We start from the raw sequence: 57,671 nt of genomic DNA on the forward strand, positions 1-57,671 counted from the left end.
AGCCTCGAACTGGAAGTCACCGAGACCGGCCTGATGGAAGACATCAGCACCGCCGCCCAGCATCTGCTGAGCCTGCGCCGCTCCGGGGCGCTGATCGCCATTGACGACTTCGGCACTGGCTACTCATCGCTGAGTTATCTGAAGAGCCTGCCACTGGACAAGATCAAGATCGACAAGAGCTTCGTCCAGGATCTGCTGGATGACGACGACGATGCAACCATCGTTCGCGCGATCATCCAACTGGGCAAAAGCCTGGGCATGCAGGTGATCGCCGAAGGCGTGGAAACCGCCGAGCAGGAGTCCTACATCATCTCCGAAGGCTGTCACGAAGGTCAGGGTTACCACTACAGCAAGCCGCTGCCTGCCCGGGAGCTGACGGCCTACCTCAAGCAAGCCCAACGCACCAATGCTGCCATTCTCTAGAAGATCAAAAGATCGCAGCCTGCGGCAGCTCCTACAGGGATCGCGTGCCCCTGTAGGAGCTGTAGAGTGAAACGAGGCTGCGATCTTTTGATCTGCGCCATCACACTGGCGTAAATAAGAAATATTTCCAGCCACAGCCCTTTACACATAATGCGAAAGATTTGCATTATGTCGCAGTTTTGCGCACCCCCAGCGCGAGTCCACTCAACTATCGAAGCAGGATGTTCGCCATGATTCGTATGCCTCTGGCTACCGCCAGTCTGCTGGCCATCGCTATTTCCCTCGCCGGTTGCGGCGAAGGCAAAGACAAGGCTGCCGCCCCGGCCGCGCCGACGCCGGCCGCCAGTACCGCTGCCGCTCCAGCACCTGCCGCTGCCGCTGCCGGTAAAGTCGATGAAGCTGCGGCCAAGGCTGTGGTCGCGCACTACGCCGACATGGTCTTCGCCGTCTACAGCGATGCCGAATCCACTGCGAAAACCCTGCAAATCGCCGTCGACGCCTTCCTCGCCAAGCCGAACGCCGACACCCTGAAAGCCGCCAAGGCTGCCTGGGTCGCTGCGCGCGTGCCTTACCTGCAGAGCGAAGTGTTCCGCTTCGGCAACACCATCATCGACGACTGGGAAGGTCAGGTGAACGCCTGGCCGCTGGACGAAGGCCTGATCGACTACGTCGACAAAACCTACGAGCACGCGCTGGGCAACCCGGGCGCCACCGCCAACATCATCGCCAACACTGAAGTGCAGGTCGGCGAAGACAAGGTCGACGTTAAGGACATCACCCCGGAAAAACTCGCCAGCCTCAACGAGCTGGGCGGTTCCGAAGCCAACGTCGCCACCGGCTACCACGCCATCGAATTCCTGCTCTGGGGCCAGGACCTGAACGGCACCGGCCCGGGCGCCGGCAACCGTCCGGCGTCGGACTACCTGGAAGGCGCTGGCGCTACCGGCGGTCACAACGATCGTCGCCGTGCCTACCTCAAAGCCGTGACCCAACTGCTGGTCAGCGACCTGGAAGAAATGGTCGGCAACTGGAAGCCGAACGTGGCTGACAACTACCGCGCCACCCTGGAAGCCGAACCGGGCGAATCCGGTCTGCGCAAAATGCTGTTCGGCATGGGCAGTCTGTCGCTGGGCGAACTGGCAGGCGAGCGCATGAAGGTCTCCCTGGAAGCCAACTCCCCGGAAGACGAACAGGATTGCTTCAGCGACAACACCCACAACTCGCACTTCTACGATGCCAAAGGCATTCGTAACGTGTACCTGGGCGAGTACACCCGGGTTGATGGCACCAAGATGACCGGCGCCAGCCTGTCGTCGCTGGTGGCCAAAGCCGACCCGGCAGCCGACACCGCGCTGAAAGCCGATCTGGCCGCTACCGAAGCCAAGATCCAGGTCATGGTCGATCACGCCAACAAGGGTGAGCACTACGACCAGTTGATCGCGGCCGGCAACACCGCCGGCAACCAGATCGTACGTGATGCCATCGCCTCTCTGGTCAAGCAGACCGGTTCGATCGAAGCCGCTGCCGGCAAGCTGGGCATCAGCGACCTGAACCCGGACAACGCTGATCACGAGTTCTGATCAACGCTGACTGCACAAGAAGGCGACCTCCGGGTCGCCTTTTTCATGCTTGCCATACACAAAACCCTGTGGGAGCGGGCTTGCTCGCGAAAGCGCTGGGTCAGACACAGATGAATTGACTGACACGCCGCCTTCGCGAGCAAGCCCGCTCCCACAGGGGGGACTGCGTTTCTCCAAATCACTGCGCCATATCAAGCAAACGATAATTCCTCTTATTCAAACCCCCTCGCCCTGTTAGACTTTGCGCCTTTGTTTTCGCCCGTCCGCAGGATGTCTGATGCCCTCGCTGCCGCTTCGCTTGTCCGCACTGTTTCTGGCCTTGGGCCTGAGTGCCTGCGATGACGCCCCGCGCTTTACCAAGGCTGAGCCGGGTGAAGCGCGTTCGGGCGGGGCGGCGACCGTGCGCAAGACCGATCAGAATGCGTTCTCCCTGCCCTCGGCCAACCTGCCGCCGTCGCGTCGGGTCGACTTCAGCGTCGGCAACAGCTTCTTCCGCAGTCCGTGGGTGATCGCCCCGTCGACCACCACCGCCCGCGATGGCCTCGGCCCGCTGTTCAACACAAACGCCTGCCAGAACTGCCACATCAAGGACGGTCGCGGACATCCGCCAACGCCGGATGCGACGAACGCGGTGTCGATGCTGGTGCGTCTGTCGATTCCCGATTCACCGGCCTATGCCAAAGTCATCGAGCAAGTCGGCGTGGTGCCGGAGCCGGTCTACGGCGGCCAGTTCCAGGACATGGCCGTGCCCGGGGTCACACCCGAAGGCAAGGTGCGCGTCGAATACACCCCGGTGCCGGTTCGTTTCAAGGACGGCACCGAAGTGGAGCTGCGCAAGCCGGTTCTGCAATTCACTCAGTTGGGCTACGGCCCGATGCACCCGGACACGCGTTTCTCGGCCCGGGTCGCGCCGCCGATGATCGGTCTCGGCCTGCTCGAAGCGATCCCCGAAGCAGCGATCCTCGCCAACGCCGCGGCGCAAGCCAAAGAGAACAACGGCATCAAGGGTCGCGTAAATCGGGTCTGGGACGATGAGTTACAGAAAACCGTGGCCGGCCGTTTTGGCTGGAAAGCCGGGCAACCGAATCTCAATCAGCAGAATGTCCATGCGTTTTCCGGAGACATGGGCCTGACCACCAGCCTCAGACCCTTCGATGACTGCACCGACGCGCAAACCGCGTGCAAGCAGGCACCCAACGGCAATGGCCCGGACGGCGAGCCGGAAGTCAGCGACAACATCCTGCGCCTGGTGCTGTTCTATACGCGCAACCTCGCAGTGCCGGCACGTCGCGGCGTCAACGACGAACAAGTACTGGCCGGCAAGAACCTGTTCTTCCAGGCTGGCTGCCAGTCCTGCCACACACCGAAATACACCACCGCCGCCAACGCCGCCGAACCTGAACTGGCCAATCAAGTGATTCGCCCGTACAGCGATCTGCTGCTGCATGACATGGGCGATGGTCTGGCCGACAACCGCACTGAATTCCAGGCCTCCGGCCGCGACTGGCGCACCCCGCCGTTGTGGGGGATCGGTCTGACGCAGGCAGTCAGTGGTCACACCCAGTTCTTGCATGACGGCCGCGCCCGCAATCTGCTCGAAGCCGTGCTCTGGCATGGCGGCGAAGCGCAGCAGGCGCAGCAACAGGTTTTGTCTTTCAACGCCGAACAGCGTGCCGCGCTGCTGGCGTTCTTGAACTCACTTTAAACACTTAAAAGAATCGGGAGCCCGACATGTTCCGTCCCAAGTTGTTGTTCACCAGCCTTGCCGCGCTCGCCCTCGGCGCCTGCTCGCCGCAGGACCCGCAAGCGGTCACCTCGGCGGCCATCGCCAAATCGGTGATCCTGCCGACTTACACCCGCTGGGTCGAAGCCGACAAGCAACTGGCCGTCAGCGCCCTCGCCTACTGCCAGGGCAAGGAAACCCTGGAAACCGCCCGCGCCGACTTCCTGCACGCGCAGAAAGCCTGGGCCGAGCTGCAACCGTTGCTGATCGGGCCGTTGGCCGAGGGGAACCGTTCGTGGCAGGTGCAGTTCTGGCCGGACAAGAAAAACCTCGTTGGCCGTCAGGTCGAGCAACTGGTGGTCGCGCAACCGCAGATCGACGCCGCCGCACTGGCCAAATCCAGCGTGGTGGTGCAGGGCCTGTCGGCTTACGAGTACATCCTGTTCGATGAAAAACCGGACGTCGCCAACGCTGAGCAGAAAGCCAAATACTGCCCACTGTTGATCGCCATCGGCGAGCGTCAGAAGCAACTGGCCGAAGAGATTCTGCAGAGCTGGAACAACACCGACGGCATGCTCGCGCAGATGAGCAAGTTCCCCAACCAGCGCTACGCCGACTCCCACGAAGCGATCGCCGATCTGCTGCGTGTACAGGTCACCGCACTCGACACCCTGAAGAAAAAACTCGGCACGCCAATGGGCCGCCAGAGCAAAGGCGTGCCGCAACCGTTCCAGGCCGATGCGTGGCGCAGCCAGTCGTCGCTGACCGCGCTGCAAGCCAGTCTGGCCGCGGCCAAAACCGTCTGGGAAGGCGTCGACAACAAAGGCCTGCGCGGTCTGTTGCCGGCCGAGCAGAAACCGTTGGCAGACAAGATCGACGCTGCCTACGCCGCGTCACTGAAACTGTTCGACAGCAGCCAGCGCTCGCTGACCGAAATGCTTCAGGACGACGCCGGTCGTCAACAACTCAACGATCTCTACGACAGCCTCAACGTCGTCCATCGCCTGCACGAGGGCGAACTGGCCAAGGCGCTGGGCATCCAACTGGGCTTCAACGCCAACGACGGTGACTGATGAGGGCAAGTGCCATGCTGCGACGCCAGGCTCTGACTTTAGGTAGTTTGCTGCTGGGAGCAGTGACACTGGGCGGCTGGACGCTGTTCAAGCGCAAGGATCAGAGCCCGCTGTTGCTCTCGGCGCGCGACGACACCGACGGCAGGCATTACGCCGTCGGTTATCGGCTGGACGGTACTCGGGTGTTCGCCACCGAAGTCGGCCAGCGCTGCCACGACATCATCAACCACCCGACGCTGCCGATCGCGCTGTTCGTCGCCCGCCGTCCGGGCACCGAGAGCTACCTGATCGACCTGCGCGACGGGACGTTGCTGCAAACCGTGACTTCGCAGCCGAACCGGCATTTCTACGGCCACGCCGTGGTGCACAAGGACGGCGAATACCTGTACGCCACCGAGAACGACACCACGGATCCGGGGCGTGGCCTGCTCGGGGTGTACAAGTTCGAAGGCGAGCGGCTGGTGCACTGCGGCGAGATTTCCACCCATGGCCTCGGCCCGCATCAGGTCTCGTGGATGCCCGATGGCGAAACCCTGGTGGTAGCCAACGGCGGGATCCGCACCGAGGCCGAAAGCCGCGTCGACATGAACCTCAACGCCATGGAACCGAGCCTGGTGCTGATGCAGCGCGACGGCACCCTGCTGAGCAAGGAAACCCTTTCCCAGCAGATGAACAGCGTGCGCCACCTGGGCATCGCCAACGACGGCACCATCGTCGCCGGCCAGCAGTTCATGGGCGCCTCGCATGAGCGCTCCGAGCTGTTGGCGATCAAGCGTCCGGGCCAACCCTTCGTGGCATTCCCGGTGCCGGAGCATCAGTTGCAATCGATGGGTCACTACACCGCCAGCGTCGCAGTGCACAGCGATCTGCGTCTGGTGGCGCTGACCGCGCCGCGTGGCAATCGCTTCTTCATCTGGGACCTGGACAGCGGCGAAGTGCGTCTCGACGCGCCGCTGCCCGATTGCGCCGGCGTTGGTGCGGTGAAGGACGGTTTCGTCGTCACTTCCGGTCAAGGCCGGTGCCGCTACTACGATTGCCGCCAGGATCAACTGCTGGCCAAGCCGCTGGAATTACCGGCAGGGCTCTGGGACAACCATCTGCACCTGATGGCCTGAATCAACGCTGTAACTGTGGCGAGGGAGCTTGCTCCCGCTGGACTGCGCAGCAGTCCCATGCTCTTGAGTTAAAAAGCGGGGCCGCTTCGCGCCCCAGCGGGAGCAAGCTCCCTCGCCACAGGGGTTTTATTCGTCCTCACTGTAATAACTGCCAGTTGGAATCCCCACCTGACTCGGAGTAATGTGCCCGCCTGTCTCACCTGATTTATCCAAGGAACTGGAAATATGCTGCGTCGCCGCATGCTGATCATGTTGGGTGTTGTCTTGCTGGTCGTCCTGGTATTGGGCGGGTATAAAGCCTTTTCGATCTACACCATGATCCAGGGCTTCTCCAAACCGAAACCGCCGATCAGCGTCGCCGTGGCCCGCGCCAGCGAACAGCCGTGGCAGATGCGTTTGCCCACCGTCGGCTCGCTGAAAGCCTTGCAAGGCGTCGACCTGAGCCTGGAAGTCGCCGGCACCGTCACTGAACTCAAATTCGAATCCGGACAGAAGGTCAAGGCCGGGCAACCACTGCTGCAACTCGACAGCGCGGTCGAGACCGCCCTGCTGGAAACCGCCAAGGCTGACCTGGGACTGGCACAACTGGACTTCGGCCGTGGCAGCCAACTGGTCGATAGCCGCGCGATCTCCAAAGGCGAGTACGACCGTCTCTCCGCCGTATTGCAAAAGAACAAGGCCACGGTCAATCAGCTCAACGCTTCGCTGGCGAAAAAACGCATCCTTGCGCCGTTCAGCGGCACCATCGGCATCCGTCAGGTGGATGTCGGCGACTACCTCGCCAGCGGCACCAAAATCGCCACCCTGCAGGATCTGAGCAGCCTCTACGCCGATTTCTATGTGCCGGAGCAATCGGTGCCGAAACTGGCCATCGGTCAACCGGTGCAGATCGGCGTCGCGGCCTATCCCGGGCAGAACTTTCCCGGCGCCATCAGCGCGATCAACCCGATTGTCGAAAGCACCACACGCAATATTCTGGTGCGCGCAACCCTGGCCAACCCCGACGGCAAATTGCTGCCGGGCATGTTCGCCAGCCTTGAGGTGTTGCTGCCCGATCCGCAGAAACACATCGTGGTCCCGGAAAGCGCGATCACCTACACCCTTTACGGCAACTCGCTGTACGTGGTCGGGCAAAAGAAGGCCGAGGACGGCAGCGTCGAAAAAGACGACAAGGGCCAGCCGGTACTGATCGCCGAACGCCGTTTCATCGAGACCGGTGAGCGCCGCGATGGCCTGGTGATGATCAACAAGGGCGTGCAGAGCGGCGAACAAGTAGTGACCGCCGGCCAGATCAAACTGGACAACGGCGCACACATTGCCATCAGCGACGACAAGACCCTCGGCGAGCAGAACAGTCCGCCTCGCGCCGACTGATCAAGGAATCCCCATGGCTTTTACCGATCCGTTCATCCGCCGCCCGGTGCTCGCCACCGTGGTCAGCCTGCTGATTGTGCTGCTGGGTTTCCAGGCCTGGAGCAAGCTGCCGCTGCGCCAGTACCCGCAAATGGAAAACGCCCTGATCACGGTGACCACCGCCTACCCCGGGGCCAACGCCGAGACCATTCAGGGCTACATCACCCAACCGATGCAGCAAAGCCTGGCCAGTGCCGAAGGCATCGACTACATGACCTCGGTCAGCCGGCAGAACTTCTCGGTGATCTCGATCTACGCGCGCATCGGTTCCAACACCGACCGTCTGTTCACCGAGCTGCTGGCCAAGGCCAACGAGGTGAAAAACAAACTGCCGCAGGACGCCGAAGACCCGGTACTGAGCAAGGAGTCGGCTGACGCCTCGGCGCTGATGTACATCAGCTTCTTCAGCAAGGACTTGAGCAACCCGCAGATCACCGACTACCTGTCGCGGGTGATCCAGCCGAAACTGGCGACCCTGCCGGGCATGGCCGAGGCGGAGATTCTCGGCAATCAGGTGTTTGCCATGCGCCTGTGGCTCGACCCGGTGAAGCTCGCCGGTTTCGGCCTCAGCGCCAGCGACGTGACCAACGCGGTGCGCCAGTACAACTTCCTCTCCGCCGCTGGCGAGGTGAAAGGCGAGTACGTGGTCACCAGCATCAACGCCAATACCGAACTGAAGTCCGCCGAAGCCTTCGCCGCGATTCCGCTCAAGGTCAGTGGCGACAGCCGCGTGCTGCTCAGCGATGTCGCGCGGGTCGAGATGGGCGCAGAAAACTACGACTCGATCAGTTCATTCGGCGGCACGCCGTCGGTGTACATCGGCATCAAGGCCACGCCCGGGGCCAACCCGCTGGATGTGATCAAGGAAGTGCGCAAGCTGATGCCGGAACTGGAAGCGCAGCTGCCGCCCAACCTCAAGAGCGAGATCGCCTACGACGCCACGCTGTTTATTCAGGCCTCGATCGATGAAGTGGTGAAAACCCTGTTCGAAGCGGTGCTGATCGTCATCGTCGTGGTGTTCCTGTTCCTTGGCGCGCTGCGCTCGGTGGTGATCCCGGTGGTGACCATCCCGCTGTCGATGATCGGCGTGATGTTCTTCATGCAGATGATGGGCTATTCGATCAACTTGCTGACCCTGCTGGCGATGGTGCTGGCCATCGGTCTGGTGGTGGATGACGCGATTGTGGTGGTGGAGAACATTCACCGACACATCGAGGAAGGCAAGACGCCGCTGGAAGCCGCACTGGAAGGTGCGCGGGAAATCGCCATGCCGGTGGTGTCGATGACCATCACCCTGGCGGCGGTGTATGCGCCGATCGGCTTCCTCACCGGACTGACCGGGGCCTTGTTCAAGGAGTTCGCCCTGACCCTGGCCGGTGCCGTGGTGATCTCCGGGGTCGTCGCCCTGACCCTGTCGCCGATGATGTGCGCCCTGCTGTTGCGCCACGAAGAAAACCCCAGTGGCCTGGCGCACCGCCTCGACCGCATTTTCGACGGTCTCAAGCGCCGCTACCAGAGCATGCTCCACGGCACATTGCATACGCGGCCGGTGGTGCTGGTGTTCGCGGTGATCGTGTTGTGCCTGATCCCGGTGTTTCTCAAGTTCACCAAGTCGGAACTGGCACCGGATGAGGACCAAGGCATTATTTTCATGATGGCCACGGCCCCACAGCCGACCAACCTTGATTACCTGAGCACCTACACCGACGAATTCATCAAGATCTTCAAGGAGTTCCCGGAGTACTACTCCTCGTTCCAGATCAACGGCTACAACGGCGTACAAGCGGGCATCGGCGGCTTCCTGCTCAAGCCGTGGAACGAGCGCAGTCGCACGCAGATGCAGATCCTGCCCGAGGTGCAGGGCAAACTGGAAGGCATCCCGGGCTTGCAGATCTTTGGCTTCAACCTGCCCTCCCTGCCCGGCACCGGTGAAGGTTTGCCGTTCGAATTCGTGGTCAACACTGCCAACGACTACGAGTTGTTGCTGCAAGTGGCCGACCGGATCAAGAAACGCGCCATGGAGTCCGGCAAGTTCGCCTTCGTCGACCTTGATCTGGCGTTCGACAAGCCGGAAGTGGTGGTCGATATCGACCGTGCCAAAGCCGCGCAGATGGGTGTGTCGATGCTTGACCTCGGCAGTACCCTGGCGACGCTGCTGGGCGAGGCGGAAATCAACCGTTTCACCATTGAAGGCCGCAGCTACAAGGTGATTGCCCAGGTCGAGCGACCGTTTCGCGATAACCCCGGCTGGTTGAACAACTACTACGTGAAGAACACCCAGGGTGAGCTGCTGCCGCTGTCGACCCTGATCAAGGTCAGCGACCGGGCGCGACCGCGCCAGCTCAACCAGTTCCAGCAACTCAACGCGGCGAAAATTTCCGGATTCCCGTTGGTCAGCATGGGCGAGGCCATTGACACCGTACTGCAGATTGCCCGGGAAGAAGCGCCAGCCGGTTTTGCCTTCGACTATGGCGGCGCTTCACGCCAGTACGTACAGGAGGGCAGCGCACTGTGGGTAACTTTCGCCCTGGCGCTGGCGATCATTTTCCTGGTGCTGGCGGCGCAGTTCGAGAGCTTCCGTGATCCGCTGGTGATTCTGGTGACGGTGCCGCTGTCGATCTGTGGAGCGTTGATTCCGCTGTTCCTTGGCTGGTCGAGCATGAACATCTACACCCAGGTCGGGCTGGTGACCCTGATCGGGCTGATCAGCAAGCACGGGATCCTGATCGTCGAATTCGCCAACCAGTTACGCAAGGACAAAGGCCTTACCGCGCGCGAAGCAGTCGAAGAAGCGGCGGCAATCCGCTTGCGCCCGGTGTTGATGACCACGGCGGCGATGGTGTTCGGCATGGTGCCGCTGATTCTGGCGACCGGTGCGGGTGCCGTGAGCCGGTTCGATATCGGCACCGTGATTGCAACGGGGATGTCGATCGGCACCCTGTTTACGCTGTTCGTGCTGCCGTGCATCTACACCCTATTGGCGAAACCCGATCCGAAATAACAGCGATTTACCTTGTGGGAGCGGGCTTGCTCGCGAAGGCGTCAGGTCAGTCAACAGCAATACTGAATGTTCCGACCCTTTCGTGAGCAAGCCCACTCCCACCCTTGATCGCGGCCAGCCCCGAATGCTTCATCCACCAGCAATCCCCGGTGGGAGCGGCCAGCCACAAATCTGCCATCCATCGACGATCCCTTGTGGGAGCGGGCTTGCTCGCGAAGGCGTCAGGTCAGTCAACCGCAACACTGAATGTGCCGGCCCTTTCGTGAGCAAGCCCACTCCCACCCTTGATCGTGGCCAGCCCTGAATTTTTCATCCACCAGCAATCCCCGGTGGGAGCGGCCAGCCACAAATCTGCCATCCATCGACGCTCCCTTGTGGGAGCGGGCTTACTCGCGAAGGCGTCAGGTCAGTCAACAGCAACACTGAATGTGCCGGCCCCTTCGTGAGCAAGCCCACTCCCACCCTTGATCGTGGCCAGCCCTGAATTCTTCATCCACCAGCAATCCCCAGTGGGAGCGGCCAGCCACAAATCTGCCATCCATCGACGCTCCCTTGTGGGAGCGGGCTTACTCGCGAAGGCGTCAGGTCAGTCAACAGCAACACTGAATGTGCCGGCCCTTTCGTGAGCAAGCCCACTCCCACCCTTGATCGTGGCCAGCCCTGAATTCTTCATCCACCAGCAATCCCCAGTGGGGGCGCCCAGCCACAAATCTGCCATCCATCGACGCTCCCTTGTGGGAGCGGGCTTGCTCGCGAAGGCGTCAGGTCAGTCAACAGCAGTACTGAATGTGCCGGCCCCTTCGTGAGCAAGCCCACTCCCACCCTTAATCGTGGCCAGCCCTGAATTCTTCATCCACCAGCAATCCCCAGTGGGAGCGGCCAGCCACAAATCTGCCATCCATCGACGCTCCCTTGTGGGAGCGGGCTTGCTCGCGATGGCGTCAGGTCAGTCAACAGCAATACTGAATGTTCCGACCCTTTCGTGAGCAAGCCCACTCCCACCCTTGATCGTGGCCAGCCCTGAATTCTTCATCCACCAGCAATCCCCGGTGGGAGCGGCCAGCCACAAATCTGCCATCCATCGACGCTCCCTTGTGGGAGCGGGCTTGCTCGCGAAGGCGTCAGGTCAGTCAACAGCAATACTGAATGTTCCGGCCCCTTCGTGAGCAAGCCCACTCCCACCCTTGATCGCGGCCTGCCCCGAATTCTTCATCCACCAGCAATCCCCAGTGGGAGCGGCCAGCCACAAATCTGCCATCCTTCGACGCTCCCTTGTGGGAGCGGGCTTGCTCGCGAAGGCGTCAGGTCAGTCAACAGCAATACTGAATGTGCCGGCCCCTTCGTGAGCAAGCCCACTCCCACCCTTGATCGTGGCCAGCCCCGAATTCTTCACCCGCCAGCAATCCCCGGTGGGAGCGGTCAGCCACAAATCTGCCATCCATCGACGCTCCCTTGTGGGAGCGGGCTTGCTCGCGAAAGCGTCAGGTCAGTCAACAGCAACACTGAATGTGCCGGCCCCTTCGTGAGCAAGCCCACTCCCACCCTTGATCGTGGCCAGCCCTGAATTCTTCACCCGCCAGCAATCCCCAGTGGGAGCGGCCAGCCACAAATCTGCCATCCATCGACGCTCCCTTGTGGGAGCGGGCTTACTCGCGAAGGCGTCAGGTCAGTCAACAGCAACACTGAATGTGCCGGCCCTTTCGTGAGCAAGCCCACTCCCACCCTTGATCGCGGCCTGCCCCGAATTCTTCATCCACCAGCAATCCCCAGTGGGAGCGGCCAGCCACAAATCTGCCATCCTTCGACGCTCCCTTGTGGGAGCGGGCTTGCTCGCGAAGGCGTCAGGTCAGTCAACCGCAACACTGAATGTGCCGGCCCCTTCGTGAGCAAGCCCACTCCCACCCTTGATCGTGGCCAGCCCCGAATTCTTCACCCGCCAGCAATCCCCGGTGGGAGCGGCCAGCCACAAATCTGCCATCCATCGACGCTCCCACAGGGGAATGATGTGATCCCTGGAAGACCGCAATAAAAAAGGCCTCGCAACTGCGAGGCCTTTCATTTTGGCTTCAATCGGTTCAACTCTGTGGCCTCATCCCTTGAGAAAGTCCGAACATGAACAGCAATAAATCATGATCAGGTTGAGTGGCCACGGAGGCTTTCGCCACCCGTGGTACTGCGCAGTGAGCATCGCCTGTGGTAGCACCGATCACCTGCATGCGGGGCTGCTCCCAGGCTGCCACCGCCAATGAAGCAACTGCCAAGGCTCCAACCAGAAACAAACCTCGTGCAATTTCGAGTTTCATCGCTATAAACCTTTGATAGCGCTGCCAAACGCCGTCTCGTAAAAGTAGACGAGTTTTTTCCAGTCCGTATCGCTGAACGACGAATGGCGCCGCAATTGCTTCATGTCATGGGAGGCGGCGCGATAAGCGGTCAGACGCTGACGGCATTTCTCCAGATCGATCAATGCCACTTCGACCTGTGCCGAATCACCTTCGCCGGTCACCCGTACAAAAACGTGTTTGATGTAGATGCAGCTGTGCTGCCAACGGCCCTTGTGCATGCGCGCGAGGTTTTCGGCCAGGTCTTTGAGGACGCGCTCGTAAACCGCTTCGCCATATTGGGCACGGCCGCCGGCGGCTTCCCACTTTTCCAGTTCGTCGAAACCGTCCAGCGACTTGGTCACCAGCAGCGCACGCCACTTGTACTGCGAATCGGGCTGCGCGCCGCAGAACACGATTTGCGGTACACGCACACCGAGACGGCTGACACCGGTCAGCGCATCCAGCTCACGCAAGACTGTCGGCCGACCAAATGGGTGCAGCCAACTGCGATAGATATGTCCGGTCTGGCGCTTGGCATACAGTAACTGGCCGTCACTGCCCACGACTCGTTGCACACCACTTTCCCCGCCCCGGCGCACGTTGGGTTCTTCAACCCATTCACCACGCTGGTTCCAGTAGTAATCGAAGCGATCCTGGGGAGCGACTTCCGTTTCGGCTGCTATTTGCACCGCCATCCTGTTACCTCTTGCGTAATACGTAGACCCGCCACATGGCATAGAGCGGAATAAAATCCAGTTGTTCCTGAATGCGAAAACCTGCCGCTTCGAATTCTTTTTCTACTGTCACAGCCGGTAACACAAACCGGTTCTGGTAACCCTCCTGCCCACGCCGCTGTTCGGCGCGCTTGCGTTTCCAGGCCTTGAAATTACCGTCTACCCACAACGAAATGATGACGCTGTCCCGGGTGACACGTTCGAATTCGCGCAGAATCGCCCGTCGATGCTCGGCTTCACCGATGTGGTGCAGCAAACGCATGCAGAAAATGCTGTCGACGGCGTTATCGGGCAAAGCAATGTCGAACGCTGACGTGTGCAAAGGTTGTACCCGTTTCACAACGTCGGCCGGTTGCGCCTGCATCGCGGTCTTGATCATCGATTCGGAGTTGTCCGCGCCAATGATCACCCGGTTGGGCTTTTCCGCCAGCAACGGCCAGAAACGCCCTGCACCGCATGGCAGATCCAGAACCAGCCCCGGCTCGCCTGCCAGCGTCAACGCCTTGCGGGCCAACTGCTCGTCGCGCCAATGAGACAACCGACGACCTAAACCGTGCTGGTGCTTGCGCAAATATTTTTGTGCATGCTGGTCATCATACTTTTCGGAAAAATCGAGCTTGATCGGTCTGCTCATTGCGGAACTCCTGAATAACTGATGCCCCAACCATAGGTAGAGGCATGTCAGCGTCAGGTCGTCCCTTTGTGAAAATTACGTCAGGTAAACCGGCGAAGTATTACAGGGTTTTACAGGGAGAAAGCAATAGCGCGGGGCCATCAACTATTGTCAGCGCAGCCCCAGCGTCACCTCGAAACGGCAACCATTGGGTTCCACAGTACTCAACCTCACTTCCCAGCCTTGGTTCTCGCAGATCCGCTGCACCAGCGACAAGCCCAGGCCCAGGCCTTCGCCGCGCTTTTCATTACCACGCACAAAGGGCTGGAACATGGCTTCGCGCTTTTCCTCGGGAATGCCGACGCCCGAGTCTTCGACGATGAAACCGTGGTCGATGAGTGTCAGGCGAATGAATCCGTGTTCGGTGTAGTGGCAGGCGTTGCGCAGCAGATTACCCATGACCGCGCCGAGCAGGGTGGCGTTGAAGCATGTGTCCGGCGGGTTGCCCGGCTCGAACAACAGTTGCAGCCCTTTCGATTCGATCGGTTCGCGCCAGATACTCAGCAGTCCGTCGGCCACTTGGGCAAGGTTCTGCTGCGGCGCGGAGCCGGCGTCTTCACGCTGGGCGCGGGCAAGCATCAGGAAGGTCTGCACCAGTTCGCGCATTTCCTCGCTGGCTCGGGCAATTCGCTCGACCTGAGCCCGGCCGCGTTGATCCAGCCCCGGGTTTTCCAGCAGCAGTTCGCAGGAACTGGCCAGCACCATCAACGGCGTGCGCAGTTCGTGGCTGACGTCGCTGGTGAACAGCCGCTCGCGGGTCAACGCCTGACGCAGACGACCAAGCGTGGCATCGAACGCCACTGCCAGTTCACCGACTTCATCAGCCGCATAATCCGGGGCCAGTGGCGGCGCCAACCCCAGCAACTGATCGCGATGCCGCACTTGTCGCGCCAGGCGCACCACCGGTGCCATGACCTTGCGCGCCAATACCCAGCCGAGGAACACCGCCAGCGCCAGACTGAGCACAAAGCCGACCAGCACCACAGCGAACAGCACGCGTTCGCGCTCTTCGAAATCGCTTTGATCCTGCAGCAACACGTAACGACGACCGTCGACGATTTCGACCATCGCGTGATACGACAGCTGCTCGCGGAACACTTCGTGGAAGCCGGCATCGAGGTGACGCAGATCCTTGGGCAGTTCGAAATCACCCGGCCCGCCGCTGAAATAGAACAACTGATCCGGTTCCGGGCGATGGCTCCAGTCCGAGACGTTGTCCATCAGCAGCAGGCGCTGCAGGTCGCCGCCCAGTCCCGCCGAAATGAGTTTTTCCTCCACCAGGTGCACGGTCGCCACAATGCCCATGGCGAAGGCCCCGGCCACCAGCGCACTCATCAGCGCAAAGGCGATGATGATCCGCTGGGAAAGGCTTTGCTTAAACTCCATCACGCCCCTCGGCCAAGCGGTAACCCACGCCGTGCACGGTTTGCAGCAACGGCTTGGCGAATGGTTTGTCGATCACCTGACGTAATTGGTGGACGTGGCTGCGCAGGCTGTCGCTGTCCGGGCAGTCATCGCCCCACAGCGCTTCTTCGAGAATTTCCCGCCGCAGGACGTGCGGGCTCTTCTGCATCAAGACCGCCAGCAGCTTGAGGCCGACCGGGTTGAGTTTGAGCAACTTGCCCTCGCGGGTCACTTCCAGCGTGTCGAGGTCATAGGACAGGTCGCCGACCTGCAGCGCACGACGGCCGCCACCCTGAGTCCGGCGCATGACCGCCTCGACCCGCGCCGCCAGCTCGGACAGCGCAAACGGTTTGACCAGGTAATCATCAGCCCCGGACTTGAAGCCCTGCAGACGGTCGTCCAGTTGATCACGGGCAGTGAGCATGATCACCGGCGTGTCACGCCGGGCATCTTCACGCAGACGCTTGCACAGGGTGTAGCCGTCGATTCCCGGCAGCATGATATCGAGCACGATCAGGTCGTAATGCTCGGTGGCAGCCAGGTGCAGGCCCGACAAGCCGTCCTGGGCGCAATCGACGGTATAGCCTTTGAGCCCCAGGTAATCGGCCAGATTGGCCAGGATATCGCGGTTGTCTTCGACCAACAGAATTCGCATTGGCATCTCCTCCGTACACAGTGACGGCCGTCATGGCCCGCGCAGCTTAAGGCCATCGCCGGTTCAGGGCTAGGGCCCGCATGCGCGCAAGTCCACTTGCCCGACCAAATCAAATAAACAACGAAGTTTTCACCATCGATTCACAACCTGGCCTGCGTCGGCATGACGATGCGCTGACTGAAAGCCGCGAATCGCGGGTCAGCAGTGACGATCCGCTGGTCGACCGGGCGATCTCCTACTACCAGACCGCCAGTTATGATTTCAAACAGCTGTTATTGAGCTGGAAGCCGGCAAAGGACAGCACTGTCCAGGTCAGCCAACAGTAACCGACGGTGGTTCAGGTCAGGTCAGTCAAGCTTTGTGTCGACTGATCTGACGCCATCGCTGGCAAGCCAGCTCCCACAAGGATTGCGCTAAACCTGTGGGAGCTGGCTTGCCAGCGATGGGCGCACCTCGGTATAGCGCCAACGACAAATCGAAGGCAATAAAAAACCCCGCCGGCTCATCGCAGGCGGGGTTTTGCGTTACAGGGTCAAGGCTGGCTTACATCATGCCGCCCATGCCACCCATGCCGCCCATGTCTGGCATACCGCCGCCAGCCGAGCCTTCTTTCTTCGGTGCATCAGCAACAGCTGCTTCGGTGGTCAGGATCAGACCGCCGATCGAGGCTGCAGCTTGCAGAGCGGAACGGGTTACCTTGGTTGGGTCCAGGATGCCCATTTCGATCATGTCGCCGTATTCGCCCGAAGCAGCGTTGTAACCGAAGTTACCTTTGCCGTTCTTCACTTCGTTGACGACTACGCTTGGCTCGTCACCGGAGTTGGCAGCGATCTGGCGCAGCGGCGCTTCAACAGCGCGACGCAGTACAGCGATACCGACGTTCTGGTCAGCGTTGTCGCCGGTCAGTTCGGTCAGAGCTTCCAGAGCACGGATCAGCGCAACGCCACCGCCAGGTACCACGCCTTCTTCAACGGCTGCACGGGTTGCGTGCAGGGCGTCTTCAACGCGAGCCTTCTTCTCTTTCATTTCAACTTCGGAACCAGCGCCAACCTTGATCACTGCAACGCCGCCGGACAGCTTGGCCAGACGCTCTTGCAGTTTTTCACGGTCGTAGTCCGAGGAAGTTTCGGCAACCTGGGCGCGGATCTGAGCGATACGTGCTTCGATGTCGCCTTGTACGCCAGCACCGTCAACGATGATGGTGTTTTCCTTGGACAGGGTCACGCGCTTGGCGTTACCCAGGTGCTCCAGGGTGGTGCTTTCCAGGCTCAGACCGATCTCTTCGGAGATCACGGTACCGCCGGTCAGAACGGCGATGTCCTGCAGCATGGCCTTGCGACGGTCGCCGAAGCCTGGAGCCTTGACGGCTGCAACCTTGACGATGCCACGCATGTTGTTCACAACCAGAGTCGCCAGGGCTTCGCCTTCAACGTCTTCGGCAACGATCAGCAGTGGACGGCCGGCTTTGGCAACGGCTTCCAGCACTGGCAGCATTTCGCGGATGTTCGAGATCTTTTTGTCGACCAGCAGGATCAGCGGGCCGTCGAGCTCGGCAACCATGGTGTCCGGCTTGTTGACGAAGTACGGGGACAGGTAGCCACGGTCGAACTGCATGCCTTCTACAACCGACAGTTCGTTTTCCAGGCCCGAGCCTTCTTCAACGGTGATCACGCCTTCTTTACCGACTTTTTCCATGGCTTCGGCAATGATGTCGCCGATGGAGTTGTCGGAGTTGGCGGAGATGGTACCTACCTGAGCGATGGCCTTGGTGTCAGCGCATGGCTTGGACAGGGCTTTGAGCTCTTTGACGATGGCGATGGTCGCTTTGTCGATACCGCGTTTGAGGTCCATCGGGTTCATGCCGGCAGCGACGGCTTTCAGGCCTTCGTTGACGATCGACTGAGCCAGAACGGTAGCGGTGGTAGTACCGTCACCAGCGTCATCGTTGGCACGGGAGGCAACGTCTTTGACCAGCTGCGCGCCCATGTTTTCGAAGCGATCTTCGAGTTCGATTTCTTTGGCGACGGAAACGCCGTCCTTGGTGATGGTCGGAGCGCCGAAGCTCTTCTCGAGGATCACGTTACGGCCTTTCGGGCCCAGGGTCGCTTTTACCGCGTCAGCCAGAACGTTGACGCCTTTGAGCATCTTGGAGCGAGCGGCATCGCCGAACTTAACTTCTTTAGCAGCCATGATCGATATTCCTTAAATACTTTGTAGTAACGGGAAAATGAGCGGGGAAATCAGCCTTCCAGTACAGCGAGAATCTCGTTCTCAGCCATTACCAGCAGGTCTTCGCCGTCGACTTTCACAGTGTTGCTGCCGGAGTAAGGACCGAACACAACCTTGTCGCCGACTTTAACGGCCAGCGGACGCACTTCACCGTTTTCCAGGGTCTTGCCCGGGCCTGCAGCGACGATCACACCGTGGTTGGCTTTTTCAGCAGCCGAACCTGGCAGGACGATACCGCCAGCGGTTTTCTTTTCTTCTTCGCTGCGACGGATGACGACGCGGTCATGCAGAGGACGAAGCTTCATTGTCGATCTCTCCTAATTGTGGTTTTCATCGGCCGGTGTAGTCCCGGCGGGTTTAACAAATCCGGCCTGCGCCGGTTGCGGTTCGTCGAGCGAGCCGCGGAAGTCTGTCCGACTCAAATGCCGGAAACCTTTCGGTGACCGATACATAAGGGCGCATATGCTTATTACAAGGGCGAGGGCAGAAAATTTTTCATCGGTTGCCCCTTGAATGCCGCGCATAAAGAAACGGCACCCGAAGGTGCCGTGTCGATGCAGGGGTTACTTGCTGTCGCGATGTTCGAACTCGCCTTCGATCACATCACCCTCGCGGCCCAGAGGCTGGCGCGGTGCAGGACCGCCACGGGGTTGCAGGTCGTCGGCAAAGGCACGCTGACGCATCGCCTGTTCTTCGGCGCGCTGACGCATTTTATTGGCCAGCAGACGACGGGTGAATGGCAACAGCATCACCAGACCGACCACGTCGCTGATGAAGCCCGGCAGGATCAACAGGCCACCGGCCAAGGCGAGCATCAGGCCTTCAAGCATGGTCTGCGCGGGCAATTCACCGCGATTCAGGCTTTCACGGGCACGCAGTGCCGTGGCCAGACCGGCGACGCGCAGTACGAACACACCGAACATCGAGCCGAGAATGATCAGCAGCAGGGCCGGGAAAAACCCGATCGCCCCTGCCACTTTGACGAATACGAACAGCTCCAGCACCGGAAACAGCAGAAAGAGCAACAAAAAAGGGCGCATCAAAGATTCCTCAACGCAAGAAATGCCTTGCAGTAAGCCTTAGATGACGTCGCCCTTTCGTGAATTCAAGCGTCGGTCACCGCATTTTTTGGCCAGACCTCGGCGTGAGCCAGAGAAACCAAGGCTTCGCGCACTTGTATCGGCGTATGACAAGGTGCTTGAAACGGTAGCCAGTACAACGCCTGACCGATGCGCAGGTGCATGCCTTCGCTGTCGATTCCGGCCAGTTGCGCCGGGACGGTTTTCGGTAGGCCGCTGAGTTCCACGTAATGCGCGATGGCTTTGGCGTGATCGCTGTTCATGTGCTCGACCATGCTGACTTCGGCCTTGCCGGCGAACGGATTGGCCAAGGTCAGCTGATCGACCCAGTGAATCGCGCCGAAACCGCCGATGTAGCGGTGCCGCACCGGATTGAGCACCCAGAAATCAAAGTCGTGGGCCTTGTGGTAGTTCTGCGAGTCGGGGAAATACCGGTAATAACGCTCGGCGGCGGCTTCGATGGCAGCCGGGTCTTCAAGCTTCTGCGCTTCGGCCAGATAGGTCAGGCGACCAACGGCCTGCACGTCGTCGGCCTCGCGCTCACCCACCAGCAGCGAACATTTCGGATCTTTCTGCAGGTTGTGGGTGTGCTGGGCGATGCGGCTGATCAGGATCAGCGGGCGGCCCTGGTCATCCAGGCAATACGGCACCACCGAGCCGAACGGAAAACCGGGCATCGATTTGGAGTGAGTGGACAATACGCCACGGTATTCCTTGAGAAGCAATTCTCGGGCATTCTTGGCCGCTTCAACGCTCAATTTATGACTCCTTAAATAGAATCCGTCGAAAAAACGGACAGGCGCCTGGGGATAAGTCCCGGTCACGCCATCGGGCAATGCTCATGTGCAATCTGGCCATAACCGGTACGGATCGAGCGTCGCCAATAACAAAAACCACTCAGACCGGCTATCGGGGCATGCGAATGCAACTCAACGACAAAGTAATCATTATCACCGGCGGTTGCCAGGGTTTGGGCCGCTCCATGGCCGAGTATTTCGCCGGCAAAGGCGCGAAGCTCGCGCTGGTCGACCTCAATCAGGAAAAACTCGACGACGCGGTCGCGGCCTGCAAGGCCAAGGGCGTCGAGGCGCGCAGCTATTTGTGCAATGTGGCCATTGAAGAACAAGTCGAGCACATGGTCGCCCAGGTCGCCGAAGATTTCGGCGCGATCCATGGCCTGATCAACAACGCCGGGATCCTGCGTGACGGCCTGCTGCTCAAGGTCAAGGACGGCGAAATGACCAAGATGAGTCTGGCCCAGTGGCAGGCAGTGATCGACGTCAACCTGACCGGCGTGTTCCTCTGCACCCGTGAAGTCGCGGCGAAAATGGTCGAGCTGAAGAACAGCGGCGCCATCATCAACATTTCCTCGATCTCCCGTGCCGGTAACGTCGGCCAGACCAACTACTCTGCCGCCAAGGCTGGCGTGGCCGCAGCCACCGTGACCTGGGCCAAGGAACTGGCGCGTTACGGTATTCGTGTGGCAGGCATTGCGCCGGGCTTCATCGAAACCGAGATGACTCTGGGCATGAAGCCGGAAGCGTTGGAGAAGATGACCTCGGGAATCCCGCTCAAGCGCATGGGCAAGCCGGAAGAGATCGCCCATTCGGCGGCGTACATCTTCGAGAACGACTACTACACCGGGCGGATTCTGGAGATGGATGGCGGGTTGCGTATCTAAGCGCCACCTCAAAACCAACTGTAGGAGTGAGCCTGCTCGCGATTGCGGTCATTCATTCAACATTTTCGTTGAATGTTAATCCGCTATCGCGAGCAGGCTCACTCCTACAGGTTTTCAGCGTTACCGATTGATCAATCGTCACTGATGCTGATATTAGGCATCGCCGGTGTCGCCGCTTCCTGCAACACAATGCGCGCGCCGACGTGGCGGGCCAGTTCCTGATAGACCATGGCAATCTGGCTGTCCGGTTCGGCGATCACCGTTGGCTTGCCGCCATCGGCCTGCTCGCGGATCAGCATCGACAGTGGCAGCGAAGCCAGCAGTTCGACGCCATATTGGGTCGCCAGTTTTTCGCCACCGCCCTCACCGAACAGATGCTCGGCATGTCCGCAGTTCGAGCAGATGTGCACCGCCATGTTTTCCACCACGCCCAGCACCGGAATGTTGACCTTGCGGAACATTTCCACGCCTTTGCGTGCGTCCAGCAACGCCAGATCCTGCGGCGTGGTGACGATCACCGCACCGGCCACCGGGACTTTCTGCGCCAGGGTCAGCTGGATGTCGCCAGTGCCTGGCGGCATGTCGATGACCAGATAATCCAGATCGCCCCACGCGGTTTGCGTAACCAGTTGCAGCAGCGCGCCGGAGACCATCGGCCCGCGCCAGACCATCGGCGTGTTGTCGTCGGTCAGGAACGCCATCGACATGACTTCCACACCATGGGCCTTGAGCGGCACGAACCACTTCTGATCCTTGACCTCAGGGCGGGTGCGCTCCGGGATGCCGAACATGATGCCCTGGCTCGGGCCATAGATGTCGGCGTCGAGAATCCCCACCTTGGCGCCTTCGCGGGCCAGCGCCAGCGCGAGGTTGGCTGCAGTGGTCGACTTGCCCACGCCGCCCTTGCCCGAAGCCACGGCGACCACGTTCTTGACGTTGGCCAGCCCCGGGATCTGCGCCTGGGCCTTGTGCGCGGCGATCACGCTGTTGACCTCGACCTTGGCGATCGTCACCCCATCGAGGTTTTCGATGGCCAGTTGCAGCAACTGCGCCCAGCCGCTCTTGAACAGACCGGCGGCGTAACCGATTTCCAGCTGCACATTGACGCGATCACCGACGATCTCGATGTGCTTCACGCAACCGGCGCTGACCGGGTCCTGGTTCAGGTAGGGGTCGGTGTATTGGCTGAGGACGGCTTCCACCGCTGCGCGAGTGACGGCACTCATGGGCAACTCCGATAACAAGACTGGGAAAAGATGGCGGGTATCGTACCCCGCAGATTGATTTGTGGTCAGGCGATTTATGCTTTGACTCGACTTTGTGGCGAGGGAGCTTGCTCCCGCTCGACTGCGCAGCAGGCGCAATCAGGCTATCCGACATTGCCGGGATGGGGCGGCTTCGCCACCCAGCGGGAGCAAGCTCCCTCGCCACAATGTATTGCGGTCAGTCCATCCAGTTATTGCAGTGGCCGCATCCGGAAACAGGTGCACAGGGTGAAAAATATGCGCCAGCGCTTTATAGTGGCCGACCTCCGTTTCATCAAGTAGCGAAGCCCCACATGTCCGAACCACGCAAGATCCTCGTCACCAGCGCCCTGCCCTACGCCAACGGTTCGATTCACCTTGGCCATATGCTGGAATACATCCAGACCGATATGTGGGTGCGCTTCCAGAAGCATCGCGGCAATCAATGCATCTATGTCTGCGCCGACGACGCCCACGGTTCGGCGATCATGCTGCGTGCGGAAAAGGAAGGCATCACCCCGGAACAACTGATCGCCAACGTGCAGGCTGAACACAGCGCCGACTTTGCCGAGTTCCTGGTCGATTTCGACAATTTCCACTCCACTCACGCCGAAGAAAACCGTGAGCTGTCGAGCCAGATCTACCTGAAACTGCGTGACGCCGGGCACATTGCCCAGCGCTCGATCACCCAGTATTTCGACCCGGAAAAGAAAATGTTCCTGGCCGACCGCTTCATCAAGGGCACCTGCCCGAAATGCGGCACCGAAGACCAGTACGGCGACAACTGCGAAAAATGCGGTGCGACCTACGCCCCGACCGATCTGAAGGATCCGAAGTCGGCGATCTCCGGCGCCACTCCGGTGCTCAAGGATTCCCAGCACTTCTTCTTCAAACTGCCAGACTTCCAGCAGATGCTGCAGACCTGGACCCGCAGCGGCGCCCTGCAGGACGCCGTCGCCAACAAGATCGCCGAGTGGCTGGACGCCGGCCTGCAGCAGTGGGACATCTCCCGCGATGCGCCGTACTTCGGTTTCGAGATCCCGGACGAGCCGGGCAAGTATTTCTACGTGTGGCTGGACGCGCCGATCGGCTACATGGCCAGCTTCAAGAATCTTTGCGACCGCACGCCGGGACTGGACTTCGACGCGTTCTGGGGCAAGGATTCGACCGCCGAGCTGTACCATTTCATCGGCAAGGACATCGTCAACTTCCACGCCCTGTTCTGGCCTGCCATGCTCGAAGGCGCCGGTTTCCGCAAGCCGACCGGGATCAACGTGCACGGCTACCTGACCGTCAACGGCCAGAAGATGTCCAAGTCCCGTGGCACTTTCATCAAGGCGCGTACCTACCTGGATCACCTGTCGCCGGAATACCTGCGTTATTACTACGCGGCCAAACTGGGCCGTGGCGTCGATGACCTCGACCTGAATCTCGAAGACTTCGTGCAGAAGGTCAACTCCGACCTGGTCGGCAAAGTCGTCAACATCGCCAGCCGCTGCGCCGGTTTCATCCACAAGGGCAACGGCGGCCTGCTGGTCGACAACAATGCCGCGCCAGAGCTGACCGAAGCGTTCCTCGCCGCTGCGCCGAGCATTGCCGACGCTTATGAAGCGCGCGACTTCGCCCGCGCCATGCGTGAAACCATGGCCCTGGCCGACCGCGCCAACGCCTGGATCGCCGACAAGGCCCCATGGTCGTTGAACAAGCAGGAAGGCAAGCAGGATGAAGTCCAGGCGATCTGCGCCACCGGCATCAACCTGTTCCGCCAGTTGGTGATCTTCCTCAAACCGGTGCTGCCGCTGCTGGCCGCCGACGCCGAGGCCTTCCTCAACGTCGCCCCGCTGACCTGGAACGACCACACCACGCTGCTGGCCAACCATCAGTTGAACGAGTTCAAACCGTTGATGACCCGCATCGACCCGGTAAAAGTACAAGCCATGACCGACGCCTCGAAAGAAGACCTGACCGCCAGCCAGACCGACACCGGTGCCGCCGCGCCTGCGGGCAATGGCGAACTGGCCAAGGATCCGCTGTCGCCGGAAATCGACTTCGACACCTTTGCCGCCGTCGACCTGCGCGTGGCTTTGATCGTCAAGGCTGAACACGTTGAGGGCGCCGACAAGCTGCTGCGCCTGACCCTGGACATCGGTGACGAGCAGCGCAACGTGTTCTCCGGAATCAAGAGCGCTTACCCGGACCCGTCGAAACTCGACGGTCGCCTGACCATGATGATCGCCAACCTCAAGCCGCGGAAAATGAAGTTCGGTATTTCCGAAGGAATGGTGATGGCCGCCGGCCCTGGCGGTGAAGAAATCTACCTGCTGAGCCCGGACAGCGGCGCCAAGCCGGGTCAACGCATCAAGTAAGACCCAGCGCTGAAACGATCCCACAGGCATGTTCTGCAGGCCTGTGGGATTTTTCATATCTGGCCCACCCATCGCGGGTGCCGGATAATGCCTAACCTCAAGTGACACCCGCCCGTTGCTGCCGGCAGAACCATGACCGAACTTGCGCTTACGCTGATCAGTGCCGCCCTGCTCAACAACTTCGTGTTGCACTGGCCGCTGGGCGTCGATCCGTTGCTGGCCGGCAGTCGGCGCCAGGTGCATGCGCTGGGGCTGGCGACGGCGTGCCTGATGCTGAGCGTCGGCTTCATCGGTTATGTGCTCTGGCACTGGCTGCTGGTGCCGCTGCAACTGCAGGCCCTGCACCTGTTCGTGTTCCTGCCGCTCAGCGTGCTGCTGATCACGCCGCTGCTGAAGCTGCTGGCTCGCGGACTGCCTGACTGGCCCTTCGATGGGCTATGGCCGTTGTTGCTGGGCAATGCCGGCGTGCTCGGGCTGGCCTTGATCAACGCACAAAATGATCGCGGCCTGCTGCAGGCAACGGCGTTGAGCCTGGGTGCCGGGCTGGGCTTCTGGCTGGTGCTGAGCCTGTTCAGCGACTTGCGGGAACGCACGGCGGACAACGACATTCCCCTGCCCTTTCGCGGCTTGCCGATCGACCTGATCGGCGCCGGATTGATCGCAGTGATTTTTCTCGGATTCAGTGGACTGATCAAAACATGAGTCTGATTCAACTCATCGATGCCCTCCTGCCGCAGACCCAATGCGGCAAATGCGGCCACCCCGGGTGCAAGCCCTATGCGCAAGGCATCGTCGATGGCGAACCGATCAACAAGTGCCCGCCCGGCGGTGACGAAACCGTCGCCGCCCTGGCAGAACTGTTGAAAGTGCCGGTGCTGGAACTGGACGTCAGCCGTGGTTCGGCACCGCCGCAAGTGGCCTACATCCGTGAAGCCGAGTGCATCGGCTGCACCAAGTGCATCCAGGCCTGCCCGATCGACGCCATCGTCGGCGCGGCGAAACTGATGCACACCGTACTGATCGACGAATGCACCGGTTGCGACCTGTGCGTGGCGCCGTGCCCGGTGGACTGCATCGAAATGCACCCGCTGCCGCTCGGCACCTTGCCGGTGGTCGGTGGCCTGGCGTTAAGCCTTGAAGAACAGCGCGCGCGCGCAGCTAAACGCGATCATGCGCGCCAGCGTTTTGAACGCCGCAACGCCCGCCTGCAACGCGAAGAACAGCAGAAACAGGCTGAGCGCGAAGCCCGGGCGCAACGCGCAGCGCAACCGGCGGTGGCCACTCTTGATCCGGTGCAGGCCGCTCTGGAACGGGTGCGCGCGCAGAAAGCCGCGACCGCCGACGCGGCATTGAAGAAAGCCAAGATCGATGTCGCCATGAGCCGCGCGCAATTGCACAAATCGCTGAAAGCCTTCGGCCATCCGCCGACCTTCGAACAGCAATCGCAACTGATTGTGTTGCAACAGCAGTTTGAAGCCGCCGAACAGGCGTTGGCGAAACTCGAAAGCAGCGCCGCCGCCACTCCAGCCGCTGCGGCCCCGGTTCCGACGAAAGACGCCGACCTGAAACGGGCGAAAATCCAGTTGGCCATGCGGCGCGCCGAATTGAAAAAGGCCCAGACCGCCGAAGCGCCAGCCGAGCAAATTGCCACACTGGAACAGGCACTGCGTGACGCCGAGCAAGCCCTTCACGCCGCCGAGACGGCGAGCGAGCAGCCTGCGCCCGAGCTGGTGCGGGTGGAAAAGCGCCCGATCGACAATCAGCTCCGCCAGTTGAAAACCGAACTGGCCTACGCCCGCGCCGACCTGAACAAACTCGAACGCCGCGCCGACACGCCGAACGACATCCTCGACAAGGCCCGCGATCGCCTGCAGGCCGCCGAGCGTCAGGTGCAAGATCATGTCGCTTCGTGAGACACCGGACGATCGCCTGCAACAGGCGATGAAGCTGGTGCTGCTGGCCACGCTGCCGGGGCTGTTGGCGTTGTTCTGGTTTTACGGCTGGGGGGTGTTGATCAACCTGATCCTGGCGGCGAGCACCGCGCTGTTGATCGAAGCCTTCATCGTCCGCCTGCGCCGACAGCCACTGCAACCGACGCTCAGCGATGGCAGCGCACTGGTCAGCGCGACACTGCTGGCCGCCGCCCTGCCACCTTACTGTCCGTGGTGGCTGACCGTGACCGCGGTGGCTTCGGGTCTGTTGTTCGGCAAGCATTTGTACGGTGGCATCGGCAAGAATCCGTTCAACCCGGCGATGCTCGGTTTCGCCCTGGCGATGCTGCTTTTCCCGCAGCCGATGACCCACTGGCCAGCGCATGGCATGAGTCTGCAGGCCGCTTTTGCACAGGTCTTGAATCTGGGGCAGGCCCCGGACGCCTGGGCTCAGGCCACCGCGCTGGACAGCCTGCGCATCAACAAAAGCCTGACCATGGATGAGCTGTTCGCGGCCAACCCGGCGTTCGGCCGTTTCGGTGGACGCGGTGTGGAATGGATCAATCTGGCGTTTCTCGCCGGTGGACTGTTTTTATTGCAGCGCCGGGTGATTGCCTGGCACGCGCCGGTCGCCATGCTGGGCAGTCTGTTTGTCGTCAGCCTGCTGTGCTGGAACGGCTCAGGTTCGGATTCCCATGGTTCGCCGCTGTTTCATCTGCTGAGCGGCGCGACCATGCTCGGTGCCTTTTTCATCATTACCGAACCGGTGTCCGGCGCCAAAAGTCCGCTGGCCCGGCTGCTGTTCGGTGTGGGTGTCGGCTTGCTGACCTATCTGATCCGCACCTGGGGTGGCTATCCGGACGGCGTTGCGTTTGCGGTGTTGCTGATGAACCTCTGCGTGCCGGCCATGGAACGCTTTGCGGCCGCCCGCCAGACGCAGGTGAACTCATGAACCGCGCGGCCTCTGTCATCACGCTGGTGCTGATGGCCGGCACCGGTCTCGGCCTGACCTATCTGGTGCAGCGCGCCAGTGCACCGCAGATTGCCAGCGAGCAACGCCTGCTCGACAGTCGCAAATTGCTGGATGTGCTCGCGCCCGATGCCTACGACAATCAGCCGCTGGAACAGCCGCTGGCGTTGATTGATACGACGTTGAGCCACAGCACCCTGCTGGCAGGTTACCGCGTTACCAGACTGGGGCAGCCGGTGGCGGTGTTGTTGCGCACGCGGACCGAGGGCTATGCCGGCGTTATCGAATTGCTCATCGCCATCGATGCCAACGGCAGGCTGCTGGGGGTGAAAACCCTGCGGCACAATGAAACGCCGGCGCTCGGCGGACTTATCGGCGACTGGCCGAATCACTGGCTGGCGACATTTACCGGCAAGTCGCGCAACGCACCTGACGATGCGGGCTGGGCACTGAAAAAAGATCAGGGACAGTTCGATCAACTGGCGGGCGCGACCATCACGTCCCGGGCAACCGTCAATGCCATTCATGACGCCCTGCGCTACTTTGACGAACATCGGGCAACCTTGCTGGGGAGCGGATCATGAGCCGGCCAACGAATCTGACAAACACGTTGATGTTGATGCTGCTGCTTGGCACCAGCGCAACCCTGTCGGGCGCGCTGGGCATGCTGTTGATGTCGAGCGCTGTGGTGGTGGTTTATGGCACATGCATCGGCCCGCTGCGCTCGAAGTTGTCGGGCATTAGCCTGATGCTGGCCAGTGTGCTGCTGGCCGCCACCCTGACCAGTTGCGCCAATATCCTCGCGCAACGCTGGGCGCTGCAGTGGCACCAGGCACTCGGAGTCTATGGCGGGCTGATTGCCTTGCAATGCGTGGTGCTGGAATACAATGGATTCTTTCGTCAGGCGCTTGCCCAGCGCCTGAGGTTTTTTGGCCTGGCAAGCGGGCTGCTACTCGCGCTGGCGGCACTGCGTGAACTGTTCGGTCAGGGCCACCTCGGCCGTGGCCTGTCTGAACACTGGCAAGGCCTGGTTCTGTTCAGCGACGGGCTGCATTTGCTCACCCTGGTTCCCGGAGCCTTCATCCTGCTCGGGCTACTGCTCGCCGCCCGCCAGGCATGGACTCGCTCGAACGCTCTCTCCAAGGAAACACATCACCCATGAATGCCGCAAAACGTCTGGAAATCTTCCGCAGACTTCATGAAGACAATCCCGAGCCGAAGACCGAGCTGGCCTATTCCTCGCCGTTCGAATTGTTGATCGCGGTCATTCTCTCGGCGCAATCAACCGACGTTGGCGTCAACAAGGCCACGGCCAAACTGTTCCCGGTGGCCAATACCCCGGCAGCGATCCACGCGCTGGGCGTCGAAGGGCTCTCCAAATACATCAAGACCATCGGCCTCTATAACAGCAAAGCGAAAAACGTGATCGAGACCTGCCGCATGCTGGTCGAGCTGCACAATGGCCAAGTCCCGCAGACCCGTGAAGAACTGGAAGCGCTGCCAGGCGTCGGTCGCAAGACGGCCAACGTGGTCCTCAACACCGCTTTTCGCCAGTTGACCATGGCGGTCGACACGCACATTTTTCGCGTGAGCAACCGCACCGGCATTGCCCCGGGCAAAAATGTGGTTGAAGTGGAAAAGAAGCTGATGAAGTTTGTGCCAAAAGACTACCTGCTGGACTCCCACCACTGGCTGATTTTGCACGGTCGCTATGTGTGCCTGGCGCGCAAGCCGCGCTGTGGCAGCTGCCGGATCGAAGATCTGTGCGAGTACAAACACAAAACCTCGGACGATTGATTGGCTATTGGAATAATTGATTCTTCGATTGAAAAAATCTTTTTTACCCGCGGCAGGAATATCGATATAAGGAGCGCCAAAGGCAGTCTTAGCCTGGAGTTCACCTTATGACTGACAGTAAAGAACAACCGGACGTAGATGAAGATTTTACCGAGGTGGAAACCGACGACGCCGAACCGGTGGTCGAGGTCGCCAAGACCAATCTGAGCAAACGTCGCACCATCGATAACATGCTTGAGGAGCGCCGACTGCAAAAGCAATTGGCCGATTACGATTTTGATCTCTGACACTTGAAAGCCTCCCGAACCGGAGGCTTTTTACTTTCTGCACAATCCGACACTGAGCGGCCCATGCCCCGTCGGCATTCATGATCATCAGACCAGTCCGTTGCGTTGTGCCAATTCAATCAGGTCCACCAGCGAGCGGGCATTGAGCTTCAATAACAGACGGGTCTTGTAAGTGCTGACCGTCTTGTTGCTGAGAAACATGCCATCGGCAATTTCCTTGTTGGTCTTGCCACGCGCCAATTGCTGCAACACCATCATTTCGCGCCCGGAGAGGCGATCCACCATATCGGCCTCACTCGCATTACCAAGACTGGTACGCACGGTGTGCAGGGCCTGGTTTGGAAAATAGCTGTAGCCGGACAGCACAGCTTTGATCGCACTCAGCAACTCAGTCAGATCCTGTTGTTTACATACATACCCCGCAGCACCCGACTGCATGCAGCGCATTGAAAAATGCCCCGGTGCCTGGGAGGTCAATACCAGAACTTTCAACGGCATGGGTGTCGAGTTCAGACGCGCAATAACTTCAAGACCATCGAGTTTCGGTATTCCGATATCCAGAATAACGATATCCGGCATCTGTTCACGTGCAAGTTGCAAAGCATCCACACCATTATCCGTTTCTGCAATGACTTCGTAGCCATGACGCTCCATCAGCATACGCACAGCAAGACGAATGACGGGATGATCATCCACGATCAGCACTTTATTCATGGGCAAGTCCAGTTTCGCTGTTCGAATTTTTAGAGCACGCACAATAGCCCAGTCACTTCTGACATGGCACAAGAGAGTTTCATTGCAATCCCAGCAAAGGACATTCCCTACAGCAAATAAAGATTATTCCTACAAAAAAATCCATACAGGCGATTTTTAAATGGGCTGACGTATCTTCCCGCCTTCACATCGACGCGAAAAACATGGCGTCCTGAAAGCCAAGCGTACTCCTCCTTTGAAGCAAACGACTCTGTGAGCGACTGAAAAAACGCGATAATTCATTGACTGCACATCGCTACGCACCGTCAGCCCCCGGCGGATTATAAATTGTAAAAAACAACATGAAACCCATCAAAAACACTTTGATAAATCAACGTCTGAAACAAGATACTTCTACCCAAGCGATTTTTTTTAATATAAAAATAGCGCAACTACCAAGTTGTAGGTATCCATACAAAACAATTCAACACAAGCACTGGAAACATATTTAATGAGCACTCCCCATGATAAAAATCAAAAGAAAAATAACCAACCCCATGACTGTAATTGCGATATTTGCATTTATTTCCGAATCATCAGCTGCCATTTCCCTGCCCTTCCTTGATAACACCGAAAGGGAGGTCTATATCTGGTTCCTGATCAGCTTTCCGTTCTACTTGTTGCTGCTATTCTTTTTAACGCTGAACTTCAACTACCGTTCGCTTTATGCGCCTTCGGATTTCGATAAGGACGACAGCTTCCTGAAAAATTTCGAGGAGTTGAAACAGCGCGAGCTGCACTCCTGCTCGCCTCCAGCAAAAGCGTTTGTGGGAGCAGGCGAAACATCAGCTGCAAACGGATTGGAATGGACTTTGTCTGTCCATAGCATCGACCTCAGGCAACTCCCCCCTGGCGGCGCTGGCGAATCCTGCGCGGAGCGACCGTGGATTGAGCACAACATTCAGCTGCCTAAATCCATCGGCACATTGTGTGCCATAGATGTACGGCGGTTGAGCAGCGCTCAGGCGTTCAATGCGCTGGTCGAACACTTTCCGCATCTTGGCAAGCAACCGCCCAGGGCAGTGGTATTTCTGACCGACACCGCGTGCGAAGTTTTGCTCAAGCAAATTATCCCCGGCCTTATCAAACAGTCGAAAAAAAGCGGAGGCGCCAAACTTCTCGTTGCTTACAACGTGAGCACGCAAAGCACCACGGTTTTGAAAGGAGCATGAACGCAGAGTAGATGCCAGAAGTGGACATTCAAGAAAATGCCGGAGTTAACGGTAACGATCAAAGCTGTGGATTAACATCAGACAAACACAGAAAAGAAAATGGCGGCATTGTCATTGAGACAAGCCGCCATTTTTACAGCCCTGTAAGGCTTAGAACAGCTTGCGGCCTTTGTTGGCAGCAATGCGCATGCGCAGCGCGTTGAGCTTGATGAAGCCCGCCGCGTCGGCCTGGTTGTAGGCGCCGCCGTCTTCTTCGAAGGTCGCGATATTGGCGTCGAACAGCGAATCGTCGGACTTGCGGCCGGTAACGATCACGTTGCCTTTGTACAGTTTCAGGCGAACCACACCGTTCACGTTGACCTGCGAAGCGTCGATCATCTGTTGCAGCATCAGACGCTCCGGGCTCCACCAGTAACCGGTGTAGATCAGGCTGGCGTATTTCGGCATCAGCTCGTCTTTGAGGTGAGCGACTTCGCGGTCCAGGGTGATCGATTCGATGGCGCGGTGCGCGCGCAGCATGATGGTACCGCCCGGGGTTTCGTAGCAGCCACGGGACTTCATGCCCACGTAACGGTTTTCAACGATGTCCAGACGACCGATACCGTGAGCGCCACCAATCTTGTTCAGCGTTGCCAGTACAGTGGCCGGAGTCATTTCGACGCCGTCCAGCGCGACGATATCGCCGTTACGGTAGGTCAGTTCCAGATATTGCGGGGTGTCGGGAGCCTTCTCCGGGGAGACGGTCCAGCGCCACATGTCTTCTTCGTGCTCGGTCCAGGTGTCTTCCAGCACGCCGCCTTCATAGGAGATGTGCAGCAGGTTGGCGTCCATCGAGTACGGGGACTTCTTCTTGCCATGACGCTCGATCGGGATCGCGTGCTTCTCGGCGTAGTCCATCAGCTTCTCGCGGGACAGCAGGTCCCACTCACGCCATGGCGCAATCACTTTCACGCCAGGCTTGAGTGCGTAGGCACCCAGTTCGAAACGCACCTGGTCGTTGCCCTTGCCGGTGGCGCCATGGGAAATGGCGTCGGCGCCGGTTTCGTTGGCGATTTCGATCAGGCGTTTGGCGATCAGCGGACGTGCGATGGAAGTACCCAGCAGGTACTCGCCTTCGTAAACGGTGTTGGCGCGGAACATCGGGAACACGAAATCGCGCACGAATTCTTCGCGCAGGTCATCGATGTAGATTTCTTTGACGCCCATGGCCTGAGCCTTGGCGCGAGCCGGCTCGACCTCTTCGCCCTGACCCAGGTCAGCGGTGAAGGTCACCACTTCACAGTTATAAGTATCCTGCAGCCACTTGAGGATCACCGAAGTGTCCAGGCCGCCGGAATACGCCAGAACGACCTTGTTTACGTCCGCCATGCCATCACTCCACGGGGTTCTACGGAAAGCCGAGGAGTCTACCGCTCAAATGCAATAATTTACAGAGGCGCGACAGCTTAAGACGACAAAGCGACAGAATCTGTCGAGAGCGCGACGATGACCGATGAGTCAGGAAGTCGCCGCAGCATTGGCTGGTGTGCTGGCTTGCGGCGCTGGCGCGGTAGTCGGCGCCACTCGCGCAAGCTTCACGCTGACCCGGCGATTCTTCGCCCGGTTGGCCGCATTGTTGTTTGGCACCAGCGGGTATTGCTCGCCATGGAAACGCACGGTGATTTGCGATTCGGCGATACCGTTGGCCTTGAAAAAATCGACCACTGCCAGCGCGCGACGGCGCGACAGTTCACGGTTGGTCAGACGGTTGCCGCTATTGTCGGAATAGCCATCGAGTTCGATGTAATTGACCGTCGGATCGGCCTTCATGTACTCGAGCATTACCTGCAACCTGGCCTTGGCGGCGGCATCCAGATCGGTGCCTTCACCGGGGAAGCCGATCTGCGATTGTTTGACCTGATCGAAATTCTGCGGCAGCAATTTCGCCACACACGTCTGGTAATCATTGAACGCTTTGCTGAACTTAACCGGCAGCAGACGCACTTCCGAACCCCGGCCATCGCCAGACGCACGGCGCACCACCGGACTGCGACCATCGAGCAGACCGCTGATCAATCCGCCGGCCTGGGCTTGTGAGCTGTTGAACAGCACGTTGCCGGTACCAATCCTGACGCTGCCCAGGTTGATGTCGTTGCGCCCCGGCTGCCATGGCGCCGCCGCCGCAAGCAACGTCGCCGAACCGCCGCCGAGCATGGCGTTGTAGGCATTGAGGCGGAATATCGCCTGCTCGCCGGCCTTGCGCACAAACTGGCCCGAACCGAAATCGGTGATCGGCTGGGTCAGGCGGCACTCGAACTTGTCGCCCTCGACCGTCCACTCAATGTTCTCCAGACGCGTCTGGTAAGTCAGCGCCATCGCGGGGAGGCTGGCAAACACACTGAGCAAGGCTAAATATCGCTGGCGCACGGGAGGCTCCATTGGCTTCTGTCACACAAAGACCGATTCACACTATGTTTACGGCATACCTACGGGATATCGGAAGGTTCCTGCAAAACTTGATAGCGGGTGCCTGCAAGAGTCTTTTCCGGTAGCATTCCCCTCAGTTTGACCCGCCTGGAATCCCCTCATGTCCGACCGCCTGACCCTGCTGCGTCCCGACGACTGGCACATTCATCTTCGCGATGGTGCCGTGTTGACCAATACCGTTGCCGATGTTGCGCGCACCTTTGGCCGCGCCATCATCATGCCCAACCTGGTACCACCGGTGCGCAACGCCGCTGAAGCCGACGGCTATCGCCAGCGGATTCTCGCTGCCCGCCCGGCCGGCAGTCGCTTCGAACCGCTGATGGTGCTGTACCTCACCGACCGCACCCAGCCCGAAGAAATTCGTGAGGCCAAGGCCAGTGGTTTCGTGCACGCCGCCAAACTGTACCCGGCCGGCGCCACCACCAACTCCGACTCCGGCGTGACCAGTATCGACAAGATCTTCCCGGCGCTGGAAGCCATGGCTGAAGTCGGCATGCCGCTGCTGATCCACGGCGAAGTCACCCGTGGCGATGTCGATGTCTTCGACCGCGAAAAGATTTTCATCGATGAGCACATGCGCCGTGTGGTCGAGCGTTTCCCGACGCTCAAAGTCGTGTTCGAACACATCACCACCGGCGACGCCGTGCAGTTCGTCAACGAGGCTTCGGCCAACGTCGGCGCCACCATCACCGCGCATCACCTGCTGTACAACCGCAACCACATGCTGGTGGGCGGGATTCGGCCGCACTTCTATTGCCTGCCGATCCTCAAGCGCAATACCCATCAGGAAGCCCTGCTCGACGCCGCCACCAGCGGCAGCGCCAAGTTCTTCCTCGGTACCGACTCGGCGCCGCACGCCCAGCACGCCAAGGAAGCCGCCTGCGGCTGCGCCGGCTGCTACACCGCGTACGCCGCCATCGAGCTGTATGCCGAAGCGTTCGAACAGCGCAATGCGCTGGACAAGCTCGAAGCATTCGCCAGCCTCAACGGCCCGCGCTTCTATGGTCTGCCGACCAACACCGATCGCATCACCCTGGTTCGCGAAGAATGGACCGCCCCGACCAGCCTGCCATTCGGCGAGCTGAACGTTATCCCGCTGCGCGCCGGTGAAAAACTGCGCTGGCGCCTGCTGGAGGAACACGCGTGAGTGAAGACCATTTCGACGACGAACTGGACGGTCAAGGTGGCGGCGGCGGTTCCCGTCATCCAATGGCAGCGCGTTTTCGCGGCTACCTGCCGGTTGTTGTCGACGTAGAGACCGGTGGCTTCAATTCGGCCACCGACGCTCTGCTGGAGATTGCCGCGACCACCATCGCCATGGATGAAAAGGGTTTTGTCTACCCGGATCACACCTACTTCTTCCGCGTCGAGCCGTTCGAAGGCGCCAACATCGAAGCAGCCGCGCTGGAGTTCACCGGGATCAAGCTCGATCACCCGCTGCGCATGGCCGTCAGCGAAGAAACCGCGCTGACCGACATCTTCCGTGGCATCCGCAAGGCGCTGAAGGCCAATGGCTGCAAACGGGCGATCCTGGTCGGCCACAACAGCAGTTTCGACCTTGGCTTCCTGAATGCTGCGGTTGCGCGTCTGGACATGAAGCGCAACCCGTTCCACCCGTTCTCCAGCTTCGACACCGCGACCCTGGCCGGTCTGGCGTACGGTCAAACCGTCCTGGCCAAGGCCTGTCAGGCAGCGGACATCGACTTCGACGGCCGTGAAGCGCATTCGGCGCGTTACGACACCGAGAAGACTGCCGAGCTGTTCTGCGGCATCGTCAACCGCTGGAAACAGATGGGCGGCTGGGAAGATTTCGACGACTGATCCTCGTCGGGTATTTCCCGCGCATAAAAAAACCGGCCACATGGGCCGGTTTTTTTTGTACCGCGACGTGCGCCTTACAGGGCTGCAGCGTTCTCGGTCAGGTAAGCCGCAACGCCTTCTGGCGAAGCGTTCATGCCTTTGTCGCCTTTCTTCCAGTTCGCAGGGCAGACTTCGCCGTGCTCTTCGTGGAATTGCAGCGCGTCAACCAGACGGATCAGCTCTTCCATGTTACGGCCCAGCGGCAGGTCGTTGATGATCTGCGAGCGGACAACGCCCTTGTCGTCGATCAGGAACGCGCCACGGAAAGCCACACCGCCTTCGGACTCAACGTCGTAGGCCTTGGCGATTTCGTGCTTCATGTCGGCAGCCATGGTGTATTTCACCTGGCCGATGCCGCCATTGTTCACTGGGGTGTTGCGCCAGGCGTTGTGAGTGAAGTGCGAGTCGATCGACACGGCGACCACTTCCACGTTGCGCGCCTTGAAGTCGGCCATGCGGTTGTCCAGAGCGATCAGCTCGGACGGGCAGACGAAGGTGAAGTCCAGTGGGTAGAAGAACACCAGGCCGTATTTGCCTTTGATGGCCGAGGACAGGGTGAAGCTGTCAACGATCTCGCCATTGCCGAGTACGGCCGGGACGGTGAAGTCAGGGGCTTGTTTGCCTACGAGTACGCTCATGGATATCTCCTGGTGAATAACTTGAAGTTCAGGGTCCGGGCCAGCCTGCCACCCTGAGGCGACAGCCCTGTGACACGAACCCTCTTCGCAAGGGCCGACCATCATACACTGCGTTTTTCGCCTGTCCTTAACGGTTTTTTGCCCAATGCGGATAACGGACCAGCATTTTCGGGGCCAGGCAATTCGCCATTAATCACCGTTCGTCAGTGACCAGCCTTTCGATCGAAAACCATTCAGAAAGCACTTTGACAATCATTCTCGTTAACATTAAGATCCATCGCAATTGAGTCACAACCAGCGACGGTTCTCACTTATGTATGTTTGTCTCTGCACTGGCGTCACCGACGGACAAATCCGCGAAGCGATCTATGAAGGTTGCTGCAGCTACAAAGAAGTCCGCCAGGCCACCGGCGTCGCCAGCCAATGCGGCAAATGTGCGTGCCTTGCCAAGGAAGTGGTTCGCGAAACCCTGACCAAGCTGCAAACCGCTCAGGCTGCGATCCCCTACCCCGTAGAATTTACCGCGGCATAATCACCCCTATTTCAAAGAACCGGACATATGTCCGGTTTTTTTATGCCTGCAAATCAAGCGCTTAGGCGCTAGACGCGGAACACAAACATTCTTATTCAGATTTAATTTCATTTATTATTCAATAACTTAGGTTTGACACTTATAAATACCAAGCTCAAACTCCGCCTTATATACAGCTAATACAGGGCAGGACTCCCATCATGAAAGGCGACATTACAGTCATCCAGCATCTCAACAAGATCCTTGCCAATGAACTGGTCGCGATCAATCAGTACTTTCTGCATGCACGCATGTATGAAGATTGGGGCCTGAACAAGCTGGGCAAGCACGAGTACCACGAATCCATCGACGAGATGAAGCACGCGGACAAGCTGATCAAGCGCATCCTGTTCCTCGAAGGTCTGCCGAACGTCCAGGATCTGGGCAAGCTGCACATCGGCGAGCACACCCGGGAAATGCTGGAATGTGACCTGCGTATCGAGAAGACTGGCCACGCCGATCTGAAAGCCGCCATCGCCCATTGCGAATCGGTTGGCGACTTCGGCAGCCGTGAACTGCTCGAAGACATTCTTGAATCCGAAGAAGAGCATATCGACTGGCTGGAAACCCAACTGGGCCTGATCGATAAAGTCGGCCTCGAAAACTATCTGCAATCGCAGATGGGCGAAGAGTAGGAGCTGCTGCAGGCTGCGATCTTTTCAGATTGCACCGGCAACTCGCGTTGACTTTTCCAGCGCACTAAAAAGCCCCGCCCTCTTTCGAGGTGCGGGGCTTTTTATCGGCTGCCGATCAAAAGATCGCAGCCTCGTTTCACTCGACAGCTCCTACAGGAGAAACCAGCGCCGAATGAAGCCGGGATCAGGCTTCGGACTTGTTCGCAGCAGCCGCTTCGACAGCCGCCTTGATGGTGCTTTGCAGCGAACCGTCTGCAGCCATCTCGGTCATGATGTCGCTACCGCCGACCAGCTCACCGCCAACCCACAGTTGCGGGAAAGTCGGCCAGTTGGCGTACTTTGGCAGATTGGCGCGGATTTCCGGGTTCTGCAGGATATCCACGTACGCAAACTTTTCGCCACACGCCATCACGGCCTGCGCAGCTTTCGCGGAGAAGCCACACTGCGGGGCATTCGGCGAGCCTTTCATGTAAAGCAGAATGGTGTTGTTGGCAATCTGCTCTTTAATCGTTTCGATGATATCCATGGAGCACCTCGGCTGAACTTTCCGACTCATGGGTCGGCACGGTGACGCATTGTAACGGAATCCCGAGCGCCATGCTCGGTCTCCCCGACGGTCTCGTTCAGGCCGCCGCCACGGTCACCGGCACGCCATTGAGCGCGGCGTTCCCCGACAGTTCATCAAGCTGACACTCATCGGTCAGATCATTAGCACTCGAACCTGGCTGCCCACTGGCGATTGCCATTTGCACACCTGGCCGCGCATGCCCCCAACCGTGCGGCAGGCTGACCACGCCTTTCATCATGTCCAGACTGCCGAGCACCTCGACCTCGATCTGCCCTACCCGCGAGCTGACGCGAACTAACTGACCATCGTTGAGCCCACGGCTGGCGAGGTCATCCGGGTGCATCAGCAATTGATGCCGTGGCTTGCCCTTCACCAGCCGATGGTAGTTATGCATCCAGGAGTTGTTGCTGCGCACATGCCGACGGCCAATCATCAACAGCTCATCAGCGGCTGGCGCCTGCAAGGCCGCGAAGCGTGCGAGGTCTGCGAGGATCTCCGGTGGTGCGGCCTGCACCCGTTGATTTGGCGTCTTCAGGCGAGCTGCAAGATTCGGTTTCAACGCCCCTAGATCAATCCCGTGCGGATGATCGAACAATGTCGCCAATGACAGCTTTTGCTCGGACGCATCGCCATACAGGCCCATGCGCAGGCCCATGTCGATCATCTTCGCCGGCGGCATCGTCGGTTTCAGCTCCTTGCCAGTCTTCTCGGCAAACGCCTTGGCCAGGCCGACAAAGATCTCCCAGTCGTGTAATGCGCCCTCAGGCTTGGCGAGAATCGCCCGGTTGAAGCGAGTGACGTTGCGCACCGCGAACAGGTTGAAGGTGGTGTCGTAATGATCGTTCTCCAGCGCCGAGGTCGACGGCAGGATCAGGTCGGCGTAACGCGTGGTCTCGTTGATGTACAGGTCGATGCAGAGCATGAACTCCAGGCCATCCAGCGCCTGCTCCAGTTGCCGGCCGTTTGGCGTCGACAACACCGGATTGCCGGCCACAGTGATCAGCGCGCGAATCTGCCCTTCGCCTTCGGTGAGCATTTCTTCGGCCAGCGCCGACACCGGCAGCTCGCCACCGTACTCGGGGCGTCCGGAGACCCGGCTCTGCCACTTGTTGAAATGCCCGCCCGAGGTCGATGCCACCAGATCCACCGCAGGCTCGGTGCACAACGCTCCGCCAACCCGGTCGAGGTTGCCGGTGACCAGATTGATCAACTGCACCAGCCAGTGGCACAGGGTGCCGAACGCCTGCGTTGAAACGCCCATGCGCCCGTAGCACACCGCGCTCGGCGCAGCGGCGAAATCCCGCGCCAGTTGGCGGATCTGCCCGGCCGGCACGGCGCACAGCGGGCTCATGGCTTCGGCAGTGAACGTGGCGACGGCTGCGCGCACTTCATCGAGGCCATCAACCGGCAAGTGACTGTCGCGGGTCAGACCTTCTTCGAACAAGGTGTTGAGCACCCCGAACAACAAGGCCGCATCGCCACCCGGCCGCACAAACAAGTGCTGATCGGCGATGGCTGCCGTTTCGCTGCGCCGGGGATCGACCACCACCACTTTGCCACCGCGCGCCTGAATCGCCTTCAGGCGTTTCTCGACATCCGGCACGGTCATGATGCTGCCGTTCGATGCCAGCGGGTTGCCGCCGAGGATCAGCATGAAATCGGTGTGATCGATGTCCGGGATCGGCAACAGCAAGCCGTGGCCGTACATCAGGTAACTGCTCAGGTGATGCGGCAACTGATCGACCGAAGTCGCCGAGAAGCGGTTGCGCGTCTTCAGCAGGCCAAGAAAGTAATTGCTGTGGGTCATCAGCCCGTAGTTGTGCACGCTGGGGTTGCCCTGATAGACCGCCACCGCGTTCTGCCCGTGACGTTCCTGAATCGCCGCCAGACGCTCGGCCACCAGTGCAAAGGCTTCGTCCCACTCGATCGGTAGCCATTCGCTGCCGACCCGGCGCATTGGCTGGCGCAGGCGGTCGGGATCATTCTGGATGTCTTGCAGGGCCACGGCCTTGGGGCAGATGTGCCCACGACTGAAGGTGTCGAGCGCATCGCCCTTGATCGAGGTGATCGCGACGTTGCCATCGGTTTCGGTGGTCTCGATAGTCAGACCGCAGATGGCTTCGCACAGGTGGCAGGCACGGTGATGGAGAGTCTTGGTCATGGCCAGTCTCTGTCTTGTTCTGGGCAGGCAATCACGCCCGCGGGAACAAAACTATGGCCCCGACTCAGATCCTGCGCCAGCGACGTTCGTCTTGTGAATCGACGGTTATCAGGCGAGCCGATAAACCGCCATGATCAGTTCGACGGCAGCTGCGGCGGCGCAGCCAGCTGAATTTCCTGAATGGTTTCGATCTGCTCGTGGGCGACATGCACGCCGGTGAGTTCGCCGATCAACCGCCAGTGCTCGTCGAGCCCGGCACTGATGGTCGCCATGCGATCGATCATGTGGCGGCCGGCGGTCTTGACCACTTCGTCCTCGCTACGCAGCAGTTCGAAGGACATTGAAGTGACCGACGCGGTGAGATGGGTCAGTGAGCGAGCCGTGTGGCCCAGCAGTTCCATTAACAGTTTTTCTTTCGATTCCATGCGGAGGCTTCCTGCGTCGCTCGAAACTTATTTATAACCCAGCACTTTGCTTTAGCAAATGTTTCAGTCTGAGCATCCGACCAAGTGATGGCGTGGCGCCACGCTCGTAAACCGACCTGGTCGACCTGATCCCCGCCACGGCGCATTGCCAAGCCCGGCGAGGCCGGTGTACAAAGAGGCTCGCGGCTGTCCTGAACCCGGCTTCAAATGCGCGGCTGCAACATCCAGTGCGCTCTCCGAATCCCGCAAAAACCGTAGCCTATTGGCGTAACGCGACATTTAGTGTCAATATCGCGCCTTCCCCTATTTCGTCGCCCCGTGCGGCTTACGCCGCAGGTCTCGCCCGTTGTTCCGTTAAACAAGGCTTTGAGCATCTGCGGTCTGTAGCAAAAAGGTAGTCAATGATGAGCGCAAGGCACTTTCTCTCCCTGATGGATTGCACGCCCGAAGAGCTGGTCAGCGTGATCCGTCGAGGCGTTGAGCTCAAGGACCTGCGTAACCGCGGCGTACTGTTCGAGCCGCTGAAAAACCGCGTCCTGGGGATGATCTTCGAGAAATCCTCGACCCGTACCCGGATCTCCTTCGAGGCCGGCATGATCCAGCTCGGTGGCCAGGCGATCTTCCTGTCGCCGCGTGACACCCAACTGGGCCGTGGCGAGCCGATCGGCGACTGCGCCATCGTCATGTCAAGCATGCTCGACGCGGTGATGATCCGTACCTTTGCCCACAGCACCCTGACCGAATTCGCCGCCAACTCGCGCGTGCCAGTGATCAACGGCCTGTCCGATGACCTGCACCCGTGCCAGTTGCTGGCCGACATGCAGACTTTCCTCGAACACCGCGGCTCGATCCAGGGCAAGACCGTGGCGTGGATCGGCGATGGCAACAACATGTGCAACAGCTATATAGAAGCGGCGATCCAGTTCGACTTCCAGTTGCGCGTTGCCTGTCCGCAAGGCTACGAGCCCAATCCAGAATTCGTCGCCCGCGCCGGCGATCGCGTGACCATTGTCCGCGATCCGCAAGACGCCGTACGCGGTGCGCATCTGGTGAGCACCGATGTCTGGACTTCGATGGGTCAGGAAGAGGAAACTGCCAAGCGCCTGAAACTGTTCGCACCGTTCCAGGTGAACCGCGCCCTGCTCGATCTGGCGGCTGAAGATGTGCTGTTCATGCACTGCCTGCCAGCGCACCGCGGTGAAGAAATCAGCCTCGACCTGCTTGATGACCCGCGTTCCGTCGCCTGGGATCAGGCAGAAAACCGTCTCCACGCACAGAAGGCCCTGCTCGAGTTCCTCGTCGAACCGGCATATCACCACGCATGAGCCATGAACTACTGCTGAACCTGCGCAACCTCGCTTGCGGCTATCAAGATCAACGCGTGGTGCAGAACCTCAATCTGCACCTCAACGCCGGTGACATCGGCTGCCTGCTCGGCTCGTCCGGTTGCGGCAAGACCACCACCCTGCGCGCGATTGCCGGTTTCGAACCGGTGCACGAAGGGGAAATCCAGCTCGGCGGCGAGACCATCTCCAGCGCCGGTTTCACCCTGGCGCCGGAGAAACGCCGGATCGGCATGGTGTTCCAGGATTACGCGCTGTTCCCGCACCTGACCGTCGCGGACAATATTGCCTTCGGTATCCGCAAGCACCCGAACAAGGAGCGCGTTACCGAAGAGCTGCTGGAACTGGTCAACCTGAAGAACCTCGGCAAGCGCTTCCCGCACGAGCTGTCCGGCGGCCAGCAACAGCGCGTTGCCCTCGCCCGCGCCCTGGCACCGGAACCGCAATTGCTGCTGCTCGACGAGCCGTTCTCCAACCTCGATGGCGAACTGCGCCGCAAGCTCAGCCAAGAAGTGCGTGACATCCTCAAGGCCCGTGGCACCAGTGCGATTCTGGTGACCCACGACCAGGAAGAAGCCTTCGCCGTGAGCGATCACGTCGGTGTGTTCAAGGAAGGTCGGCTGGAGCAGTGGGACACGCCGTACAACCTCTATCACGAACCGGCGACACCGTTTGTGGCGAGTTTCATCGGTCAGGGCTATTTCATTCGCGGCCAGCTCGGCAGCCCGGAATCGGTGCAGACCGAACTCGGCGAACTGCGCGGCAACCGGGCCTACACCTGGCCGGTGGGCGGTGCGGTGGATGTGTTGCTGCGTCCGGATGACATCGTTTATGCGCCGGACAGTGCGTTGAAAGCACGCATCGTCGGCAAGACCTTCCTCGGTGCCTCGACCCTGTATCGCCTGCAACTGCCGACCGGTGCACAGCTGGAATCGATCTTCCCCAGCCATGCCGACCATCAGGTGGGTGCGGAGGTGGGGATTCGCGTAGCGGCTGAACATCTGGTGCTGTTCCAGGCATCGGGCAGCACCGCCGCACAAGTCCCGGCAGTGGAAAACGGCGTACGCCGCTACAGCACCGCCCTCTGATCCGCGCTGGATCAAAACTGTGGGAGCGGGCTTGCTCGCGAATGCGCTGTGTCAGTCAACGATGAAGGTGACTGATACCCTGCATTCGCGAGCAAGCCCGCTCCCACATTTGGTTTTGGGTTCAGCCCAAGATCAGTGTGCCGCTCGCCACCAGCGTCGCGTTGCCACCGATTTTTACTCGCTCACCCTCCAGCCGACAGAACAGCTCCCCGCCCCGCGCCGAGCGCTGGCACGCGGTCAAACTGGATTTGCCCAGGCGTTTCGACCAGTACGGAATCAGGCTGCAATGCGTCGAGCCGGTCACCGGGTCTTCATTGATGCCGATCGCCGGGGCGAAGTAGCGCGAGACGAAATCATGCTGGTTGCCGCGCGCGGTCACGATGGCGCCGAGCCACGGCAGTTTCGCCAGCGCGACCATGTCCGGCTTGCAGTCGAGCACTGCCTGCTCCGACTCCAGCACCACAAACAACTCGTTGGAGCCGAGCACATCCACCGCCTCGACGCCCAGCGCGCGCTCGACATCCAGCGTCACGCCAATCTCTGACGGCACAATCGACGGGAAGTCCAGCCACAGGCGATCGCCCTCGCGACTGACGCTCAGCGGCCCGGACTTGCAGGTGAAGTCCAGACGCTCGGCGTTTTCCTTGTAGACCTCGAACAACACATAGGCGCTGGCCAGTGTGGCGTGCCCGCACAACGGCACCTCGGTGGTCGGGGTGAACCAGCGGATGTGCCACGCTGCGCCTTCGCGCACCACAAACGCGGTTTCCGCCAGGTTGTGTTCGGCGGCGATCTTCTGCATCAAATCGTCCGCGAGCCATGCATCGAGCCGATACACCATCGCCGGGTTGCCACTGAACGGCCGATCACTGAACGCATCAACCTGATGAAATTCGAGCTGCATAACCTTCTCCCTGAATGAGTCGGCAGAGCATGCAGCCGCGCTGCGCTCAGCGCCAGTGACAGAAGCGGGCAATTTTCTTCATACAGAACGCAAGGTCATGCACGACCGATGTCGGCGAATTTGGCCTGGGTGTGTTCAGCCAGAACCGCCGGCGCCAACTCGACTTCCAGGCCGCGTCGGCCGGCGCTGACATAAATAGTCGCAAAGCCCTGGGCCGAGTTATCGATGAAGGTACGCAGACGCTTCTTCTGCCCCAGCGGACTGATGCCGCCCAACAGATAACCGGTGGAACGCTGCGCCGCAGCCGGGTCAGCCATTTCGACTTTCTTCACGCCCGCCGCGTGGGCCAGGCCTTTGAGATCAAGACTTCCGACGACCGGCACCACCGCCACCAGCAATTCACCTTTTTCACTGGCGGCCAGCAGCGTCTTGAACACCTGAGCCGGCTCCAGCGCCAGTTTCTCGGCGGCCTCCAGCCCATAGGACGCGGCCTTGGGGTCATGTTCGTAACTGTGCACGCGATGTTCGGCACGAACTTTTTTCAACAAGTCCAACGCAGGGGTCATGGCAGCTCCAGGTTCGGCATCAACAGAAAAATCCTGCGCCGGATTCTAGGCCATCACCTCGCAAAAGGCTCTAGCGCAAGCCCCGTTTTCCGGGCTTTGCGGGCATATCGCCGAACTAGCGCCGCGTTCACTCGCAGGATCATTCAGCAGGCTGATAGTTTAATTGTGACCGGTGGTTCACTTTCGACCTTTGACAGGTTTGTTTCTTGTCTATATTTTTTCGAATCTGAATAATGTAAGAATTATCATCACCGCAGCACCCAGCAGTAACCGGGAACAGGATGGGGATCCTGCCCCGGGGAAAATCGCGCCTTGCCCTGACGGCGAACGCGCCAGACAACAACAAAAATCGAGGTTTTCAATGACAACTGCTTTACAGCAACCTTCGCTTTCCGGCCAATGTCTGGCCGAGTTTCTGGGGACTGCACTGTTGATCTTCTTCGGCACCGGCTGTGTCGCCGCGCTCAAAGTCGCGGGCGCCAGCTTCGGTCTGTGGGAAATCAGCATCATCTGGGGCGTCGGCGTGAGCATGGCGATCTACCTGACCGCCGGGGTTTCCGGCGCGCATCTGAACCCCGCCGTGAGTATCGCCCTGAGCATTTTTGCCGACTTTGAAAAGCGCAAACTACCGTTCTATATCCTGTCGCAGATCGCCGGCGCGTTTTGCGGTGCGCTGTTGGTGTACACGCTGTACAGCAATCTATTCTTCGATTACGAACAAACTCACCACATGGTGCGTGGCACCGCCGCCAGCCTTGAGCTGGCCTCGGTATTCTCGACCTTCCCCAATCCGGTGCTGTCCACCGCTCAGGCATTCCTGGTCGAGATGATCATCACCGCAATCCTGATGGGCGTGATCATGGCCCTGACCGACGACAATAACGGTCTACCGAAAGGCCCGATGGCACCGCTGCTGATCGGCCTGCTGATCGCGGTGATCGGCAGCTCGATGGGCCCGCTGACCGGTTTCGCGATGAACCCGGCGCGTGACTTCGGTCCGAAACTGATGACTTTCTTCGCCGGCTGGGGTGAAATTTCCTTCACTGGCGGTCGCGATATTCCGTACTTCCTGATTCCGATTTTTGCACCGATTGTCGGTGCCTGCCTCGGCGCTGCCGGGTATCGCGGGCTCATCGCCCGTCACCTGACCGGCGCCACACCTGCTACAAAGGATGCAGAACCGGCCATTGACGGCAAACCAAGAACTTCTTGAAACAGTCGGCGCGGGTTCCTGCCCTTTAGAGCCCGCGCCAAGGCCCACTCTCCCTTATTTCGTCCAAGGCAATCGACATGACCGACATTCAGAATAAGAACTACATCATTGCCCTCGATCAGGGTACGACCAGCTCCCGCGCGATCATTTTCGACCGCGACGCGAACGTGGTCTGCACCGCCCAGCGCGAATTCGCCCAGCATTACCCGCAAGCCGGCTGGGTCGAACACGATCCAATGGAAATCTTCGCCACCCAGAGCGCGGTGATGGTCGAAGCACTGGCCCAGGCCGGTCTGCATCACGATCAGGTGGCCGCCATCGGTATCACCAACCAGCGTGAAACCACCGTGGTCTGGGACAAGACCACCGGTCGTCCGGTGTACAACGCCATCGTCTGGCAGTGCCGCCGCAGCACCGAGATCTGCCAGCAGCTCAAGCGCGATGGCCACGAAGAGTACATTCGCGACAACACCGGCCTGGTCACCGACCCGTACTTCTCCGGCACCAAGCTGAAGTGGATCCTCGACAACGTCGAAGGCAGCCGCGAGCGTGCGCGCAACGGCGAACTGCTGTTCGGCACCGTCGACAGCTGGCTGATCTGGAAATTCACCGGCGGCAAGGTGCACGTCACCGACTACACCAACGCCTCGCGCACCATGCTCTTCAACATTCACTCTCTGGAGTGGGATTCGAAGATGCTGGAAATTCTCGACATCCCGCGCGAGATGCTCCCGGAGGTCAAAGCCTCTTCGGAAATCTACGGTCGCACCAAGAGCGGCATCGCCATCGGCGGTATCGCCGGTGACCAGCAAGCGGCACTGTTCGGCCAGATGTGCGTCGAGCCGGGCCAGGCAAAAAACACCTACGGCACCGGCTGCTTCCTGCTGATGAACACCGGCGACAAAGCGGTGAAATCGCAGCACGGCATGCTCACCACCATCGCTTGCGGCCCGCGTGGCGAAGTGGCGTACGCCCTGGAAGGCGCAGTGTTCAACGGCGGTTCGACCGTGCAGTGGCTGCGCGATGAACTGAAGATCGTCAACGACGCTCACGACACCGAATACTTCGCCAATAAAGTGAAGGACAGCAACGGCGTGTACCTGGTACCAGCCTTCACCGGTCTCGGTGCTCCGTACTGGGACCCGTATGCCCGTGGCGCACTGTTCGGCCTGACGCGCGGCGTGCGCGTGGATCACATCATCCGCGCCGCGCTGGAATCGATCGCCTACCAGACCCGCGACGTGCTCGACGCCATGCAACAGGACTCCGGCGAACGCCTCAAGGCCCTGCGTGTGGACGGCGGCGCAGTGGCCAACAATTTCCTCATGCAGTTCCAGGCCGACATCCTCGGCACTCAGGTCGAGCGTCCGCAAATGCGTGAAACCACCGCGCTGGGCGCAGCGTATCTGGCCGGTCTGGCGTGCGGTTTCTGGGGCAGCCTCGACGAACTGCGCGGCAAGGCCGTGATCGAGCGTGAGTTCGAACCGAGCCTGGAAGAAGTCGAGAAAGAGAAACTGTACAAAGGCTGGAAAAAAGCCGTCAGCCGCACCCGTGACTGGGCGCGTGAAGACGCTGAATAAGCCAACCTTCAGAGACTGATAGGCAACTAACTGGTCGGGAGCGGATTCCTGCGGCATCATGGGCAAATTTTGCACGGCAGCCCAAAGGAAGCCCCATGAATCTGCCTCCCCGTCAGCAGCAAATCCTCGAGCTGGTCCGCGAACGCGGCTATGTGAGCATCGAGGAAATGGCCACGCTGTTCGTTGTTACCCCGCAAACCATCCGCCGCGACATCAATCAGCTCGCGGAAGCCAATCTGTTGCGCCGCTACCATGGCGGCGCGGCCTATGATTCAAGCGTCGAAAACACCGCCTATGCGATGCGCGCCGACCAGATGCGCGACGAAAAACAACGCATCGGCGAAGCCATCGCCGCGCAGATCCCCGATCACGCCTCACTGTTCATCAACATCGGCACCACCACCGAATCGATTGCCCGCGCCCTGCTCAATCACAACCATCTGAAGATCATCACCAACAACCTGCACGTCGCCTCGATGCTCAGCGCCAAGGATGATTTCGATGTGCTGCTGACCGGCGGCAACGTGCGCCGTGACGGCGGTGTGGTGGGTCAGGCGAGCGTGGACTTCATCAACCAGTTCAAGGTCGATTTCGCCCTGGTGGGTATCAGCGGCATCGACGAAGACGGTAGCCTGCTCGACTTCGATTATCAGGAAGTGCGCGTGTCGCAGGCGATCATCGCCAATGCGCGGCAGGTGATACTGGCGGCGGACTCGAGCAAATTCGGGCGTAACGCGATGATCCGCCTCGGTCCGATCAGCCTGATCGACTGCCTGGTGACCGATCAGCAGCCGGTGCCGGCACTGGCGCAGTTGCTGAGCCAGCACAAGATTCGTCTGGAAGTCGTTTAAACCCCACTTGGTGCAGCTCCCCTGTGGCGAGGGAGCTTGCTCCCGCTGGGCTGCGAAGCGGCCCCAAAACCATCCAACCCAATTCATCCAGCCACGCCTTGCGCACCGGATTTACGACGGCTGCGCCGCCGAGCGGGAGCAAGCTCCCTCGCCACAAAAGTGCCTCAGCAATTCTAAATGTTCGAAAATTTTCTTTTAGCCGCCCTTCGATGAGTTTTTTCAATCGAACGTGACTGGCTGCGCGCGTCTTTATGGGCTACCATTTTCGCAAATGAACATTTATGTTCGATTTCCAAGACAGAAAATCAAAAGAGCCCGAGGCCAGCCGATGTCCACATCTACCTTGCGTACGCCCCCTATCTCCGAGATCTACGACGTTGCCGTGATTGGCGGCGGGATCAATGGCGTGGGGATCGCAGCGGATGCCGCCGGTCGCGGGCTTTCGGTGTTCCTTTGCGAAAAGGATGACCTGGCCAGCCACACCTCGTCGGCCAGCAGCAAGCTGATCCACGGTGGACTGCGCTACCTCGAACATTACGAATTCCGTCTGGTGCGTGAAGCGCTGGCCGAGCGCGAAGTGCTGCTGGCCAAGGCGCCGCACATCGTCAAGCCGATGCGTTTCGTGCTGCCGCACCGTCCGCACCTGCGCCCGGCGTGGATGATCCGCGCCGGTCTGTTCCTCTATGACAACCTCGGCAAGCGTGAAAAGCTGCCAGGTTCGAAAAGCCTGAAGTTCGGTGCCGACAGCGCATTGAAAAGCGAAATCACCAAAGGCTTCGAATATTCCGATTGCTGGGTCGATGACGCCCGCCTCGTCGTTCTGAACGCCATGGCCGCCCGGGAAAAAGGCGCCCACGTGCACACCCAGACCCGTTGCGTCAGCGCCCGTCGTGCCAAAGGCCTGTGGCACCTGAATCTGGAACGCGCTGACGGCAGCCTGTTTTCGATCACCGCCAAAGCTCTGGTGAACGCGGCCGGCCCGTGGGTCGCCAAGTTCATCCGTGACGACCTGAAGATGGAATCGCCGTACGGCATTCGCCTGATTCAGGGCAGCCATATCATCGTGCCGAAGCTGTATGAAGGCGATCACGCGCACATCCTGCAAAACGAAGATCAGCGCATCGTCTTCACCATTCCGTACCTGAATCACTTCACCCTGATCGGCACCACCGACCGCGAATACACCGGTGACCCGGCGAAAGTGGCAATCACCGACGGCGAAACCGATTACCTGCTGAAAGTGGTCAACGCCCATTTCAAGAAGCAGATCAGCCGCGACGACATCCAGCACAGCTACTCGGGCGTGCGTCCGCTGTGCAATGACGAATCCGACAACCCGTCCGCCGTGACCCGCGATTACACCTTGGCGCTGTCCGGTGGCGGCGAAGAAGCACCGCTGCTGTCAGTGTTCGGCGGCAAGCTGACCACCTACCGCAAACTCGCCGAGTCGGCGATGGCCCAACTAATGCCGTACTTCACCCAGATGCGCCCGAGCTGGACCGCCACCGCGACCCTGCCCGGCGGCGAAGACATGACTACCCCACAGGCCTTGAGCGCGCAGATCCGCGACAAGTTCGACTTCGTCCCGACCGAGATCGCCCGCCGCTGGGCCACCACCTACGGCAGCCGCACCTGGCGCATGCTCGAAGGCGTGGAAACCCTCACCGACATGGGCGAACACCTCGGTGGCGGGCTCTACACCCGCGAGGTCGATTACCTGTGCAGCGAAGAATGGGCCACCACTGCGCACGACATTCTGTGGCGCCGCAGCAAACTGGGCCTGTTCACCACCCCGGCCGAGCAAGAGAAACTGGCGGCTTACCTGGGCAAGGTTGAGCAGAATCGCAAGACTGAAGCGGCCTGACGTTTACAGCGCTTGAAACGAAGCCCCTGAATCTCACGATTCAGGGGCTTTTTTGTTTATCCGGGCTGGCCACTTTACCTGTGGCGAGGGAGCTGCTCCCGCTGGGTCGCGTAGCGGCCCCATTTATGAAAGCGGGCCTGCTGCGCAGTCCAGCGGGAGCAAGCTCCCTCGCCACAAAGGTCGCGCTGCCGAAAACAACCGACGACAGATCGTTCGGATTTCCGAACGCGACCTCCCGGTCAATTCGGATAACCGGATCAGCGTCAGGCAAAAACACCGACACAAAACTTTAATCACCTTATAAATCAAGCAATTAGCCACTATCGACTGGTCTGGCACGACTCATGCTCTACACTCTCTCGACGAATGCCTGCTGTGCCAACACTTCAGGAGCCGTCAGGCATTCGAAGCACAAAAGGGCCGACGAACTGGCTCCATAAAAAAAACAATTCGAGGAAAATTTGATGCGCATCGTTCCCCATATCCTGGGCGCAGCCATTGCGGCCGCTCTGATCAGCACGCCAGTTTTCGCCGCCGAACTCACCGGCACCCTGAAGAAAATCAACGATTCCGGCACCGTCACCCTCGCTCACCGCGACAGTTCCATCCCGTTTTCCTACATCGCGGATGCTTCCGGTAAACCCGTTGGCTACTCCCACGATATTCAGTTGGCCATCGTTGAAGCCCTGAAAAAAGACCTGAACAAGCCAGACCTGCAGGTCAAATACAACCTGGTGACCTCGCAAACCCGTATCCCGCTGATCCAGAACGGCACCGCGGATATCGAGTGTGGTTCCACCACCAACAACGCCGAGCGCGCCCAGCAAGTCGACTTCACCGTCAACATCTTCGAAATCGGCACCCGTCTGCTGGTCAAGAAAGACAAGGATGGCAACCCGTCCTACAAAGACTTCGCCGACCTCAAAGGCAAAAACGTCGTGACCACCGCCGGCACCACGTCCGAGCGCATCATCAAAGCGATGAACGCCGACAAGCAGATGGGCATGAACATCATCTCCGCCAAGGACCACGGTGAATCCTTCAACATGCTGGAAAGCGGCCGCGCCGTTGCCTTCATGATGGACGACGCCCTGCTGGCCGGTGAAGAAGCCAAGGCCAAGAAGCCGGCCGACTGGATCATCACCGGTACGCCGCAGTCGTTCGAAGCCTACGCATGCATGGTTCGCAAGGACGACCCGGCCTTCAAGAAGGCTGTGGATGACGCCATCGTCGGCCTGTTCAAGTCCGGCGAGATCAACAAGATCTACAGCAAGTGGTTCGAGAGCCCGATTCCACCAAAAGGCCTGAACCTGAACTTCCCGATGAGCGACAAGGTAAAAGATCTGATCGCCAACCCGAGCGACAAGCCGGCGCCTGACGTAAAAATCTGATTCCTGACTAACCTTATCACCTGAGGGAGCCATCCTCCCTCAGGCGTCTGTTACCTGCTGGTTTTACAGTGGAACACTCGACCTGGCGGTTTTCGAGCCGATCGCGTGTGCCCGGCGTTCAACGTCGGACGGGAAAGGATCTTCCCCAAGCGGGTGCTTGTACATCGATCGATTTCGAGGGGAGACCCTAATGAATTACAACTGGGACTGGGGCGTGTTCTTCAAGTCCACCGGCGTGGGCAGCGAGACTTATCTCGACTGGTACATCGCCGGCCTGGGCTGGACCATTGCCATCGCCATCGTGGCATGGATCATCGCCTTGCTGCTGGGCTCCATTCTGGGGGTCATGCGCACGGTGCCGAACCGCCTCGTATCGGGCATCGCGACCTGCTACGTCGAACTGTTTCGCAACGTGCCGCTGCTGGTGCAGCTGTTCATCTGGTACTTTCTGGTGCCCGATCTGCTGCCGCAAAACCTGCAGGACTGGTACAAGCAGGATCTGAACCCGACCACCTCGGCCTACCTGAGTGTCGTCATCTGCCTGGGTCTGTTCACCGCTGCCCGAGTCTGCGAGCAAGTGCGCACCGGGATCCAGGCGCTGCCACGCGGCCAGGAATCCGCCGCCCGCGCCATGGGCTTCAAGCTGCCGCAGATTTACTGGAACGTGCTGCTGCCCCAGGCCTACCGCATCATCATTCCGCCGCTGACCTCGGAATTCCTCAACGTCTTCAAGAACTCCTCCGTGGCGTCCTTGATCGGCCTGATGGAACTGCTGGCGCAAACCAAACAGACCGCCGAGTTCTCGGCCAATCTGTTTGAAGCCTTCACCCTGGCCACGCTGATCTACTTCACCCTGAACATGAGCCTGATGCTGCTGATGCGCATGGTCGAGAAGAAAGTTGCCGTGCCCGGCCTGATCTCCGTGGGGGGTAAATAATGGACTTCGATTTCAGCGGCATCATCCCCGCGATTCCGGGCCTGTGGAACGGCATGGTCATGACCTTGCAGTTGATGGTCATGGGCGTGGTCGGCGGCATCGTGCTGGGGACGATCCTCGCGCTGATGCGCCTGTCGTCCAGCAAACTGCTGTCGCGCGTGGCCGGCGCTTACGTGAACTACTTCCGCTCGATCCCGCTGCTGCTGGTGATCACCTGGTTCTACCTGGCGGTACCGTTCGTGCTGCGCTGGATCACTGGCGAAGACACGCCGATCGGTGCGTTCACCTCCTGCGTCGTGGCCTTCATGATGTTCGAAGCCGCGTACTTCTGTGAGATCGTCCGGGCCGGCGTGCAGTCGATCCCCAAAGGCCAGATGGCCGCCGCGCAAGCGATGGGCATGACCTATGGCCAGACCATGCGTCTGATCATCCTGCCCCAGGCGTTCCGCAAGATGACCCCGTTGCTGCTGCAACAGTCGATCATCCTGTTCCAGGACACCTCGCTGGTCTACACCGTGGGCCTGGTGGACTTCCTCAACTCTGCCCGTTCCAGCGGCGACATCATCGGTCGCTCCAACGAGTTCCTGATCTTTGCCGGTGTCGTCTACTTCATCATCAGCTTTTCCGCCTCGCTGCTGGTCAAGCGTCTGCAAAAAAGGTTCGCCGTATGATCTCTATCAAAAACATCAACAAGTGGTATGGCGACTTCCAGGTGCTGACTGATTGCAGCACCGAGGTCAAGAAAGGCGAAGTGATCGTGGTCTGCGGCCCGTCGGGTTCGGGCAAGTCGACCCTGATCAAGTGCGTCAACGCGCTGGAGCCGTTCCAGAAAGGCGACATCGTCGTCGACGGCACTTCGATTGCCGACTCCAAGACCAACCTGCCGAAACTGCGCTCGCGCGTCGGCATGGTGTTCCAGCATTTCGAGCTGTTCCCGCACCTGACCATCACCGAGAACCTGACGATCGCGCAGATCAAGGTGCTGGGCCGCAGCAAGGAAGAGGCGACCAAGAAAGGTCTGCAACTGCTGGAACGCGTCGGTCTGTCGGCACACGCCCACAAGCATCCGGGGCAACTGTCCGGCGGTCAGCAGCAGCGTGTGGCGATTGCCCGTGCACTGGCCATGGACCCGATCGTCATGCTGTTCGACGAACCGACCTCGGCGCTCGACCCGGAAATGGTCAACGAAGTGCTCGACGTCATGGTGCAACTGGCCCAGGAAGGCATGACCATGATGTGCGTGACCCACGAAATGGGCTTCGCCCGCAAAGTGGCTGACCGGGTGATTTTCATGGACGCCGGCAAGATCATCGAAGACTGCCCGAAAGAGGAGTTCTTCGGCGACATCAGTGCCCGCTCCGAACGCGCGCAGCACTTCCTCGAGAAAATCCTGCAGCATTAAAAAACCACACACCGCTCCCCAACTGTGGGAGCGGGCTTGCTCGCGAAGAGGCCGGCACTTTCAACAGCATCGTTGACTGACCTACCGCTTTCGCGAGCAAGCCCGCTCCCACATTGGATCAATGACGATCCAGAGATCTGTGTGGTGGTTGACCCAAGGCAACTGTGATGAAATGCGACCCCAATCTCTATCGCGCAGCGCCGCCATCACTTGCCGTGAAGCCCCGTCTGATTCGCCATCTGTTCCTGCCGCCGCTGATCATCATCCTGATGATCGGACTGGGTTACATCGGCTTCTGGACCAGTGAACATTTCGGCATCCGCAGCCTCAGCGAAAACGGCCAGCGTCAGCTCGAACTGCACGCGCGCACGGTCGAAAGCGAGATCAGCAAATACACCTACCTGCCCAGCCTGCTGGAACTGGAAAGCAGTGTCCCGCAACTGCTGGCCGACCCGACCCCGGAACACCGGCAAACGGTCAATGCTTACCTTGAAGGCCTGAACCGGCGCAGCCGCAGTCGGGCCATCTACGTGATGGACACTACCGGCCGCGTCATGGCCACCAGCAACTGGCGCGACGTCGACAGTTATCTGGGTGAAGACCTGTCCTTTCGCGCCTATTTCCAGAACGCCGTGCGCGGCGAGCCCGGACGTTTCTACGGGATCGGCAGCACCAGCGGCGAACCCGGTTACTACCTCGCCCATGGCCTGGAAGAACACGGCAAGATCATCGGCGTCGCCGTGGTCAAGGTGCGCCTCGAAGCGCTGGAAGAACGCTGGCAGCGCGCACGCCTGGAAGCCTTCGTCAGCGACGAGAACGGCATCATCATTCTCTCCAGCGATCCGGCGCGGCGCCTGAAATCGGTGGTCCCGCTGAGCGATGAAACCAAAGAGAAACTCGCCCGCAGCCTGCAGTATTACTGGTTTCCGCTCAACGAACTGCAACCGCTGGCCCGCGAAACCCTGGCCGACGGTGTGGAGAAACTGACCTTCCCGGCCAACAGCGAACTGAGCGCCGATGACGACAGCATCAGCTACCTGGCGCAGACCCGGCCGCTGAGCGACACGCCATGGAATTTCACCCTGCTCACACCGTTGCAGGACCTGCGCCGCGAAGCGATCAATCAGGCAATCCTGGTGGCGGTGGCTTTCGCGCTGGTGGCATTCCTGCTGATCGCCTGGAACGAGCGACGCAAGGTCATCGCCACCCGCCTTGCGGCCCGCGAAGCCTTGCAGGAAGCCAACAATCAGCTGGAGCGGCGGATCACCGAACGCACCGGCGACCTGCGCGCCAGCAACGAACGGCTGAAGAGCCAGATCCGCGAGCGCCGCCAGGCCGAAGAAACCCTGCGCCGCGCCCAGGACGAACTGGTGCAGGCCGGCAAACTCGCGGCCATCGGCCAGATGTCGACCAGCATCGCTCACGAACTGAACCAGCCGCTGGCGGCGATGCGCACCCTGTCCGGCAACACCATTCGCTTTCTGGAACGCGGCCAGCTCGACGTCGCCAGCACCAACCTCAAGACCATCAATGACCTGATCGACCGCATGGGCCGGATCACCGCCAGCCTGCGCTCGTTCGCCCGCCGTGGTGACGACAAAGGCCAGGCCAGTCTCGGCAAAGCGGTGGACGCCACGCTGCAAGTGCTCGGAGCCCGGGTCGAGAGCGCGTCACTGCAACTGCATCGGCAATTTCTCGACGTGCAGGTGCAGATCGACCAGACCCGCCTCGAACAGATTCTGGTCAACCTGATCGGCAACGCCCTCGACGCCATGCAAGCGCAACCTTCGCCGCAGCTGTGGCTGGAAGGCGAAGAGTTCAACGGCAAATATCGCCTGCGGGTGCGCGACAACGGTCACGGCGTCGATGCCGAAACACGCAAGCATCTGTTCGAGCCGTTCTTCACCACTAAACCTGGTGAACAGGGTCTGGGCCTCGGGCTGACCCTTTCCGCCAGCCTCGCTGCCGCCACCGGCGGGCACCTGGGTGTCGAACACCCGGCCAGCGGTGGCACCACCTTCGTCCTCAGTTTACCGTTGGTAAGCCCTACTCCTGCCGAGCCAATATGAACCACGACCTTAGTGTGCTGATCGTCGAAGACGACCCCCATGTGCTGCTCGGCTGCCAGCAAGCGCTGACCCTGGAAGACATTCCCTGCATCGGCGTCGGCAGTGCCGAAGAAGCGCTGGAGCGGGTCGGCGACAACTTTGCCGGGATCGTCATCAGCGACATTCGCCTGCCCGGCATCGATGGCCTGGAACTGCTGACCCGCCTCAAGCAACGCGACCGCAGCCTGCCGGTGGTGCTGATCACCGGTCATGGCGATATCTCCATGGCCGTCGGCGCAATGCAGAAAGGCGCCTACGATTTCATGGAGAAACCGTTCTCGCCGGAGCGGCTGGTGGACGTCGCTCGTCGCGCACTGGAGCAACGCAGCCTCGCCCGCGAAGTCTCTTCGCTGCGGCGGCAACTGGCCGAACGCGATTCTCTCGAAGGCCGAATCATCGGTCGTTCACCCGCCATGCAGAACCTGCGCGAGTTGATCGCCAACGTCGCCGACACTTCGGCCAACGTGCTGATCGAAGGCGAGACCGGCACCGGCAAGGAACTGGTCGCCCGCTGCCTGCACGACTTCAGTCGCCGCCACAGCAAGCAGTTCGTCGCGCTGAACTGCGGCGGCCTGCCGGAAAACCTCTTCGAAAGCGAGATCTTCGGCCACGAGGCCAACGCCTTTACCGGCGCCGGCAAACGGCGCATCGGCAAGATCGAACACGCCGACGGCGGCACACTGTTCCTCGATGAAGTGGAAAGCATGCCCCTGCCGATGCAGATCAAGCTACTACGGGTATTGCAGGAACGCACCCTCGAACGCCTCGGTTCGAACCAGAGCGTGGCGGTGGATTGCCGGGTGATTGCCGCGACCAAATCCGACCTCGACGAAACGAGCAAGGCCGGTGAGTTCCGCAGCGACTTGTACTACCGCCTCAACGTGGTGACCCTGGAACTGCCGCCACTGCGCGAGCGCCGCGAAGACATCCTGCAACTGTTCGAGCACTTCAGCCAGCAGTCGGCGCTGCGTTTCGACCGGGTGTTGCCGGAGCTGGACAACCAGACCCTGTCGAACCTGATGAGCCACGACTGGCCGGGCAACGTGCGCGAACTGCGTAACGTCGCCGAGCGCTTTGCCCTCGGTCTGCCGGCCTTCAAGAAATCCGGCGCCAGCGGCGGCGGTCAGGGTCTGGCATTTGCCGAAGCAGTGGAAGCGTTCGAACGCAACCTGCTCAATGACGCCTTGCAACGCAGCGGCGGCAACCTGACCCAGGCCAGTCTGGAATTGGGCATGGCCAAGACCACGCTGTTCGACAAAGTGAAAAAATACGGGTTGAGCCACTGATGGATCTGATACTCAAAGCGGCACTCGGCGCGGCGGTGGTGGTGATCCTGGCCGCGCTGTCGAAAACCAAAAACTATTACATCGCCGGACTGGTGCCGCTGTTTCCGACCTTTGCCCTGATCGCCCATTACATCGTCGGCAAGGGCCGCTCGATCGACGATCTGAAGGCGACGATTGTGTTCGGCAT

At 60.0% G+C, this 57,671-nt stretch carries 53 protein-coding genes and 1 pseudogene (2 of these 54 cut by a window edge); 35 read left to right on the forward strand and 19 right to left on the reverse strand.

All coding sequences use genetic code 11. The features are described from left to right. The 7 genes from ACS4NR_RS15600 to ACS4NR_RS15630 all read left to right on the forward strand — a co-directional run. A protein-coding gene (locus tag ACS4NR_RS15600; RefSeq protein ID WP_027612474.1) for a putative bifunctional diguanylate cyclase/phosphodiesterase crosses the window boundary here: on the forward strand, positions 1-423 show its final stretch. 1,629 nt of this gene lie to the left of the window's left edge; 423 of the gene's 2,052 nt are visible here — the last part of the coding sequence; the start codon falls outside the window, past its left edge; its stop codon occupies positions 421-423. Positions 424-653: 230 nt separating this feature from the next. Next, complete coding sequence (locus tag ACS4NR_RS15605) at positions 654-2,003, forward strand: imelysin family protein (RefSeq protein WP_456017828.1); 1,350 nt, start codon at positions 654-656, stop codon at positions 2,001-2,003. A gap of 277 nt (positions 2,004-2,280) precedes the next feature. Beyond that, positions 2,281-3,708 (forward strand): di-heme oxidoreductase family protein, encoded by a 1,428-nt coding sequence (locus ACS4NR_RS15610; protein WP_456017829.1) that lies wholly within the window; start codon positions 2,281-2,283, stop codon positions 3,706-3,708. Between the two features lie 26 nt (positions 3,709-3,734). After that, positions 3,735-4,799 carry an imelysin family protein gene (locus ACS4NR_RS15615; RefSeq protein ID WP_095136975.1) on the forward strand — a complete coding sequence of 355 codons (1,065 nt, stop codon included), beginning with the start codon at positions 3,735-3,737 and terminating at the stop codon, positions 4,797-4,799. A 14-nt stretch (positions 4,800-4,813) separates the two neighbouring features. Further along, positions 4,814-5,914, forward strand: a complete 1,101-nt coding sequence (locus ACS4NR_RS15620) for a DUF1513 domain-containing protein (protein ID WP_456017830.1) — start codon at positions 4,814-4,816, stop codon at positions 5,912-5,914. Positions 5,915-6,139: 225 nt separating this feature from the next. Then, positions 6,140-7,288 (forward strand): efflux RND transporter periplasmic adaptor subunit, encoded by a 1,149-nt coding sequence (locus ACS4NR_RS15625; RefSeq protein ID WP_456017831.1) that lies wholly within the window; start codon positions 6,140-6,142, stop codon positions 7,286-7,288. Between the two features lie 13 nt (positions 7,289-7,301). Then, positions 7,302-10,328, forward strand: coding sequence for a multidrug efflux RND transporter permease subunit (locus ACS4NR_RS15630; RefSeq protein ID WP_456017832.1), 3,027 nt, complete (start codon positions 7,302-7,304; stop codon positions 10,326-10,328). Between the two features lie 2,075 nt (positions 10,329-12,403). Here ACS4NR_RS15630 and ACS4NR_RS15635 read toward each other — a convergent pair. The 5 genes from ACS4NR_RS15635 to colR form a co-directional block, all read right to left on the reverse strand. Continuing rightward, the gene (locus ACS4NR_RS15635; protein ID WP_095136970.1) at positions 12,404-12,631 is read right to left on the reverse strand and encodes a hypothetical protein; all 228 of its coding nucleotides are present in this window, start codon (positions 12,629-12,631) and stop codon (positions 12,404-12,406) included. 2 nt (positions 12,632-12,633) lie between these two features. After that, entirely contained in the window at positions 12,634-13,347 is a 714-nt protein-coding gene (locus tag ACS4NR_RS15640; RefSeq protein WP_456017833.1) for a lipopolysaccharide kinase InaA family protein, read from the reverse strand. Positions 13,348-13,351: 4 nt separating this feature from the next. Further along, positions 13,352-14,020: a class I SAM-dependent methyltransferase gene (locus ACS4NR_RS15645; RefSeq protein ID WP_095136968.1), complete on the reverse strand. Its 669-nt coding sequence runs from the start codon at positions 14,018-14,020 to the stop codon at positions 13,352-13,354. Between the two features lie 150 nt (positions 14,021-14,170). After that, the gene (locus tag ACS4NR_RS15650) at positions 14,171-15,445 is read right to left on the reverse strand and encodes a sensor histidine kinase (protein ID WP_204895247.1); all 1,275 of its coding nucleotides are present in this window, start codon (positions 15,443-15,445) and stop codon (positions 14,171-14,173) included. After that, complete coding sequence (colR, locus tag ACS4NR_RS15655) at positions 15,435-16,118, reverse strand: two-component system response regulator ColR (RefSeq protein ID WP_041068401.1); 684 nt, start codon at positions 16,116-16,118, stop codon at positions 15,435-15,437. Before colR ends, ACS4NR_RS15650 begins: the two co-directional genes overlap by 11 nt. A 146-nt stretch (positions 16,119-16,264) precedes the next feature. On the opposite strand from colR, the pseudogene ACS4NR_RS15660 reads away from it, so the two are divergent. Next, positions 16,265-16,444: pseudogene (locus ACS4NR_RS15660) on the forward strand (hypothetical protein); the annotation flags it as partial. A gap of 217 nt (positions 16,445-16,661) precedes the next feature. On the opposite strand, the gene groL reads toward ACS4NR_RS15660, so the two are convergent. From groL to ACS4NR_RS15680, 4 genes are all read right to left on the reverse strand, one after another. Then, positions 16,662-18,308 (reverse strand): chaperonin GroEL, encoded by a 1,647-nt coding sequence (gene groL / locus ACS4NR_RS15665; protein WP_007964008.1) that lies wholly within the window; start codon positions 18,306-18,308, stop codon positions 16,662-16,664. Positions 18,309-18,358: 50 nt separating this feature from the next. After that, complete coding sequence (locus ACS4NR_RS15670) at positions 18,359-18,652, reverse strand: co-chaperone GroES (RefSeq protein ID WP_064383823.1); 294 nt, start codon at positions 18,650-18,652, stop codon at positions 18,359-18,361. A gap of 258 nt (positions 18,653-18,910) precedes the next feature. Continuing rightward, a complete protein-coding gene (locus tag ACS4NR_RS15675) occupies positions 18,911-19,387 on the reverse strand; it encodes an FxsA family protein (RefSeq protein WP_034153496.1) in 477 nt (158 codons plus the stop codon). A 65-nt stretch (positions 19,388-19,452) separates the two neighbouring features. Further along, entirely contained in the window at positions 19,453-20,184 is a 732-nt protein-coding gene (locus ACS4NR_RS15680) for a HugZ family pyridoxamine 5'-phosphate oxidase (protein ID WP_095136964.1), read from the reverse strand. Between the two features lie 164 nt (positions 20,185-20,348). Between ACS4NR_RS15680 and ACS4NR_RS15685 the strand changes: the two genes are divergently transcribed. Further along, positions 20,349-21,107 (forward strand): SDR family oxidoreductase, encoded by a 759-nt coding sequence (locus tag ACS4NR_RS15685; RefSeq protein ID WP_136492797.1) that lies wholly within the window; start codon positions 20,349-20,351, stop codon positions 21,105-21,107. A 131-nt stretch (positions 21,108-21,238) separates the two neighbouring features. Here ACS4NR_RS15685 and apbC read toward each other — a convergent pair whose 3' ends face one another. Continuing rightward, complete coding sequence (gene apbC / locus ACS4NR_RS15690) at positions 21,239-22,333, reverse strand: iron-sulfur cluster carrier protein ApbC (RefSeq protein WP_027612056.1); 1,095 nt, start codon at positions 22,331-22,333, stop codon at positions 21,239-21,241. A gap of 332 nt (positions 22,334-22,665) precedes the next feature. Here apbC and metG point away from each other — a divergent pair, with 332 nt between their 5' ends. From metG to ACS4NR_RS15730, 8 genes are all read left to right on the forward strand, one after another. Next, complete coding sequence (gene metG, locus ACS4NR_RS15695; RefSeq protein WP_456017834.1) at positions 22,666-24,717, forward strand: methionine--tRNA ligase; 2,052 nt, start codon at positions 22,666-22,668, stop codon at positions 24,715-24,717. A gap of 132 nt (positions 24,718-24,849) precedes the next feature. Then, complete coding sequence (locus ACS4NR_RS15700) at positions 24,850-25,419, forward strand: Rnf-Nqr domain containing protein (protein WP_456017835.1); 570 nt, start codon at positions 24,850-24,852, stop codon at positions 25,417-25,419. After that, positions 25,416-26,630 (forward strand): electron transport complex subunit RsxB, encoded by a 1,215-nt coding sequence (rsxB, locus tag ACS4NR_RS15705; RefSeq protein WP_456017836.1) that lies wholly within the window; start codon positions 25,416-25,418, stop codon positions 26,628-26,630. The genes ACS4NR_RS15700 and rsxB overlap by 4 nt, the downstream gene beginning before the upstream one ends. After that, a complete protein-coding gene (locus ACS4NR_RS15710) occupies positions 26,617-27,600 on the forward strand; it encodes an RnfABCDGE type electron transport complex subunit D (protein WP_456017837.1) in 984 nt (327 codons plus the stop codon). Before rsxB ends, ACS4NR_RS15710 begins: the two co-directional genes overlap by 14 nt. Continuing rightward, on the forward strand, positions 27,597-28,202 hold the full coding sequence (locus tag ACS4NR_RS15715; protein ID WP_456017838.1) for an RnfABCDGE type electron transport complex subunit G: 606 nt from the start codon (positions 27,597-27,599) through the stop codon (positions 28,200-28,202). Before ACS4NR_RS15710 ends, ACS4NR_RS15715 begins: the two co-directional genes overlap by 4 nt. Next, positions 28,199-28,780: an Rnf-Nqr domain containing protein gene (locus tag ACS4NR_RS15720; RefSeq protein WP_456017839.1), complete on the forward strand. Its 582-nt coding sequence runs from the start codon at positions 28,199-28,201 to the stop codon at positions 28,778-28,780. Before ACS4NR_RS15715 ends, ACS4NR_RS15720 begins: the two co-directional genes overlap by 4 nt. Beyond that, positions 28,777-29,415 carry an endonuclease III gene (gene nth / locus ACS4NR_RS15725; RefSeq protein ID WP_456017840.1) on the forward strand — a complete coding sequence of 213 codons (639 nt, stop codon included), beginning with the start codon at positions 28,777-28,779 and terminating at the stop codon, positions 29,413-29,415. The genes ACS4NR_RS15720 and nth overlap by 4 nt, the downstream gene beginning before the upstream one ends. A 107-nt stretch (positions 29,416-29,522) precedes the next feature. Next, complete coding sequence (locus ACS4NR_RS15730) at positions 29,523-29,702, forward strand: PA3496 family putative envelope integrity protein (RefSeq protein WP_166496394.1); 180 nt, start codon at positions 29,523-29,525, stop codon at positions 29,700-29,702. An 87-nt stretch (positions 29,703-29,789) separates the two neighbouring features. Here the strand turns inward: ACS4NR_RS15730 and ACS4NR_RS15735 are convergent, their stop codons facing one another. After that, positions 29,790-30,416: a response regulator transcription factor gene (locus tag ACS4NR_RS15735; RefSeq protein ID WP_003227711.1), complete on the reverse strand. Its 627-nt coding sequence runs from the start codon at positions 30,414-30,416 to the stop codon at positions 29,790-29,792. Positions 30,417-30,919: 503 nt separating this feature from the next. On the opposite strand from ACS4NR_RS15735, the gene ACS4NR_RS15740 reads away from it, so the two are divergent. Beyond that, complete coding sequence (locus ACS4NR_RS15740; RefSeq protein WP_166496393.1) at positions 30,920-31,627, forward strand: hypothetical protein; 708 nt, start codon at positions 30,920-30,922, stop codon at positions 31,625-31,627. A gap of 150 nt (positions 31,628-31,777) precedes the next feature. Here the strand turns inward: ACS4NR_RS15740 and ACS4NR_RS15745 are convergent, their stop codons facing one another. Further along, positions 31,778-32,995 carry an argininosuccinate synthase gene (locus ACS4NR_RS15745; RefSeq protein ID WP_027612065.1) on the reverse strand — a complete coding sequence of 406 codons (1,218 nt, stop codon included), beginning with the start codon at positions 32,993-32,995 and terminating at the stop codon, positions 31,778-31,780. A 129-nt stretch (positions 32,996-33,124) separates the two neighbouring features. Continuing rightward, a complete protein-coding gene (locus tag ACS4NR_RS15750) occupies positions 33,125-34,033 on the reverse strand; it encodes a flagellar protein MotY (RefSeq protein WP_456017841.1) in 909 nt (302 codons plus the stop codon). Between the two features lie 160 nt (positions 34,034-34,193). Here ACS4NR_RS15750 and pyrC point away from each other — a divergent pair, with 160 nt between their 5' ends. After that, entirely contained in the window at positions 34,194-35,240 is a 1,047-nt protein-coding gene (pyrC, locus tag ACS4NR_RS15755) for a dihydroorotase (RefSeq protein WP_095136952.1), read from the forward strand. After that, a complete protein-coding gene (gene rnt, locus ACS4NR_RS15760) occupies positions 35,237-35,914 on the forward strand; it encodes a ribonuclease T (protein ID WP_007963973.1) in 678 nt (225 codons plus the stop codon). The genes pyrC and rnt overlap by 4 nt, the downstream gene beginning before the upstream one ends. A 74-nt stretch (positions 35,915-35,988) precedes the next feature. On the opposite strand, the gene ACS4NR_RS15765 is transcribed toward rnt, so the two are convergent. Continuing rightward, entirely contained in the window at positions 35,989-36,591 is a 603-nt protein-coding gene (locus tag ACS4NR_RS15765) for a peroxiredoxin (protein WP_007963972.1), read from the reverse strand. A 313-nt stretch (positions 36,592-36,904) separates the two neighbouring features. On the opposite strand from ACS4NR_RS15765, the gene ACS4NR_RS15770 reads away from it, so the two are divergent. Continuing rightward, complete coding sequence (locus tag ACS4NR_RS15770) at positions 36,905-37,123, forward strand: bacterioferritin-associated ferredoxin (RefSeq protein ID WP_003227725.1); 219 nt, start codon at positions 36,905-36,907, stop codon at positions 37,121-37,123. Between the two features lie 200 nt (positions 37,124-37,323). Then, positions 37,324-37,797: a bacterioferritin gene (gene bfr / locus ACS4NR_RS15775; RefSeq protein ID WP_007963971.1), complete on the forward strand. Its 474-nt coding sequence runs from the start codon at positions 37,324-37,326 to the stop codon at positions 37,795-37,797. 184 nt (positions 37,798-37,981) lie between these two features. On the opposite strand, the gene grxD is transcribed toward bfr, so the two are convergent. From grxD to ACS4NR_RS15790, 3 genes are all read right to left on the reverse strand, one after another. Beyond that, on the reverse strand, positions 37,982-38,323 hold the full coding sequence (gene grxD, locus ACS4NR_RS15780; protein WP_016773402.1) for a Grx4 family monothiol glutaredoxin: 342 nt from the start codon (positions 38,321-38,323) through the stop codon (positions 37,982-37,984). A gap of 97 nt (positions 38,324-38,420) precedes the next feature. Beyond that, positions 38,421-40,526 (reverse strand): molybdopterin oxidoreductase family protein, encoded by a 2,106-nt coding sequence (locus tag ACS4NR_RS15785; RefSeq protein WP_456017842.1) that lies wholly within the window; start codon positions 40,524-40,526, stop codon positions 38,421-38,423. A gap of 134 nt (positions 40,527-40,660) precedes the next feature. Continuing rightward, complete coding sequence (locus tag ACS4NR_RS15790) at positions 40,661-40,951, reverse strand: hypothetical protein (protein ID WP_027612069.1); 291 nt, start codon at positions 40,949-40,951, stop codon at positions 40,661-40,663. A 404-nt stretch (positions 40,952-41,355) separates the two neighbouring features. Between ACS4NR_RS15790 and argF the strand changes: the two genes are divergently transcribed. Next, complete coding sequence (gene argF, locus ACS4NR_RS15795) at positions 41,356-42,276, forward strand: ornithine carbamoyltransferase (protein ID WP_095136949.1); 921 nt, start codon at positions 41,356-41,358, stop codon at positions 42,274-42,276. Beyond that, positions 42,273-43,382 carry an ABC transporter ATP-binding protein gene (locus ACS4NR_RS15800; RefSeq protein WP_456017843.1) on the forward strand — a complete coding sequence of 370 codons (1,110 nt, stop codon included), beginning with the start codon at positions 42,273-42,275 and terminating at the stop codon, positions 43,380-43,382. The genes argF and ACS4NR_RS15800 overlap by 4 nt, the downstream gene beginning before the upstream one ends. Positions 43,383-43,503: 121 nt before the next feature. Here ACS4NR_RS15800 and ACS4NR_RS15805 read toward each other — a convergent pair whose 3' ends face one another. Next, positions 43,504-44,286, reverse strand: coding sequence for a PhzF family phenazine biosynthesis protein (locus ACS4NR_RS15805; protein WP_115984345.1), 783 nt, complete (start codon positions 44,284-44,286; stop codon positions 43,504-43,506). Positions 44,287-44,381: 95 nt separating this feature from the next. Further along, a complete protein-coding gene (gene ybaK / locus ACS4NR_RS15810) occupies positions 44,382-44,852 on the reverse strand; it encodes a Cys-tRNA(Pro) deacylase (protein ID WP_003227741.1) in 471 nt (156 codons plus the stop codon). 361 nt (positions 44,853-45,213) lie between these two features. On the opposite strand from ybaK, the gene ACS4NR_RS15815 reads away from it, so the two are divergent. From ACS4NR_RS15815 to ACS4NR_RS15865, 11 genes are all read left to right on the forward strand, one after another. Next, on the forward strand, positions 45,214-46,065 hold the full coding sequence (locus ACS4NR_RS15815) for an MIP/aquaporin family protein (RefSeq protein ID WP_027612073.1): 852 nt from the start codon (positions 45,214-45,216) through the stop codon (positions 46,063-46,065). A 77-nt stretch (positions 46,066-46,142) separates the two neighbouring features. Next, entirely contained in the window at positions 46,143-47,645 is a 1,503-nt protein-coding gene (gene glpK / locus ACS4NR_RS15820) for a glycerol kinase GlpK (protein WP_095136946.1), read from the forward strand. A gap of 95 nt (positions 47,646-47,740) precedes the next feature. Continuing rightward, positions 47,741-48,496, forward strand: a complete 756-nt coding sequence (locus ACS4NR_RS15825) for a DeoR/GlpR family transcriptional regulator (RefSeq protein ID WP_007916700.1) — start codon at positions 47,741-47,743, stop codon at positions 48,494-48,496. Positions 48,497-48,824: 328 nt separating this feature from the next. Beyond that, positions 48,825-50,360 carry a glycerol-3-phosphate dehydrogenase gene (glpD, locus tag ACS4NR_RS15830; RefSeq protein WP_456017844.1) on the forward strand — a complete coding sequence of 512 codons (1,536 nt, stop codon included), beginning with the start codon at positions 48,825-48,827 and terminating at the stop codon, positions 50,358-50,360. 464 nt (positions 50,361-50,824) lie between these two features. After that, positions 50,825-51,751, forward strand: a complete 927-nt coding sequence (locus ACS4NR_RS15835) for a glutamate/aspartate ABC transporter substrate-binding protein (protein ID WP_095136944.1) — start codon at positions 50,825-50,827, stop codon at positions 51,749-51,751. Positions 51,752-51,941: 190 nt separating this feature from the next. After that, complete coding sequence (locus ACS4NR_RS15840; RefSeq protein ID WP_095136943.1) at positions 51,942-52,688, forward strand: amino acid ABC transporter permease; 747 nt, start codon at positions 51,942-51,944, stop codon at positions 52,686-52,688. Continuing rightward, a complete protein-coding gene (locus ACS4NR_RS15845; RefSeq protein WP_003227756.1) occupies positions 52,688-53,359 on the forward strand; it encodes an amino acid ABC transporter permease in 672 nt (223 codons plus the stop codon). The genes ACS4NR_RS15840 and ACS4NR_RS15845 overlap by 1 nt, the downstream gene beginning before the upstream one ends. After that, a complete protein-coding gene (locus ACS4NR_RS15850; protein WP_095136942.1) occupies positions 53,356-54,090 on the forward strand; it encodes an amino acid ABC transporter ATP-binding protein in 735 nt (244 codons plus the stop codon). The genes ACS4NR_RS15845 and ACS4NR_RS15850 overlap by 4 nt, the downstream gene beginning before the upstream one ends. A 167-nt stretch (positions 54,091-54,257) precedes the next feature. Next, entirely contained in the window at positions 54,258-56,159 is a 1,902-nt protein-coding gene (gene aauS / locus ACS4NR_RS15855) for a two-component sensor histidine kinase AauS (protein WP_095136941.1), read from the forward strand. Further along, on the forward strand, positions 56,156-57,484 hold the full coding sequence (gene aauR / locus ACS4NR_RS15860) for a two-component response regulator AauR (protein WP_456017845.1): 1,329 nt from the start codon (positions 56,156-56,158) through the stop codon (positions 57,482-57,484). Before aauS ends, aauR begins: the two co-directional genes overlap by 4 nt. An 8-nt stretch (positions 57,485-57,492) precedes the next feature. Then, a protein-coding gene (locus ACS4NR_RS15865) for a GlpM family protein (RefSeq protein ID WP_443532756.1) crosses the window boundary here: on the forward strand, positions 57,493-57,671 show its 5' portion. Its footprint extends 151 nt past the window's final position; the window shows 179 of its 330 coding nt (coding positions 1-179); it begins with the start codon at positions 57,493-57,495; its stop codon lies beyond the right edge, outside the window.

It is taken from the genome of Pseudomonas sp. JQ36, from assembly GCF_053851495.1.

Coding starts and splice junctions, on each gene's coding strand:
- ACS4NR_RS15605 (WP_456017828.1), top strand. CDS start 654: ATGATTCGTATGCCTCTGGCTACCGCCAGTCTGCTGGCCATCGCTATT.
- ACS4NR_RS15610 (WP_456017829.1), top strand. CDS start 2,281: ATGCCCTCGCTGCCGCTTCGCTTGTCCGCACTGTTTCTGGCCTTGGGC.
- ACS4NR_RS15615 (WP_095136975.1), top strand. CDS start 3,735: ATGTTCCGTCCCAAGTTGTTGTTCACCAGCCTTGCCGCGCTCGCCCTC.
- ACS4NR_RS15620 (WP_456017830.1), top strand. CDS start 4,814: ATGCTGCGACGCCAGGCTCTGACTTTAGGTAGTTTGCTGCTGGGAGCA.
- ACS4NR_RS15625 (WP_456017831.1), top strand. CDS start 6,140: ATGCTGCGTCGCCGCATGCTGATCATGTTGGGTGTTGTCTTGCTGGTC.
- ACS4NR_RS15630 (WP_456017832.1), top strand. CDS start 7,302: ATGGCTTTTACCGATCCGTTCATCCGCCGCCCGGTGCTCGCCACCGTG.
- ACS4NR_RS15635 (WP_095136970.1), bottom strand. CDS start 12,631: ATGAAACTCGAAATTGCACGAGGTTTGTTTCTGGTTGGAGCCTTGGCA.
- ACS4NR_RS15640 (WP_456017833.1), bottom strand. CDS start 13,347: ATGGCGGTGCAAATAGCAGCCGAAACGGAAGTCGCTCCCCAGGATCGC.
- ACS4NR_RS15645 (WP_095136968.1), bottom strand. CDS start 14,020: ATGAGCAGACCGATCAAGCTCGATTTTTCCGAAAAGTATGATGACCAG.
- ACS4NR_RS15650 (WP_204895247.1), bottom strand. CDS start 15,445: ATGGAGTTTAAGCAAAGCCTTTCCCAGCGGATCATCATCGCCTTTGCG.
- colR (WP_041068401.1), bottom strand. CDS start 16,118: ATGCGAATTCTGTTGGTCGAAGACAACCGCGATATCCTGGCCAATCTG.
- groL (WP_007964008.1), bottom strand. CDS start 18,308: ATGGCTGCTAAAGAAGTTAAGTTCGGCGATGCCGCTCGCTCCAAGATG.
- ACS4NR_RS15670 (WP_064383823.1), bottom strand. CDS start 18,652: ATGAAGCTTCGTCCTCTGCATGACCGCGTCGTCATCCGTCGCAGCGAA.
- ACS4NR_RS15675 (WP_034153496.1), bottom strand. CDS start 19,387: ATGCGCCCTTTTTTGTTGCTCTTTCTGCTGTTTCCGGTGCTGGAGCTG.
- ACS4NR_RS15685 (WP_136492797.1), top strand. CDS start 20,349: ATGCAACTCAACGACAAAGTAATCATTATCACCGGCGGTTGCCAGGGT.
- apbC (WP_027612056.1), bottom strand. CDS start 22,333: ATGAGTGCCGTCACTCGCGCAGCGGTGGAAGCCGTCCTCAGCCAATAC.
- metG (WP_456017834.1), top strand. CDS start 22,666: ATGTCCGAACCACGCAAGATCCTCGTCACCAGCGCCCTGCCCTACGCC.
- ACS4NR_RS15700 (WP_456017835.1), top strand. CDS start 24,850: ATGACCGAACTTGCGCTTACGCTGATCAGTGCCGCCCTGCTCAACAAC.
- rsxB (WP_456017836.1), top strand. CDS start 25,416: ATGAGTCTGATTCAACTCATCGATGCCCTCCTGCCGCAGACCCAATGC.
- ACS4NR_RS15710 (WP_456017837.1), top strand. CDS start 26,617: ATGTCGCTTCGTGAGACACCGGACGATCGCCTGCAACAGGCGATGAAG.
- ACS4NR_RS15715 (WP_456017838.1), top strand. CDS start 27,597: ATGAACCGCGCGGCCTCTGTCATCACGCTGGTGCTGATGGCCGGCACC.
- ACS4NR_RS15720 (WP_456017839.1), top strand. CDS start 28,199: ATGAGCCGGCCAACGAATCTGACAAACACGTTGATGTTGATGCTGCTG.
- nth (WP_456017840.1), top strand. CDS start 28,777: ATGAATGCCGCAAAACGTCTGGAAATCTTCCGCAGACTTCATGAAGAC.
- ACS4NR_RS15730 (WP_166496394.1), top strand. CDS start 29,523: ATGACTGACAGTAAAGAACAACCGGACGTAGATGAAGATTTTACCGAG.
- ACS4NR_RS15735 (WP_003227711.1), bottom strand. CDS start 30,416: ATGAATAAAGTGCTGATCGTGGATGATCATCCCGTCATTCGTCTTGCT.
- ACS4NR_RS15740 (WP_166496393.1), top strand. CDS start 30,920: ATGATAAAAATCAAAAGAAAAATAACCAACCCCATGACTGTAATTGCG.
- ACS4NR_RS15745 (WP_027612065.1), bottom strand. CDS start 32,995: ATGGCGGACGTAAACAAGGTCGTTCTGGCGTATTCCGGCGGCCTGGAC.
- pyrC (WP_095136952.1), top strand. CDS start 34,194: ATGTCCGACCGCCTGACCCTGCTGCGTCCCGACGACTGGCACATTCAT.
- ACS4NR_RS15765 (WP_007963972.1), bottom strand. CDS start 36,591: ATGAGCGTACTCGTAGGCAAACAAGCCCCTGACTTCACCGTCCCGGCC.
- ACS4NR_RS15770 (WP_003227725.1), top strand. CDS start 36,905: ATGTATGTTTGTCTCTGCACTGGCGTCACCGACGGACAAATCCGCGAA.
- bfr (WP_007963971.1), top strand. CDS start 37,324: ATGAAAGGCGACATTACAGTCATCCAGCATCTCAACAAGATCCTTGCC.
- grxD (WP_016773402.1), bottom strand. CDS start 38,323: ATGGATATCATCGAAACGATTAAAGAGCAGATTGCCAACAACACCATT.
- ACS4NR_RS15785 (WP_456017842.1), bottom strand. CDS start 40,526: ATGACCAAGACTCTCCATCACCGTGCCTGCCACCTGTGCGAAGCCATC.
- ACS4NR_RS15790 (WP_027612069.1), bottom strand. CDS start 40,951: ATGGAATCGAAAGAAAAACTGTTAATGGAACTGCTGGGCCACACGGCT.
- argF (WP_095136949.1), top strand. CDS start 41,356: ATGAGCGCAAGGCACTTTCTCTCCCTGATGGATTGCACGCCCGAAGAG.
- ACS4NR_RS15800 (WP_456017843.1), top strand. CDS start 42,273: ATGAGCCATGAACTACTGCTGAACCTGCGCAACCTCGCTTGCGGCTAT.
- ACS4NR_RS15805 (WP_115984345.1), bottom strand. CDS start 44,286: ATGCAGCTCGAATTTCATCAGGTTGATGCGTTCAGTGATCGGCCGTTC.
- ybaK (WP_003227741.1), bottom strand. CDS start 44,852: ATGACCCCTGCGTTGGACTTGTTGAAAAAAGTTCGTGCCGAACATCGC.
- ACS4NR_RS15815 (WP_027612073.1), top strand. CDS start 45,214: ATGACAACTGCTTTACAGCAACCTTCGCTTTCCGGCCAATGTCTGGCC.
- glpK (WP_095136946.1), top strand. CDS start 46,143: ATGACCGACATTCAGAATAAGAACTACATCATTGCCCTCGATCAGGGT.
- ACS4NR_RS15825 (WP_007916700.1), top strand. CDS start 47,741: ATGAATCTGCCTCCCCGTCAGCAGCAAATCCTCGAGCTGGTCCGCGAA.
- glpD (WP_456017844.1), top strand. CDS start 48,825: ATGTCCACATCTACCTTGCGTACGCCCCCTATCTCCGAGATCTACGAC.
- ACS4NR_RS15835 (WP_095136944.1), top strand. CDS start 50,825: ATGCGCATCGTTCCCCATATCCTGGGCGCAGCCATTGCGGCCGCTCTG.
- ACS4NR_RS15840 (WP_095136943.1), top strand. CDS start 51,942: ATGAATTACAACTGGGACTGGGGCGTGTTCTTCAAGTCCACCGGCGTG.
- ACS4NR_RS15845 (WP_003227756.1), top strand. CDS start 52,688: ATGGACTTCGATTTCAGCGGCATCATCCCCGCGATTCCGGGCCTGTGG.
- ACS4NR_RS15850 (WP_095136942.1), top strand. CDS start 53,356: ATGATCTCTATCAAAAACATCAACAAGTGGTATGGCGACTTCCAGGTG.
- aauS (WP_095136941.1), top strand. CDS start 54,258: ATGAAATGCGACCCCAATCTCTATCGCGCAGCGCCGCCATCACTTGCC.
- aauR (WP_456017845.1), top strand. CDS start 56,156: ATGAACCACGACCTTAGTGTGCTGATCGTCGAAGACGACCCCCATGTG.